Annotated in this window: 50 protein-coding genes and 10 pseudogenes (1 of these 60 only partly in view); 34 read left to right on the forward strand and 26 right to left on the reverse strand. The window is 66.4% G+C overall.

Translation table 11 applies throughout. The annotated features are described in order from the left end of the window. The first annotated feature begins 102 nt into the window (after positions 1 to 102). From GAA2_RS04495 to GAA2_RS04510, 4 genes and pseudogenes are all read left to right on the forward strand, one after another. The gene (locus tag GAA2_RS04495; protein ID WP_006438774.1) at positions 103 to 1,209 is read left to right on the forward strand and encodes an NDMA-dependent alcohol dehydrogenase; all 1,107 of its coding nucleotides are present in this window, start codon (positions 103 to 105) and stop codon (positions 1,207 to 1,209) included. Positions 1,210 to 1,495: 286 nt separating this feature from the next. Beyond that, positions 1,496 to 2,995, forward strand: coding sequence for an aldehyde dehydrogenase family protein (locus GAA2_RS04500; RefSeq protein ID WP_096273206.1), 1,500 nt, complete (start codon positions 1,496 to 1,498; stop codon positions 2,993 to 2,995). Between the two features lie 48 nt (positions 2,996 to 3,043). Next, complete coding sequence (locus GAA2_RS04505; RefSeq protein ID WP_006438776.1) at positions 3,044 to 3,448, forward strand: SCP2 sterol-binding domain-containing protein; 405 nt, start codon at positions 3,044 to 3,046, stop codon at positions 3,446 to 3,448. Positions 3,449 to 3,482: 34 nt separating this feature from the next. Then, a pseudogene (locus tag GAA2_RS04510) lies at positions 3,483 to 5,115 on the forward strand (long-chain fatty acid--CoA ligase). A gap of 869 nt (positions 5,116 to 5,984) precedes the next feature. Here the strand turns inward: GAA2_RS04510 and GAA2_RS04515 are convergent. From GAA2_RS04515 to GAA2_RS04535, 5 genes are all read right to left on the reverse strand, one after another. After that, positions 5,985 to 6,455 (reverse strand): hypothetical protein, encoded by a 471-nt coding sequence (locus GAA2_RS04515; RefSeq protein WP_006438780.1) that lies wholly within the window; start codon positions 6,453 to 6,455, stop codon positions 5,985 to 5,987. Positions 6,456 to 6,984: 529 nt separating this feature from the next. After that, positions 6,985 to 8,004, reverse strand: a complete 1,020-nt coding sequence (locus GAA2_RS04520) for an IS481 family transposase (RefSeq protein ID WP_191834753.1) — start codon at positions 8,002 to 8,004, stop codon at positions 6,985 to 6,987. A 92-nt stretch (positions 8,005 to 8,096) separates the two neighbouring features. Further along, positions 8,097 to 8,384 carry a hypothetical protein gene (locus GAA2_RS04525; protein WP_248664701.1) on the reverse strand — a complete coding sequence of 96 codons (288 nt, stop codon included), beginning with the start codon at positions 8,382 to 8,384 and terminating at the stop codon, positions 8,097 to 8,099. 41 nt (positions 8,385 to 8,425) lie between these two features. Next, entirely contained in the window at positions 8,426 to 8,716 is a 291-nt protein-coding gene (locus GAA2_RS04530; protein ID WP_006438782.1) for a type II toxin-antitoxin system RelE family toxin, read from the reverse strand. Next, a complete protein-coding gene (locus tag GAA2_RS04535) occupies positions 8,713 to 8,988 on the reverse strand; it encodes a type II toxin-antitoxin system Phd/YefM family antitoxin (protein ID WP_006438783.1) in 276 nt (91 codons plus the stop codon). Before GAA2_RS04535 ends, GAA2_RS04530 begins: the two co-directional genes overlap by 4 nt. A gap of 443 nt (positions 8,989 to 9,431) precedes the next feature. Between GAA2_RS04535 and GAA2_RS04540 the strand changes: the two genes are divergently transcribed. The 3 genes and pseudogenes from GAA2_RS04540 to GAA2_RS04555 all read left to right on the forward strand — a co-directional run bounded on the left by GAA2_RS04540 (position 9,432) and on the right by GAA2_RS04555 (position 12,628). Continuing rightward, on the forward strand, positions 9,432 to 9,800 hold the full coding sequence (locus GAA2_RS04540; protein ID WP_191834754.1) for a DUF5313 family protein: 369 nt from the start codon (positions 9,432 to 9,434) through the stop codon (positions 9,798 to 9,800). A gap of 1,130 nt (positions 9,801 to 10,930) precedes the next feature. Continuing rightward, positions 10,931 to 11,824, forward strand: a pseudogene (locus GAA2_RS23070) (IS481 family transposase); the annotation flags it as partial. A gap of 78 nt (positions 11,825 to 11,902) precedes the next feature. Then, the gene (locus tag GAA2_RS04555) at positions 11,903 to 12,628 is read left to right on the forward strand and encodes a peroxiredoxin (protein ID WP_191834757.1); all 726 of its coding nucleotides are present in this window, start codon (positions 11,903 to 11,905) and stop codon (positions 12,626 to 12,628) included. Between the two features lie 75 nt (positions 12,629 to 12,703). Here GAA2_RS04555 and GAA2_RS04560 read toward each other — a convergent pair whose 3' ends face one another. The 5 genes and pseudogenes from GAA2_RS04560 to GAA2_RS04580 all read right to left on the reverse strand — a co-directional run. Beyond that, on the reverse strand, positions 12,704 to 12,949 hold the full coding sequence (locus tag GAA2_RS04560) for a hypothetical protein (protein WP_191834758.1): 246 nt from the start codon (positions 12,947 to 12,949) through the stop codon (positions 12,704 to 12,706). Between the two features lie 208 nt (positions 12,950 to 13,157). Next, a complete protein-coding gene (locus GAA2_RS04565) occupies positions 13,158 to 13,892 on the reverse strand; it encodes a ZIP family metal transporter (protein ID WP_191834759.1) in 735 nt (244 codons plus the stop codon). 677 nt (positions 13,893 to 14,569) lie between these two features. Continuing rightward, positions 14,570 to 15,335, reverse strand: a pseudogene (gene istB / locus GAA2_RS04570) (IS21-like element helper ATPase IstB). Positions 15,336 to 15,341: 6 nt separating this feature from the next. Then, entirely contained in the window at positions 15,342 to 16,640 is a 1,299-nt protein-coding gene (istA, locus tag GAA2_RS04575) for an IS21 family transposase (protein ID WP_191834760.1), read from the reverse strand. A gap of 67 nt (positions 16,641 to 16,707) precedes the next feature. Continuing rightward, positions 16,708 to 17,064, reverse strand: a pseudogene (locus tag GAA2_RS04580) (transposase); the annotation flags it as partial. A 17-nt stretch (positions 17,065 to 17,081) separates the two neighbouring features. On the opposite strand from GAA2_RS04580, the pseudogene GAA2_RS04585 reads away from it, so the two are divergent. After that, positions 17,082 to 18,098 (forward strand): annotated as a pseudogene (locus GAA2_RS04585) (IS481 family transposase). Positions 18,099 to 18,567: 469 nt separating this feature from the next. Here the strand turns inward: GAA2_RS04585 and GAA2_RS04590 are convergent. Next, the gene (locus GAA2_RS04590) at positions 18,568 to 19,668 is read right to left on the reverse strand and encodes a helix-turn-helix domain-containing protein (RefSeq protein ID WP_210738472.1); all 1,101 of its coding nucleotides are present in this window, start codon (positions 19,666 to 19,668) and stop codon (positions 18,568 to 18,570) included. Between the two features lie 76 nt (positions 19,669 to 19,744). Here GAA2_RS04590 and GAA2_RS23080 point away from each other — a divergent pair. Both GAA2_RS23080 and GAA2_RS23085 read left to right on the forward strand, forming a co-directional pair. Beyond that, positions 19,745 to 19,894, forward strand: a pseudogene (locus tag GAA2_RS23080) (2Fe-2S iron-sulfur cluster-binding protein); the annotation flags it as partial. Between the two features lie 45 nt (positions 19,895 to 19,939). Continuing rightward, a pseudogene (locus tag GAA2_RS23085) lies at positions 19,940 to 20,209 on the forward strand (transposase); the annotation flags it as partial. A gap of 67 nt (positions 20,210 to 20,276) precedes the next feature. On the opposite strand, the pseudogene GAA2_RS23350 reads toward GAA2_RS23085, so the two are convergent. Beyond that, positions 20,277 to 20,465 (reverse strand): annotated as a pseudogene (locus GAA2_RS23350) (ATP-binding protein); the annotation flags it as partial. A 72-nt stretch (positions 20,466 to 20,537) separates the two neighbouring features. On the opposite strand from GAA2_RS23350, the pseudogene GAA2_RS04600 reads away from it, so the two are divergent. Further along, positions 20,538 to 21,762 (forward strand): annotated as a pseudogene (locus tag GAA2_RS04600) (IS3 family transposase). Between the two features lie 36 nt (positions 21,763 to 21,798). Here GAA2_RS04600 and GAA2_RS04605 read toward each other — a convergent pair. The 3 genes and pseudogenes from GAA2_RS04605 to GAA2_RS04615 all read right to left on the reverse strand — a co-directional run. Next, positions 21,799 to 22,865 (reverse strand): annotated as a pseudogene (locus GAA2_RS04605) (IS256 family transposase); the annotation flags it as partial. 143 nt (positions 22,866 to 23,008) lie between these two features. Continuing rightward, positions 23,009 to 23,611, reverse strand: coding sequence for a YdcF family protein (locus GAA2_RS04610; protein WP_024498684.1), 603 nt, complete (start codon positions 23,609 to 23,611; stop codon positions 23,009 to 23,011). A 116-nt stretch (positions 23,612 to 23,727) separates the two neighbouring features. Beyond that, entirely contained in the window at positions 23,728 to 25,212 is a 1,485-nt protein-coding gene (locus GAA2_RS04615) for an NAD-dependent succinate-semialdehyde dehydrogenase (protein ID WP_191834761.1), read from the reverse strand. A gap of 97 nt (positions 25,213 to 25,309) precedes the next feature. Between GAA2_RS04615 and GAA2_RS04620 the strand changes: the two genes are divergently transcribed. The 7 genes from GAA2_RS04620 to ccsB all read left to right on the forward strand — a co-directional run bounded on the left by GAA2_RS04620 (position 25,310) and on the right by ccsB (position 32,522). Continuing rightward, complete coding sequence (locus tag GAA2_RS04620; protein ID WP_096274902.1) at positions 25,310 to 26,230, forward strand: SGNH/GDSL hydrolase family protein; 921 nt, start codon at positions 25,310 to 25,312, stop codon at positions 26,228 to 26,230. Positions 26,231 to 26,327: 97 nt separating this feature from the next. Further along, entirely contained in the window at positions 26,328 to 27,677 is a 1,350-nt protein-coding gene (gene hemL, locus GAA2_RS04625) for a glutamate-1-semialdehyde 2,1-aminomutase (RefSeq protein WP_024498682.1), read from the forward strand. Beyond that, entirely contained in the window at positions 27,677 to 28,303 is a 627-nt protein-coding gene (locus GAA2_RS04630) for a histidine phosphatase family protein (protein ID WP_024498681.1), read from the forward strand. The genes hemL and GAA2_RS04630 overlap by 1 nt, the downstream gene beginning before the upstream one ends. Positions 28,304 to 28,321: 18 nt before the next feature. Beyond that, positions 28,322 to 28,915, forward strand: coding sequence for a TlpA family protein disulfide reductase (locus GAA2_RS04635; protein ID WP_024498680.1), 594 nt, complete (start codon positions 28,322 to 28,324; stop codon positions 28,913 to 28,915). Then, the gene (locus GAA2_RS04640; RefSeq protein ID WP_024498679.1) at positions 28,915 to 29,724 is read left to right on the forward strand and encodes a cytochrome c biogenesis CcdA family protein; all 810 of its coding nucleotides are present in this window, start codon (positions 28,915 to 28,917) and stop codon (positions 29,722 to 29,724) included. The genes GAA2_RS04635 and GAA2_RS04640 overlap by 1 nt, the downstream gene beginning before the upstream one ends. 13 nt (positions 29,725 to 29,737) lie before the next feature. Then, positions 29,738 to 31,465 (forward strand): cytochrome c biogenesis protein ResB, encoded by a 1,728-nt coding sequence (locus GAA2_RS04645; protein ID WP_024498678.1) that lies wholly within the window; start codon positions 29,738 to 29,740, stop codon positions 31,463 to 31,465. 22 nt (positions 31,466 to 31,487) lie between these two features. Continuing rightward, entirely contained in the window at positions 31,488 to 32,522 is a 1,035-nt protein-coding gene (gene ccsB, locus GAA2_RS04650) for a c-type cytochrome biogenesis protein CcsB (protein WP_024498677.1), read from the forward strand. Between the two features lie 230 nt (positions 32,523 to 32,752). Here ccsB and GAA2_RS04655 read toward each other — a convergent pair whose 3' ends face one another. From GAA2_RS04655 to GAA2_RS04665, 3 genes are all read right to left on the reverse strand, one after another. Continuing rightward, on the reverse strand, positions 32,753 to 33,253 hold the full coding sequence (locus GAA2_RS04655) for a helix-turn-helix domain-containing protein (RefSeq protein WP_024498676.1): 501 nt from the start codon (positions 33,251 to 33,253) through the stop codon (positions 32,753 to 32,755). 134 nt (positions 33,254 to 33,387) lie between these two features. Then, a complete protein-coding gene (locus GAA2_RS04660) occupies positions 33,388 to 33,603 on the reverse strand; it encodes a hypothetical protein (protein ID WP_006435232.1) in 216 nt (71 codons plus the stop codon). Between the two features lie 104 nt (positions 33,604 to 33,707). After that, positions 33,708 to 33,929, reverse strand: coding sequence for a BldC family transcriptional regulator (locus GAA2_RS04665; protein ID WP_006435233.1), 222 nt, complete (start codon positions 33,927 to 33,929; stop codon positions 33,708 to 33,710). Positions 33,930 to 34,117: 188 nt separating this feature from the next. Between GAA2_RS04665 and GAA2_RS04670 the strand changes: the two genes are divergently transcribed. From GAA2_RS04670 to GAA2_RS04695, 6 genes are all read left to right on the forward strand, one after another. Further along, positions 34,118 to 34,444 (forward strand): DUF4229 domain-containing protein, encoded by a 327-nt coding sequence (locus tag GAA2_RS04670; protein WP_006435234.1) that lies wholly within the window; start codon positions 34,118 to 34,120, stop codon positions 34,442 to 34,444. Positions 34,445 to 34,469: 25 nt separating this feature from the next. After that, on the forward strand, positions 34,470 to 35,591 hold the full coding sequence (locus GAA2_RS04675) for a PLP-dependent cysteine synthase family protein (protein WP_006435235.1): 1,122 nt from the start codon (positions 34,470 to 34,472) through the stop codon (positions 35,589 to 35,591). A gap of 39 nt (positions 35,592 to 35,630) precedes the next feature. Then, positions 35,631 to 36,323, forward strand: coding sequence for an ABC transporter ATP-binding protein (locus GAA2_RS04680; RefSeq protein ID WP_024498675.1), 693 nt, complete (start codon positions 35,631 to 35,633; stop codon positions 36,321 to 36,323). Then, on the forward strand, positions 36,320 to 38,887 hold the full coding sequence (locus GAA2_RS04685) for an ABC transporter permease (RefSeq protein ID WP_006435237.1): 2,568 nt from the start codon (positions 36,320 to 36,322) through the stop codon (positions 38,885 to 38,887). Before GAA2_RS04680 ends, GAA2_RS04685 begins: the two co-directional genes overlap by 4 nt. Positions 38,888 to 39,026: 139 nt before the next feature. Beyond that, positions 39,027 to 39,323, forward strand: a complete 297-nt coding sequence (locus GAA2_RS04690) for a hypothetical protein (protein ID WP_006435238.1) — start codon at positions 39,027 to 39,029, stop codon at positions 39,321 to 39,323. Further along, entirely contained in the window at positions 39,301 to 40,185 is an 885-nt protein-coding gene (locus GAA2_RS04695; protein ID WP_006435239.1) for a Clp protease N-terminal domain-containing protein, read from the forward strand. Before GAA2_RS04690 ends, GAA2_RS04695 begins: the two co-directional genes overlap by 23 nt. 79 nt (positions 40,186 to 40,264) lie before the next feature. Here GAA2_RS04695 and GAA2_RS04700 read toward each other — a convergent pair whose 3' ends face one another. Further along, a complete protein-coding gene (locus GAA2_RS04700) occupies positions 40,265 to 41,146 on the reverse strand; it encodes a 1,4-dihydroxy-2-naphthoate polyprenyltransferase (RefSeq protein ID WP_024498674.1) in 882 nt (293 codons plus the stop codon). 24 nt (positions 41,147 to 41,170) lie between these two features. Here GAA2_RS04700 and GAA2_RS04705 point away from each other — a divergent pair, with 24 nt between their 5' ends. After that, positions 41,171 to 41,656 carry a hypothetical protein gene (locus GAA2_RS04705; RefSeq protein ID WP_024498673.1) on the forward strand — a complete coding sequence of 162 codons (486 nt, stop codon included), beginning with the start codon at positions 41,171 to 41,173 and terminating at the stop codon, positions 41,654 to 41,656. A 47-nt stretch (positions 41,657 to 41,703) separates the two neighbouring features. Here GAA2_RS04705 and menE read toward each other — a convergent pair whose 3' ends face one another. The 5 genes from menE to GAA2_RS04730 form a co-directional block, all read right to left on the reverse strand. Beyond that, positions 41,704 to 42,861 (reverse strand): o-succinylbenzoate--CoA ligase, encoded by a 1,158-nt coding sequence (gene menE, locus GAA2_RS04710; protein WP_081598189.1) that lies wholly within the window; start codon positions 42,859 to 42,861, stop codon positions 41,704 to 41,706. After that, complete coding sequence (locus GAA2_RS04715) at positions 42,858 to 43,193, reverse strand: DUF3349 domain-containing protein (protein WP_024498672.1); 336 nt, start codon at positions 43,191 to 43,193, stop codon at positions 42,858 to 42,860. The genes menE and GAA2_RS04715 overlap by 4 nt, the downstream gene beginning before the upstream one ends. Positions 43,194 to 43,353: 160 nt before the next feature. Continuing rightward, complete coding sequence (locus GAA2_RS04720) at positions 43,354 to 43,662, reverse strand: DUF3349 domain-containing protein (RefSeq protein ID WP_006435244.1); 309 nt, start codon at positions 43,660 to 43,662, stop codon at positions 43,354 to 43,356. Between the two features lie 57 nt (positions 43,663 to 43,719). Continuing rightward, positions 43,720 to 43,998, reverse strand: coding sequence for a hypothetical protein (locus GAA2_RS04725; RefSeq protein WP_006435245.1), 279 nt, complete (start codon positions 43,996 to 43,998; stop codon positions 43,720 to 43,722). A gap of 51 nt (positions 43,999 to 44,049) precedes the next feature. Further along, entirely contained in the window at positions 44,050 to 45,297 is a 1,248-nt protein-coding gene (locus tag GAA2_RS04730; RefSeq protein WP_024498671.1) for an inorganic phosphate transporter, read from the reverse strand. A gap of 196 nt (positions 45,298 to 45,493) precedes the next feature. Here GAA2_RS04730 and GAA2_RS04735 point away from each other — a divergent pair, with 196 nt between their 5' ends. Continuing rightward, positions 45,494 to 46,558 carry an LLM class F420-dependent oxidoreductase gene (locus GAA2_RS04735; RefSeq protein WP_024498670.1) on the forward strand — a complete coding sequence of 355 codons (1,065 nt, stop codon included), beginning with the start codon at positions 45,494 to 45,496 and terminating at the stop codon, positions 46,556 to 46,558. Between the two features lie 21 nt (positions 46,559 to 46,579). On the opposite strand, the gene GAA2_RS04740 is transcribed toward GAA2_RS04735, so the two are convergent. Both GAA2_RS04740 and GAA2_RS04745 read right to left on the reverse strand, forming a co-directional pair. Beyond that, complete coding sequence (locus GAA2_RS04740; protein ID WP_006435249.1) at positions 46,580 to 47,137, reverse strand: YdcF family protein; 558 nt, start codon at positions 47,135 to 47,137, stop codon at positions 46,580 to 46,582. Then, positions 47,134 to 48,504: an O-antigen ligase family protein gene (locus tag GAA2_RS04745; protein ID WP_232513063.1), complete on the reverse strand. Its 1,371-nt coding sequence runs from the start codon at positions 48,502 to 48,504 to the stop codon at positions 47,134 to 47,136. The genes GAA2_RS04740 and GAA2_RS04745 overlap by 4 nt, the downstream gene beginning before the upstream one ends. Positions 48,505 to 48,779: 275 nt before the next feature. Here GAA2_RS04745 and GAA2_RS04750 point away from each other — a divergent pair, with 275 nt between their 5' ends. The 8 genes from GAA2_RS04750 to GAA2_RS04785 all read left to right on the forward strand — a co-directional run. Then, complete coding sequence (locus GAA2_RS04750) at positions 48,780 to 50,339, forward strand: polysaccharide biosynthesis tyrosine autokinase (protein WP_006435251.1); 1,560 nt, start codon at positions 48,780 to 48,782, stop codon at positions 50,337 to 50,339. Beyond that, positions 50,336 to 51,610, forward strand: a complete 1,275-nt coding sequence (locus tag GAA2_RS04755; protein ID WP_006435252.1) for an alpha/beta hydrolase — start codon at positions 50,336 to 50,338, stop codon at positions 51,608 to 51,610. Before GAA2_RS04750 ends, GAA2_RS04755 begins: the two co-directional genes overlap by 4 nt. Continuing rightward, positions 51,607 to 52,338 (forward strand): hypothetical protein, encoded by a 732-nt coding sequence (locus GAA2_RS04760; protein ID WP_006435253.1) that lies wholly within the window; start codon positions 51,607 to 51,609, stop codon positions 52,336 to 52,338. Before GAA2_RS04755 ends, GAA2_RS04760 begins: the two co-directional genes overlap by 4 nt. Then, a complete protein-coding gene (locus tag GAA2_RS04765; RefSeq protein ID WP_051349608.1) occupies positions 52,338 to 53,582 on the forward strand; it encodes an alpha/beta fold hydrolase in 1,245 nt (414 codons plus the stop codon). Before GAA2_RS04760 ends, GAA2_RS04765 begins: the two co-directional genes overlap by 1 nt. Positions 53,583 to 53,741: 159 nt before the next feature. Continuing rightward, positions 53,742 to 54,986, forward strand: coding sequence for an alpha/beta fold hydrolase (locus tag GAA2_RS04770; protein WP_051349608.1), 1,245 nt, complete (start codon positions 53,742 to 53,744; stop codon positions 54,984 to 54,986). Then, a complete protein-coding gene (locus tag GAA2_RS04775; RefSeq protein ID WP_006435255.1) occupies positions 54,983 to 56,248 on the forward strand; it encodes an acyltransferase family protein in 1,266 nt (421 codons plus the stop codon). Before GAA2_RS04770 ends, GAA2_RS04775 begins: the two co-directional genes overlap by 4 nt. Further along, entirely contained in the window at positions 56,245 to 57,468 is a 1,224-nt protein-coding gene (locus GAA2_RS04780) for a lipase family protein (protein ID WP_024498666.1), read from the forward strand. Before GAA2_RS04775 ends, GAA2_RS04780 begins: the two co-directional genes overlap by 4 nt. A gap of 5 nt (positions 57,469 to 57,473) precedes the next feature. Continuing rightward, positions 57,474 to 57,671, forward strand: partial view of a sialate O-acetylesterase gene (locus GAA2_RS04785; RefSeq protein ID WP_006435257.1) — the 5' end (the start) only. The gene runs 699 nt beyond the window's last position; 198 of the gene's 897 nt are visible here — the first part of the coding sequence; it begins with the start codon at positions 57,474 to 57,476; its stop codon lies off the right edge, out of view.

Here is a 57,671-nt window from a genome sequence, read left to right on the forward strand (position 1 = left end):
TGCGTGGCACTCGTGGGCCACTGATGGCACGGGTGGCCCTGGTGTGTGCGCCACGTCGTTGTGATGATGGGCACACAACATTCAACATGTGAGGAATCAATAGTGAAGACGAAGGCTGCGGTTCTGTGGGGCCAGAACGAGAAGTGGCAGGTGGAGCAGATCGACTTGGATCCGCCCGGTGAGGGCGAGGTGCTCGTCAAGTTGGCCGCCAGCGGTCTATGCCACTCCGACGAGCACCTCGTTACTGGCGACCTTCCCTTTCCATACCCTCTGGTGGGCGGGCATGAGGGCGCTGGCGTTGTCGAAGCGGTGGGACCCAATGTCGCCGATATCGCCGAGGGCGATCATGTCGTGATGATGTTCTTGCCCGCTTGCGGGCGATGCTCCTACTGTGCCCGCGGCATCGGGAACCTCTGCGACTCCGGCGCCGCGGTGATGCTGGGACCGCAACTCGACGGAACCTACCGTTTTCACGCGCGGGGCGAAGACGTCGGTCAAATGTGTTTGCTCGGAACGTTTTCGGAGTACACCGTCGTTCCTGCCGCGTCGGTGGTCAAGATCGATGACGATATTCCCCTGCATACCGCTGCATTGGTGGGGTGCGGGGTAACCACCGGTTTCGGCAGTGCAGTGCGTACCGGCGAGGTGCGGGCGGGAGACGCCGTCGTGGTCATCGGGGCCGGCGGCATCGGCATGAACGCGATCCAGGGAGCGCGCATCGCCGGTGCCCGCATGATTATGGTGGTGGACCCTGTTGAGTTCAAGCGCGCCAAGTCTTATGAGTTCGGTGCCACGCATACCGCCTCATCGATCGATGAGGCGTGGAACGCGATCAGCGACTTGACCCGCGGCAGGCTTGCCGATGTCTGCATCGTCACCACCGGTGTCGCTGAGGGCGCCGAGGTGGGCCCAGAACTGAGTCTCATCGGTAAGCGGGGTCGTGTCGTGGTCACCGCGATCGGACACCCGGAGGAAACCACTATCACGACAAACCTTCTTGAGCTGACTTTGTATGAAAAGCAGATCCGTGGATCGCTATTCGGCTCATCCAACGGCCAGCACGATATTCCGCGGTTGCTGGAGCTCTACGCTCTCGGCCAATTGAAGCTCGATGAGCTCATTACCACCGAGTACGACCTGGAGGACATCAATCAGGGTTATGAGGACATGCGGTCGGGCAGAAATATCCGCGGCGTCATCCGCTATTGAGTGGGCCTTCGGACGGTCACCTAGCCGTTCGCGAGACGAGGATTCGGGAATGGTTCGCGCGCTGAGCCCGGGAAACGTAGCGGCTCCAGGAGACTCGTGCGCAACACATGGACACCGCTGGCGAAGAGTCGGTGACCAAGACCTGCCGTATCGACGTCTTTTTCCGGGGAACGTAGTCGGACAATCCCGGCCGTGACCATGTTAGACCCGAGGCCGGTGAGTCATCACCGGACACTGCACAGAGCGCCCACCTACAACAAACATGCAGGCAAACAAAGGAATTGTGATGACCACGCTATCAATCGACATACCTGAGACGCTGCAAACGTTTTTGCGTGGTGCGTCGGCGAGCATCGTCATCGGGGCGGACAAGCTTGGGGCCGCCGACGGAGCCGAGGCTGTGACCACCGATCCGGCGACCGGCGCCGTATTGGCCACCATCGCAGCGGGTGGTCCGATCGACGTGGCGCGGGCGGTCGACGCGGCGAGCGAGGCATTTGAACACTGGCGTCGCCTGAGCCCGGCCGCCCGCGGCCGGATACTGCTCGACGTCGCCGACGCGATCGAGGCGCATGCCGAGGAACTCGCCACTCTCGAGACGCTCGACAACGGCAAACCGCTGACGGAATCGTTGTACATCGATATCGGATTGGTCAGTCAAATCTGGCGCTACTTCGGTGGCTGGACAACCAAACTTGGCGGCCAGACCCTGCCCGTCTCACCACCGGTGGGCGAGGCACTGGTGTATACGCAACGGGAACCGCTGGGCGTCATCGGCGCGATCGTGCCGTGGAACTTTCCGCTGCTGATCGCGTCGTGGAAGGTGGCGCCCGCCCTGGCCGCCGGCAACACGGTCGTGCTCAAGCCGTCAGAGCACACCTCGCTGACCGCATTGCGGCTGATCGAGATCGCTCTCGAGGCAGGACTACCTCCGGGTGTGCTCAACATGGTCACCGGGCTCGGTTCTTCCGCCGGCCAGGCCCTCATCGAAGACCCCCGGGTGGCCAAAGTGTCGTTCACCGGCTCGACGGAAACCGGTCGCCGGATAATCACCGCCAGCGCACCCAGCATCAAGAAACTCACCCTGGAACTGGGTGGCAAATCAGCCAACATTGTCTTCCCGGATGCCGACCTCAAAGCCGCGGCCCAGGGGGCACTGGCCGCCATCTTCCTCAACCAAGGGCAGGTGTGTTGTGCAGGGTCGCGCCTGTTCGTTCACCGCGACGTGCGTGACGAACTGCTCGCCGAGCTGGAGACCGCGACCCGGGCGATCGAGCTCGGTCACGGCCTCGATGACAGCACCGAGATGGGGCCCCTGGTCTCAGCCACCCAGCGCGACCGCGTTGAAGGTTTCCTGCGCGCCGGCACCCAGGAAGGCGCCACCCTGCTCTGCGGCGGCCAGCGACCCGGCGGCGCACTGAGTCACGGCCACTTCTTGACGCCGGCCATCTTCACCGACGTCGACGACGCCATGACGATCGCCACCGAGGAGATCTTCGGGCCGGTGCTGTCGGTGTTGACCTTCGACGACGAAGCCGAGGCGGTGCGCCGGGCCAATGCCAGCGCGTACGGACTGGCAGCGGGGGTGTGGACCGACGACCTCAAACGCGCGCACCGAGTGGCCAGGGAGCTTCAGGCTGGCACTGTGTGGGTCAACTTGTACAACGTCTTGGACCCCGCGGCACCGTTCGGTGGCTACAAGGCGTCCGGATACGGGCGCGATCTTGGCGAGGAGTCCCTGCTCGGCTTTACCCAAACCAAGTCCGTGTGGATCGGCTTGGACTAGCCCGGATCTTCCAGCTTTGGCGATCAACGACACGAAAGGATCACCGCCATGGGCGTTTTCACTGACGAGGCAGAGGTGCACAAATACATCGGCGGGGTGTTCGAGAAGGGCCTAGCAGATCCCGACATCGGGCCCAAGCTGTCCGCCTCGGGTGTTGTGCTGCAAATCAACTACACCGATCCCGAGGCGATTGTGACGGTGGACCTTCCCAACGCGACAGTGCTCGCCGGCGCCACCGACATCACACCCGATGTCGAGTTGTTCATGTCGGCAGACACCGGCAACCGATTCTGGCAGGGCAAAGTGAACCTGTCGCTGGCCATGGCCAAGGGACAGGTCCGCGCCAAGGGCCCGGTGCAGAAAGTCATCAAGCTCGTCCCCACCGCCAAACTGCTCTTTCCCACCTACACCGCGATGCTGGCCGCCGACGGCCGCAGCGACCTCGAACTGTGAACGTCGACATGGCTTGTGGCGGGCGGAATCGCTGATGCACTCCACCATGCAGGCCGCTCCGCTGTCGGTCGCCTCGATCCTGGCGCATGCTAGCGGCGTACACGGCGCCAAGCAGGTGATCAGCGCCACCGAACAGGGCCTTCGCGCTGCAAACTACCTGCAGATCGGCCAGCGGTCGGCCCAACTGGCCTTGGGCGCTGCGACGTCTCGGTGTGACCGGCGACGACCGCGTCGCCACGTTCCAGTGGAACAACCAGGAACACCTGGAAGCCTATTGCGTGGTACCCGCCATGGGTGCTGTCCTGCACACGATCAATATCCGACTCTCGGCCGATCAAATCCGCTACGTGGTCAACCACGCCGAAGACACGGTCATCATCGTCGACGCGTCCCTGACGCCACTGCTGGCCCCGCTGTTGGCGGATGCGCCCTCGGTGCGGGCGGTGGTGGTCACTGGCGGCGGCGATGCTGTCGAGCTGCTGCGCGGCAACGGGCCCGAAGTAGCCCATTACGACGAGCTGCTCGCCGCTGAGGGTGACGAGTTCCCTTGGCCTACAGTCGAAGAAACCTTCGCAGCGGCAATGTGTTACACCAGCGGCACCACCGGCGACCCCAAAGGGGTGGTGTACAGCCACCGATCCTTATACCTGCATTCGATGGCCGCATGCACCACAAACGGGCTGGGCGTCGGCGAGGGCGATCGCGTCTTCCCGATCGTGCCGATGTTCCACGCCAACGCATGGGGGCTGCCCTACGCAGCGCTGATGGCAGGGGCCGACCTGCTGATGCCCGACCGATTCCTGCAGGCCGACGCGATCAGCCGGATGGTGCACGAGCAGCGCCCGACCATAGCGGGCGCCGTACCGACAATCTGGAATGACGTCCTCTCCCATACGGGACGCGTCGGCACCTGCGACTTCTCATCGCTGCGGCTGGTGGTCTGTGGCGGCTCCGCGGTGCCGCGCGCCTTGATAGAGGCATTCGAGGAGCGCCTGGGCGTCACGGTGTTGCAGGCCTGGGGAATGACCGAAACCTCGCCGCTGGCCGCCATCGCACGCCCGTCGGCAACGGCACCGCCCGAGCGGGCACAGGAGATGCGAACGACCCAAGGCCGCCCCGTGTGCGGAGTCCAGATGCGTCTCGTCGCCGATGACGGTTCAGTGCTGCCGCACGACGGTCAAGCGGTGGGGGAACTGGAAGTCCGCGGGCCCTGGGTAACAGGCGCGTACTACCAGGGTGCCGACGACGACAACTTCCACGACGGCTGGTTGCGCACTGGGGATGTCGGGCGCATCGACGCCGACGGCTTTCTGACTTTGACCGACCGTGCCAAGGATGTCATCAAATCCGGCGGCGAATGGATTTCATCGGTGCAACTAGAGAACATCCTGACCGGGCACCCAGCCGTGTTCGAGGCGGCGGTAATCGGCGTGCCCGACCCAAAATGGCAGGAACGCCCCCTCGCTGCGGTCGTGCTGCAGGATGGACTCCACATTGCGCCCCAAGAGATCAAATCCTGGCTGGCCCAACAGGTTCCACGATGGTGGCTTCCCGAACAGTGGACGTTCATCGAGCAGATTCCCCGCACCAGTGTAGGGAAGTTCGACAAGAAGCTGCTGCGCGCCTACCATGCGGACGGCAAGCTCAGCATCACCACGGTGCGGTGACTGCTAACTGCAGCGTTGACGCGCGACCATTTTCGTCCCCCTTTGCAGGATGACTACGATGATCTGGCAATTGCGCAGCATCCATCGCCGTTAGGCCGCTGACACAGCCACGCCCGGCGATCACCGCGTCAGCGACAGCGACGCGCCGTCAACATCGCCTGATCGTTGGCGGGGCTGTGGATGCGACCGTCGACGCCGGAGAGATCCCGCCGGCCCGGCACCGGCGCCGGCTGCTGACACCGCGGCGCCAGACCCCGGTGTGATCCCGATCGAGCACGCCTCACCGTGACCGACGGCGCGCATCCGCTGTCGCCCGCCCCGACCAAGCGAAAGGACCGACCGTGATGGCCACCGGCAGGGGGCTGTTCCCGGCAAGACCTCTGCCGGGCCCGCGCCGTCGAGCCGGCCGTACGCCACCAGCAGCGCCGAACTCAACCACCCCTATGTGCCAGGTGAGTCGGCCGCCGATCAGAAGCAGGCGGCCGAAGGGTGGCGCTGGATTCTGCTGACTGCGGCGGCGGTAGCCGGCGTCCTGGGCTACACGAAGGTCTGGCCCGCCGCCCAACAGTTCCTGATCCGGCCGTCCCCGGCTCGCGACTACCTGCTGCCTGCGTCACCAGACCCGGTGTACGTCATCGCCGGAGCAGGTGTCGGCTGGTTCTGGGTCCTGTTCATCGCCGCCCCGATCGCCCTCGCGACCCTGGCCGCGCTGTGGTGGGCGGCGCTGAGCTTGACGAACCGCCGGGCGCGCTCCGGGCACATGGGGCAGAAGCAGGGGTGCTTCGACGACGAGGGGCCGTCGCGACGTCGACACCCCCGGATGCCAGTGGCGCCCGGGGGTGTTGAGGTCTGGGGTTTGGTGTCGGGAACTACGGGATTTGGACGTAGTAGGAGACGCCTTTGTTCAGGTTGGGGTGGGTGGTGAAGGACATGAGGTTGATGCCCTCTCCGACTCCGCGAAGGTTCACGCGGACCGGTGCTTGCGGTCGCGGGCCGAGGTCCATCGGTATGATTTTCTCGCGGTACTGGATGCCTGACCAGTAACCGATCGCGACGTTGATTTTGCAGGAGGGGTTGCGTCCCCAGGCGGGTTGGTTGCCGGTGAATCCGCGTGAGGTGAGGGAGATGGTGGCCTGGCCTCGTTTGGCGGGGTTGGTGTCGATTCCGACGTGGATGGCTCCGTGGCAGAAGGCGTTGTTTCCCATGACCCAGATGTCGTCTCCGAGGACGCCGAGTCGTGGTGCCGGGGCTGCCGATGCCGTCAAGGGAACTGCCAGTAGCAGTGTCGACAGTGCGGCGACGGTGACCAGAGCCCGAGTGGTGATCGTCTTCATTGTCATGTGTCGCCACACTACTGTAGGTGCCCGACGTCGATGGTCTTGCGAGCAGCAACTTGCGCGGGTGCTGTGACCCTTTGCGCTGTAACCTTTTTGGATCACGCCGTGATTGTGCTTGTGTCCGAGCTGTCTGGCGGTTGTCGAGCGGCATTACTCGGATGGGTGGGGATTGGAAACGGGTCTATTGGGGAGGCAGGGGGATTCGACGGTATGGGTACATCTGAGGTCCGATGTGTTGTTCCTGCGGCGGAGGTCGGCCATACGACGGTGTTTGAGTTTCCTTATCGGACCGGCGGAACCGTGGTAAGGTCCACGTTGCGTATTCGCTGGGAAGACGACCCGTCGGCGGGGCTGTGCACGGCGTGGTGGGCGTCGTTCAGTCGCCCGCCGTGGCGACTCGACGGCGATCTTCCGGGGCTGGTTCCGGTGGAGGCCTTAGCGGAAACTGTGGCCGGCGAGCATCGAGCGGCAGAGGAACCGACGGGATTACTCACCGGCTGAGGACGCGGATCTGAGTCGAGATCTGACAGGTCTAGCTGTACTGACCCGCCAGGTTGGGTACGCGGTCGGCGGGTGAGTCGCCTCTGAGTGCGGTGTGGCTGCGTTCGTGATTGTAGATGCGCAGGAACTCGTCGAAGGCGGCCACGCGTTCGGTCTCGCTGTTGTAGGGGCGGGCGTAGGCCCATTCCTCTTGCAGTGTGCGGTTGAATCGTTCCACCTTGCCGTTGGTTTGCGGCCGGTACGGTCGTGTCCATTTGTGTTTGATCCCGTTGTCGGCCAATCGTTTCCGGAACATTCTGGACCGGTAACAGGACCCGTTGTCGGTCATCACCCGTGTGGTCGTGACGCCGATCGAGGCAAAGTGGGCCACGGCACGCGTCATGAACGCGGTCGCGGTTTCCTTCTTCTCATCAGCGAGGATCTCCGAATAGGCGTATCGGGAGTGATCATCGACGGCGTGGTGCAGGTAGGCGTATCCCAGGTTGGGGCGGCCATGCACGGTGCGGGGCCGGGACGGATCGCGATGGGCACTGGAATTGCGGCCGCCTCGGGCGCGGCCGTGCACGCGGTGCCCACCACCGTCGGGGATCCTGCCCAGCTTCTTGATGTCGACGTGGATCAAGTCCCCGGCAGCTTCGCGTTCATACCGGCGAACCTCACGTCGTCGTGCACGCACCGGTGCTCCGGTGGCCGGGTCGGTCCACGACAACCGCACACACTGGTACCGGGTGAGGATGCGGTGGACTGTGGACACGTTCAACCCCAGGTGGAACCCGATCCGAGCTGGTCCCCAACGGCGCGACACGCGTAACCCCACCACCCGTCGTTCCCGGCGACGGGTGGTGCGATGCGGGCATGAGCGGGGCCGGCTTGAGCGGTCAACCATCCCTGCGGGCCCGTGGTCGCGGTAGCGGTCGGCCCACCGTTTGGCCGTGGTCACCGAGACATTGAAACGGTCCGCGGCACGCCGCAGCGGCCACCCATCCTCGACAACACACCGAGCCAGACGCAGCCGGCCAGTCGGGGACAACGGTGAATTACGGTGAGACATGAAGACCTCCGGGTTGAGGAGCGGTTCTTAGACAGCTCCACACCTCACTCGGAGGTCTTCCCTATGTCACGCCGACTCGCCGAACCCCGTACCTAACGTCCCGGGTCAGTACATCTAGCGGTCGATGTAGAGGCGTGCTGCGTGGCGTTTGGCGGCGGCTTGGTGTTCTTCGGCAGCGCGGAGCGATGCGAGGGCTTCGGTGATGCTAGCGATCGCTTCGGCGGGCGTGGTCGGTGCGCCGAGGTGTCGACGGCAAGATCGTCGCGTTGGGCGAGGTCACGGTAATCGCGCTCGATGTCGAGCGCCTGGCGTTGCAGAGCGATGATGGGGTCGTAGAGCTGGTCGATAGCCTGATCGAGCGTGTTCCCGGGGTCGTTCACGACATTCTCTCCTTCGTCCAGGTATGCATTGCCACAGTCAGTTAGGTGCGATAGGCGTGGGCACGGTGGTCGATTCTGACGACAACGATGGTGTGGTTCGGGTCGTCGATGCGGAGCAGGACGCGGTAGTCGCCGCGTCGGGCGCTGTGGAGGCCGGCGAGGTCGTTGCGCAGCGGCTTGCTGAGCCGGTGTGGGTTACCAGCGAGAGGTCCGGAGATGAATTCGATGACGGCGTGGACGATCCGGGATGGAAGGCGTTGAAGGTCGCGGCGAGCTGGGGATGCGACCTCGACCCGGTACGGGGCGGGCGAGTCTGTCGGAGCGTCGCTCATTTCGGCGGCATGCCGTGTTCGGCGCGCAGGTCGTCGATGGAGACGGTGTGGCCGGCGGCGTACTCGGCGTCGGCGGTAGCGACGTCGTCGCGGACACCGGCACGTGAGAGCCAGTAGATCGTCTCGTGCAGCGATTCGAGATCGTCGGCCGACATCAGTACCGCGGCGGGTTTGCCGTGCTTGGTGATCGTGATGATGTCGTGCGTGGTTTCGGCGCTGTCGACCAGCGCGGAGAGCTTGTCCTTGGCTTCACCCAGTGGCACTGTCGTCATGCCGTCCAGTGTAGCCGTTAAACTGGCCTGGCGATAGCCAGACTTTTAGACGATAATAGTAATTATGACATTTCCGCAGGTGGGGTGTCATGCCATGCCTTCGCTTCCGCCCAGCGGCGGCCCTGGCCTCAGTGTCAGATGACATCACATCGGAGACTTTTGTCGCCCAGTTGAGACCCGATGACGGCTACCTAAGATTACGAACCCGCCGACCTTGCAGACCAAACGCGCCGACTCCTGCGTCACATCGACTGTCAACCAGATTCGATTGGCGCTACCGACAGACATCTCGGTCATCGCCAGCGGCGGCGGCTGCTCCTACCTTCTGCAGGAGTTCGGCAAAGCGATCTGGAACGTCGCCGCCGCGGAGGCTGGCGCGCCCGTCGCGCTTCCGTGGTCACCACCGATACGTCGAGCGGGACCCGAAATGATATCATCACCAGATGACGAAGCCATCTTTCCGTCAATGGTTGTGGTACAACCTGGGTGGTCGACTACCCGACGACATGCAGGATTGGGTTCTTCATGACCTAACAGGACCAGGGGCCGACGCAAGATACTTAATGCGTTGGACAATTCCTGTCCTCCCCTTACTTCTATTGTTCTTGTTAGTGCCAGGACCCCTATGGGTATCTATCCTTATGATGATATACATACTCATACCGCTGATTTACTTCACAATCGCCCTGGACTATGTGTATCGCCGGTTTCGCATGCAGGAGCATGGACTCGATCCCATGCTGATAAGTCGGACTCACCGCGGCGCTCGCAAAGAGCGCGAAGAGTACAAACGCGACTATGGGCACGAGTAGCAAGAATACCTACAAACCAACTGAGGCGCCGCCGATAAAGTCGGCGGAAATTTCATTCTTTGAGCTTGATGTCGAAGTCGCACCCGCCATATTGAAGGAGTTTGGCGAGTTGCTCCGCCGCATCCGCCATTGCGTGCTCCACATCTCTCGACTCAGGTCGCAGACTGCTCCAGAGTCCCCATCGGTCACGCTTGGTTCACACGTGCACGCGCAATATGGTGACCACCCATACGGCTGGGACTCTTCCCAGGCCAGCAGAGCCGGTGGGCCGGGACAACGCTGTGCGGCGGTAGGTCGCTCCACTACACCCTGCTGGTGTATCGCGCGGCTCAGCCGGTGATCTGTCGGCAGTCGCGGCATCCCCTCCTACCGACCGGCGATGCAGACATACAGGCGGCGTGGTTGGCACAGCCAGCAGCAGGTCTATTCGGGTTTGGCCTGCTCACCGGTCTTGATCTTGACCGTACGCCGCCGGTCGGCGGCGGCCTCCAGACGGGTGTGGGCCTGGGTGCGGTAGGCGGGATCGCGTGGTCGTGGTCAGCTCGTATGGCGGCGGTCATTGGTTTCCGTCGGGGTTGTGGCGTAGGAAGGTTGCGAAGTCGCGGCGGCAGTGGTCGCGCGGGTGTCCTTGGGTGTATCGGTCGGGTTCGCGCAGCTTGGCAGGGCGCAGCGGGGAAACAACTTCGCCAGCGGTGGTCATGGTGTCATCTGTTTGGAGTAGTCCGGCCGGGGGACAGTTGGTCACGACCGCGAGAGGACGAACCGTTCCATTTGCTCCGAGCCACTACGCCCTAATTACATAGGTAACGATCGGAATCTGAGGTGGCGGTCGAACGACCCGAGGAATGGATGGCTGGGGGAATCGAGAATCGTCGTCGTTTCAGCCGATGGCGGAAACTGGTCGAACAATCGCAGAAACGTTCCAGTTGAGATATGAAGGCTATCTGGTTCGTGTGTCGACTCCACGTTGACGCTCTCGGCGGGCCTGGGTATCAGGGTGCCTGGCCCAGGCCTAATTGTACTGACCCGGGACGTTAGGTACGGGGTTCGGCGGGTCGGCGTGACATAGGGAAGACCTCCGAGTGAGGTGTGGAGCTGTCTAAGAACCGCTCCTCAACCCGGAGGTCTTCATGTCTCACCGTAATTCACCGTTGTCCCCGACTGGCCGGCTGCGTCTGGCTCGGTGTGTTGTCGAGGATGGGTGGCCGCTGCGGCGTGCCGCGGACCGTTTCAATGTCTCGGTGACCACGGCCAAACGGTGGGCCGACCGCTACCGCGACCACGGGCCCGCAGGGATGGTTGACCGCTCAAGCCGGCCCCGGTCGTGCCCGCATCGCACCACCCGTCGCCGGGAACGCCGGGTGGTGGGGTTACGCGTGTCGCGTCGCTGGTGACCGGCTCGGATCGGGTTCCACCTGGGGTTGAACGTGTCCACAGTCCACCGCATCCTCACCCGGTACCAGTGTGTGCGGTTGTCGTGGACCGACCCGGCCACCGGAGCACCGGTGCGTGCACGACGACGTGAGGTTCGCCGGTATGAACGCGACGCTGCCGGGGACTTGATCCACGTCGACATCAAGAAACTCGGCAGAATCCCCGACGGTGGCGGACACCGCATCCACGGCCGCGCCCGAGGCGGCCGCAATTCCAGTGCCCATCGCGATCCGTCCCGGCCCCGCACCGTGCATGGCCGCCCCAACCTGGGATACGCCTACCTGCACCACGCCGTCGATGATCACTCCCGATACGCCTATTCGGAGATCCTCGCTGATGAGAAGAAGGAAACCGCGACCGCGTTCATGACGCGTGCCTTGGCCCACTTTGCCTCGATCGGCGTCACGACCACACGGGTGATGACCGACAACGGGTCCTGTTACCGGTCCAGAATGTTCCGGAAACGATTGGCCGACAACGGGATCAAGCACAATTGGACACGACCGTACCGGCCGCAAGCCAACGGCAAGGTGGAACGATTCAACCGCACACTGCAAGAGGAATGGGCCTACGCCCGCCCTTACAACACAGCAAACACTCTCGTATATACCCGAGGGGGTATATGATGACTTTGTCCGCCACCAACTTTCGATCGATAAGGTGACCCGATGACAACCGCAGACACTCCCGCCCGGACCGTGAGCTCGATGCCCCGGATCGGCGAGCTGGCACCCGCATTCACCGCGGTGACCACCCAGGGGGACATCAGCTTCCCCAGCGACTACCAAGGCAAGTGGGTGATCTTCTTCTCCCACCCGGCCGACTTCACCCCTGTGTGTACCAGCGAATTCATCACTTTCGCCTCGATGCAGGATGAGTTCCGCAGGTACAACACCGAACTCGTCGGACTGTCCGTCGACGGCCTCTACAGCCACATTGCCTGGCTGCGCACCATCAAGGACAAGATCACCTTCAATGGCATGAGCAACGTCGAGGTGACGTTCCCGCTCATCGAGGACATCTCGATGGAGGTGGCCCGTAAGTACGGCATGATCATGCCGGGTGAAGACTCCACCAAGGCCGTGCGCGCGGTCTTCGTCGTCGACCCCGCTGGGATCATCCGCACGATCATCTACTACCCGCTGAGTATGGGCCGCAACTTCGACGAACTGCTCCGCGTGATCAAGGCCTTGCAGACCGCCGACGCGTTCGAGGTGGCCACGCCCGCCGATTGGCGTCCCGGCGACCGGGTGATCGTTCCGACCGCTGGTTCGTGCGGGGTCGCGGCGGACCGGATGGCAGGCACTGATGAGGCCGTCGAGTGTGAGGACTGGTTCTTCTGCACCAAGGCGATCCGCGAAGAGGACGTTGAGAAGGCCATCCGCGCCAAATAACTCATTCCGCGGTGTGCGGATCATCCCGATCCCTACACCACGACCTCCCCCCGGTCCCGGTGGAACGAATCTCGGTCAGCTCTTGCTGGCGTCGGAGCCACGCAGCTCGTCGAGTTCGTGCCGAATTCGGGTGACCTCCTCTTCGAGATCCTGCAGGTAGTCCGCCAGTTCCTCGGCGTCGGCCCGCCGGCGCCGGCGCCGGCCGTATTGCTCGTCTGGCGCGTAGTACGCCGGTGGGGGCGGTGGCGGCGCATACGCACCCGGGGGCGGGTAGGGGTAGCCATGGTAATGCCAGGGGCCGTGTCCGCACCAGCAACTCATCAGAGATCCCTTCTCTGCTTCTTCGGGATTTCTTCGGGATGCATTTCCCTGCTTCCAGGTGTATTCCGGCACGGTCGCGCCCGATAGGGCCAAACGGCCCTCGGGCACACCTTCGAGCCGGCGCGGCCCGGCGGGAAATCCTGCCCGGCCTCGACGCGCCCTGCAGTCCTGGATGTGGTGGCCCGAGCAGAAGCGGGCTCGGTTCCGTTCACACCACCAACGTGATGGCCCACAGTGCCACGAGCCCCAGTCCGAAGCTGGTGGAGTGAACGATCTTCTCCCGCGGAAGGGGGGAGGTCGTGATTTCCGGCAGCAGATCGGCCATAGCGATGTAAAGGAAGTTACCTGCGGCGAACGGCACTAGCACCGCGATGTCGATCCGCCCGGAGACGCCGTAAGCGAGCAGACCGCCCACAGGGAAGGTCAGCGCCGAGGCCACGTTGTAGAGCAGGGCATGACGAACGCTCCATCCGCTGTGGACGAGGATTCCGAAGTCTCCGAGTTCCTGGGGTATCTCGTGGGCGGCCGCGACCAACCAGGTGACCACTCCGAGCCGGATGTCGACGACGAAGGCGCTGCCTACGGCCACTCCGCCGATGAGGTTGTGCAGCCCGTCGGCGGCAAGGATCATGTAACCGAGCGGGCGGTGTTCCCCGACCGGGCGGTGACAGTGGTGCCAGTGCAGGAACTGTTCGAGCACGTGGAAGGCGAACACCCCAGCCGCCACCGATGTGTAGACGGCCAGCCCGTTACCGAGCACCTCGACCGATTCGGGCAGCATGTGGAACAGGGCACCACCGAGCAGCGCCCCTGCTGCCACTGCCACTAGCGGTAGCACCACCCGGGAGTACATCTGCTCCGGCAGGAGCAGGGACACGCCGCCCACCAACGCCACCGCGCTCATCGCCAGCCCGGATAGCACGATCCATCCCAGCACCGACATGGCCAAACTCTATCGGCCCCCTCGGTCGGGAACGCGATGTCCGGGCTTCTGCCTCCCAAGTGCCGCGACCCACATTCTCGTTCCAAGCCGGGTGTCAAACCCGCATGAGAGACGACCTGCGCAATCACCTAGGCACGGAGAGTCTAGTTCTCATCTGTTTCGACCAGCTATGCCCGACAGTAGGTCTCGTTCAAATGGCAGTAGCTCCCGACTGTGAGCGATCGGGTCACGCAAACGTTCGAATCGAAGCAGCCCGGAGGGTCGCAAAACACCGTCGCTGGATTCAGGTGCAGCCTTGTCACTGGTGACGTAATACTTTGTCCTGCAATCACTTTAGCCCGATAGCGGACTTGTCAAGTTCTGCTTAACGTAAGCGTCGTGCACCTCTTGACTTCGGGGTCGTACTGCCCCACGCTTGCAGCGTGGCAACCGCTCATCTCGTCGACCCTGCGAACAAGTCCCCGGAGTCGAGATCCACACCGCCCAGTAAGAGACACAACCGGGCGGGGCCACGTTTTTCGCCTTTCACGCACGGTCACGCTTTCGCGCTCGGCCACGTACGGCCCAACTCGAAGCAGTAGAGCGCAGAGAGAGCCGGACACCGCACCACAGCTGTCAACGGCGGCCGAAAACTGACCCCTTATCGACGGTTGAAATTTGACCCCCTTTTGGTGTGGTTACTGGTCGGCGTTGACGAGTTGTCGTCGGGTCTTGGTGCGGTAGGAGTCGCCGTCGATGGTGATGACCTCGGCGTGGTGGACGAGGCGGTCGATGAGTGCGGCGGCAACGACATCGTCGGCGAAGACTTCGCCCCAGCGGCCGAATGGCATGTTCGAGGTGATCAGGATCGAGCCTTGTTCGTAGCGGCTGGCGATGAGTTGGAAGAACAGGTTGGGCGGTATCGGAGTCGAACGGCAGGTAGCCGATCTCGTCGATGATGATCAGCCGGTAGCGGCGGAGCCGTTTGAGTTCGGAGACCAGGCGGCCGGTGGTGTGTGCCTCGGTCAGGCGGGTGGCCCATCCGGTGGCGGTGTCGAAGAGCACAGGGTAGGCGTTGTGCGCGGCTTTGATCCCGAGCGCGATCGCGAGGTGGGTTTTACCCACTCCAGGTGGTCCGAGAAGGATCACGTTGTCGCTCTTGGCGATCCAGGTGCTGGTGGCCAGATGGGCGATAACATCGCGACGCAATCCTGGAAGGTGGTCGAAGTTGAAGTCCTCGAGTGTCTTGACCGCGGGGAAGCGAGCGCCACTGATCCGCAGCACGGTGCCGTTGGCTTCGCGTTCACTGACCTGGCGGTCAAGGATCGCTGCGAGGTACTCCTCGTGGGTCCAGTTGTCGGTGCGGGCCCGCTCGGCCAACTCGGCCCAGCAGCGGCGGATCGCTGGCATCTTCAACGCCCGCGCCGCGAACTCGATCTGCTTACCTGTGTGATTGTCGGACATGGTATTTCACCTTTCAGCGATAGTGGACGGGGTGGGTGGTTGAGCACCTGACGGGGTAGCAAAGTGCACCCCGAACAGGTCGTCGTAGTCTGGTAGCGCCCGGATCGGTACCTCGTGGCCGTCGGGGTGGGCGCGGATGCGGGCGGCGTTTCGGGCCCGGTTGGCGAGGTCTTGGCGGCGGTAGTCGCGGCGCAGTTCTTTGGCTGCCCGCACGTGCTGAGGGTCGGCGATGGTGACGTGGTTGGCCCAGCTGCGAGCGTGGTCGGCGACGGTGACCTCGCCGCACTGGATGCGCACCTGCTGCAGGTCGGCGGTGATGTCGACGAAGCGACCGATCACCGACGGGTGCACCGAATAGTCATTGCCGGCCACACGTACGTAGTAGTCGCGACCGAGTCGCACCCGGCTACTCAACCCGATATGAGGTGCGGTCGGGGGAAGCCCGGCCATCTGCTCGAGGTCCTCGGCGAGCGCATCACACGGGCGTCGATCACCGATCGCGCGCACCACTCGGGTGTTGGCATGATCGGCCAGCCACCGATCGAACTGGGCGGTGAAATCGTCCGGTGAGGCGAACTGGCGGCCCGGCAGGAACGAGGTCTCGAAGAATCGGTTGTTGCGTTCGACCATGCCCTTGTACTCGGGGTCTCGCGGTGGCGCCAGCTCCAGCCGAGTGCCCAAGGTGCCCACGAATCCTGCGGCCAGCGCGGTGGGTGTGCCCTTGGGGCCGATCGCGGCTTCGCGGTCCCACACCAGCTTGCGGGTCACCGCGCCCAGTTGCGACAGCAGCAGCCACATCCCCGTCAGGATGTCTCCGCCCTGGCGCGACGGGATCATCACCGCCGACCGGTATCGGGAGAACGCCAATGTCATCACCAACACCGGTAACATGGCGAATTGATTGTGGCCCACTGGGATTCGGTAGTCCGGGAACCACAGATCCCACTGCGAACAGCCGCCGGGCTCATAGATCACCCGATCGGCCGGATCTACCCCACGAAACTCCGGGCGAATCACCCGGACCCGGTCTTTGAGGACAGTCAACGATCTCGTCCACCCGATCCGCTCCGCGATCACCGTCGCCGGCATCGTCGGATACTCCCGCAACAACGCCCGGATCTGCGGTTCGAACGCATCGACCACCGAGCCCTTCGCCGGTCGCGAGTACTTCGGCGCGGTGTCTGAGGCCAACGCCGCCCGCACCGTGTTACGGGCCACCCCCAACCGGCGCGCGATCTCCTTGATCGGCACACCCTCACTGCGATGCAAACGGCGGATCTCCGCCCACTGCTCCACTGAAATCACCCTCCTAACAAGACGGGGGTCAAAATTCACCCGTCGTCAGGGGGTCAGTTTTCAGGCGCCGTCAACAACGGTCACGAGGGACGTTCAGCTCGACCGGCCCGGCCTCGGACTGCACCGTTTTCGCGCTCGACCCGTTCCGCGAGTTCGGCAACTCCCTCCCGGCCGGGTCGCCCTTCTCATAGCCGAGGTGATCGGTCAGTTCGGCCTTGAGACCGCGTTCGAGGGCGAGTTTGATCAGACCCGGGATCAGGCCGCCGTCGCCAGTGATCTGGACCTGGCCGGTATCGATCTGGGCCAACAGCTCATCGACCATGCCCGAGGCCTGCAGCGCTTCGGCCACCTCCGCAGTCGAACGCGGCTCGGCCAGCTCAGGCAACTGCCGGTCGCCGTTGTCGTGCTGCTTGTCGTCTAGGGCCATGCTCATAGATCTTCCTCTCACTGATGAGCACTTGGACTTACACAGACCATCTGACACCCCCAGTCTGGCTCGGTGTGTTGATCGAGGATGGGTGGCCGCTGCGGCGTGCCGCGGACCGTTTCAATGTCTCGGTGACCACGGCCAAACGGTGGGCCGACCGCTACCGCGACCACGGGCCCGCAGGGATGGTTGACCGCTCAAGCCGGCCCCGCTCATGCCCGCATCGCACCACCCGTCGCCGGGAACGACGGGTGGTGGGGTTACGCGTGTCGCGCCGTTGGGGACCAGCTCGGATCGGGTTCCACCTGGGGTTGAACGTGTCCACAGTCCACCGCATCCTCACCTGGTACCAGTGTGTGCGGTTGTCGTGGACCGACCCGGCCACCGGAGCACCGGTGCGTGCACGACGACGTGAGGTTCGCCGGTATGAACGCGAAGCTGCCGGGGACTTGATCCACGTCGACATCAAGAAGCTGGGCAGGATCCCCGACGGTGGTGGGCACCGCGTGCACGGCCGCGCCCGAGGCGGCCGCAATTCCAGTGCCCATCGCGATCCGTCCCGGCCCCGCACCGTGCATGGCCGCCCCAACCTGGGATACGCCTACCTGCACCACGCCGTCGATGATCACTCCCGATACGCCTATTCGGAGATCCTCGCTGATGAGAAGAAGGAAACCGCGACCGCGTTCATGACGCGTGCCTTGGCCCACTTTGCCTCGATCGGCGTCACGACCACACGGGTGATGACCGACAACGGGTCCTGTTACCGGTCCAGAATGTTCCGGAAACGATTGGCCGACAACGGGATCAAACACAAATGGACACGACCGTACCGGCCGCAAACCAACGGCAAGGTGGAACGATTCAACCGCACACTGCAATAGGAATGGGCCTACGCCCGCCCCTACAACAGCGAGACCGAACGCGTGGCCGCCTTCGACGAGTTCCTGCGCATCTACAATCACGAACGCGGCCACACCGCACTCAGAGGCGACTCACCCGCCGACCGCGTACCCAACCTGGCGGGTCAGTACATCTAGCCGTCGACACCCTCGGCGCCCCCACCACACCCGCCGAAGCCATCGCCAGCATCACCGAAGCCCTCGCAACCCTCCGCGACACGCTCCGCGCAGCCGAAGAACACCAAGCCGCCGCCAAACGCCACGCAGCACGCCTCTATCTCGACCGCTAGACCTGTCAGATCCTCGACTCAGGCCCACGCCCTTCAGTCGGTGAGCGATCCCGTCGGTTCCTCTGCCGCTCGATGCCCGCCGGCACCCCCGCGGTCACCCGCACACTTACCGTCAGGTACCGTCGGCCGGTGCCTTTGCACGTACCTGTGCGGCTCACCGCGTGATTAGTTGAGAGCACCGATCACCTGCTACGCATCCGAAGCGACCGGGACGATCGAGCAACAGGTCTTCTTCTCTGCTGTTGGCGAGTTCGCGAAAGTGGATTTGGCGCACTTCCAGCGATATGCAGATTCGTCCATTGTTGACAGCTTCTTTGTCAATTTTCTACGCCAGGACTGACAACATCAGGGGCTGCCGATTGTCGACGTTGTTGACCCGCACGGGTGTGTCGGAAGTGCGACGGAGAGCAGCCGACCCAACGTGTGAACGCGTGGGAGAAGCTCGCAACATCGCAGTACCCCAGTTCGGCAGCGATTTGACCAACTCCTACTCCGGGATCCAAGAGACGGACGATGGCACGCTCCCTCATGAACTCCTGCCGCAGGCGACGCAATGTGGTGCCTTCGGCCTGGAGGTGGCGCTTGAGCGTACTCACTGAGATCGCTAGCTCTCTGGCGATCTGATTGCCGTCGATTCGAGCAGGGCCTGTCTCGAACTGAGCGCGGACGAGCTGCGTATATGGGCTATTGTGCCGCTGGTTGAAAATACGTCGCATTTCAGCGATACCGACCCGGTAGGCAACGGGGTCTGAGAAGCGGCACACCTCATGGAGCACGTGAGCCGGAATCTGCACGAACGATCCCGGTGCATCAAAGACAAGCCGGTGCGCGACGTCCCCTTCGTTTGGCGGCGCGGTCGGTGCTGGGCAGGTCAGGTGTAATTCCACCGATGGGACAGCACCGGCAAGTATCTCCACCAGGCGTAGTACGGCCAGGCCCCCGTAGGTGACGGCGAAGCAGTCAGTACCGGCGCTGTCGGTGCGCCCAGCAAGAGTGATGGTCAGACCAGTGTCGCCATGGTGAAAATCTGCGCTCAGCGCGGTTGTGATCAAGGGCAGGAATCGAAGCAGCTCAACGATTTCAGCGACAGACCCAGCGCTGACCAGCGGCAGGCTCAGTGGGCCGAAAGAAGTTAGCTGGGCGTGTTTGGCGAACGCGACACCCAGCCGAAACCCGTCGCGGGGTCCCATATTTGGGTAGACCTCACGAAACCACCGCACCGGCACTTGCGCCTCTCGCTGTATTAGTGATCTGAGGTCGACCTGCTCCCTGATCATGATTCGGCTGAACGCTCGGGTCTCCTCCTCCCCCAGCGCACCGCAGTCGAGAAGCTGCGCGAACGCCAAGGGGGGCACCCCAGGTTCAACAGGAGGGATCACAGTGAGCCAATTTAGCAACTCATTGCGACGTTGGGCCATGGATTGGGTGAACCCGATGCGTCCAGACTCGAGGAAGCACTCACGATCAAGGAGGCGGCCATGGCCACGATCACCCATATCACCCCATATCACCCATAACGGAGACAACTGTCCCGCCACGCTGACGCCTGGCAAGTCATTGATGCAAACCGCAGTGGACGAGGCGGTTCCGGGAATCGGCGGGGATTGCGGCGGTGAGGCGGCCTGCGGTACCTGCCATGTCATTGGCCGGGTTTGTCGGAGGCTCTCGAACCTGGGAAGGATAGAGAGCATGGCAGCACCTCGGAAGTACAGCGTTGAGCTGAAGGAGCGGGCAACGCGGATGGCGGTGGAAGCCCGTCAGGACTCGGCTACGCGGCCGGGTGCGCTCAAACGGATCGCTGAGCAACTCGGCGTGCATCCTGAAGCGCTGCGGACGTGGGTCAAGCAGGCCGAGGTCGATGGTGGCGTGCGGCCGGGTACCACAAGCAGCGACGCCGAACGCATCGCGCAGCTGGAACGGGAGAACCGTGAGCTGCGGCGAGCGAACACGATTTTGAAGCAGACTGTCATTTGCCACTGCTATGGGACCGCCTGGATTGCCACGAGGATGGGACCACCTTGGCGCGTTATTGAGGATGCTCTGCGGGGTTGGGTCGGTCAAGTCCGGGTCGGTGTCGTTGGCGGTAGGAGGGGCCTTCGATGACGAGGGTGTGCGCGCGTGAGGTGAGTCGGTCGATGGCCGATTGGGCCAGTAGCGCGTCGGCGGTCATGGTGAGCCATACGGCGGGTTCTCGGTTGGATGTGACGATGGAGGAGGACCCTGACCCCGGGTGTTGGACACGCTGAATCCCGCAAGATTGGCGGGGGAAGCGAGATGATCGACACCGATGGCAAGGAAGAGTTATCCCGACGAGTTCAAACGGGACGCGGTAGAGCTGTACCGAGACACCGAGGGCGCAACGATCACGCAGATTGCCGATGAACTCGGCATCTCTGGGGTGACGCTGTCGGCGTGGTGTAAGAGCGCTGGTGTGCCGATCCGGCACCGCAACCCGACTGCGGCGGGTGCAGCCCCAGCGGGTGTCGAGAGCCCTGACCAGGAGCTGGCCCGGCTACGGGCCGAGAACCAGGCGTTGCGGGCTGACAAGACTCGGTTGGCCACCGAGCGTGACATCCTGCGGTCGGCGGCCAAATATTTCGCCGGGGAGACGAACTGGTGAGCCGCTTTCAGTTCGTCGCCGACCACTGCGACGCCTACCCGGTGAAGTGGCTATGCGCGATCGTCGTTTTATGCCTGGCTGGCCGGCGCCGACGGCCGAGCTGCCCGCATCGCCGCTGACCAGGAGCTGGAAGCCCGGATCCGCACCGTGCACGACGAAGACAACACCTACGGGGCGCCGCGGATCACCGCTGAACTCAACGACGGTGCTCCCGAAGGTGAGCGGGTCAACCACAAGCGGGTGGCCCGGGTGATGCGCAGCGCCGGGATCGCCGGCTACCGGCGGCGACGGCGGGTCAAGACCACCACGCCGGATCCAGCGAACCAGAAGGTCCCGGACTTGCTGAAACGGGATTTCACCGCCGCGGCACCGAACGTTAAGTATGTCGGCGACATCACCTATCTGCCGTTGGCCACCGGGTCGAATCTGTATCTGGCGACGGTGATCGACTGCTTCTCCGGCCGGGTCGCGGGGTGGGCGATCGCCGATCATATGCGCACCGAACTGGTCGAAGACGCCCTCAAAGCCGCTGCGGCGCTGCGCAAGGGCCTGACCGGTGCAGTGTTCCACGGTGTTGCATCGACCGATTGAACGCGCCCAGTACACTTCAAAGGATTTCGCGATACTCTGCGCAGCTCTGGGCGTTGTCCAGTCTATGGGCGCGGTGGGGTCAAGTGCCGATAACGCGCTCGCCGAATCGTTCAACGCCAGCCTCAAACGCGAGATCCTGCAGGACCGCAGCCAGTGGCCCGACGCTGCTACCTGCCGCCGCGACGTGTTCCGCTGGCTGGTCCGCTACAACCTCCGACGACGGCACTCCCGCTGCGCCTATTCCAGCCCGGCCAGCTACGAAAACACCTACACATTCGCTACGCTGTCAGAAGCTGCCTAATCCAAATCCCGTGTCCACCATCCGGGGTCAAGGCCCCTCCTCCCACGCGCTCTCCCACAGGGTCACGATCGCCGGGTACGGCGTGCCCCATTTCTCAGCGAATTCCTCCCATCGCAGCCGGGCCTCAGCGGCGGTCGGCGCGGTGTAGATCGGTTTGAGATCGGCGCTGATCTTGTCCCAGTACTTGCGGGAGGCGTACTTGAAGGTGTTCCGGATCAGATGGATGATGCACGTCTGTACCGTGGCCAACGGGAACGCGGCAACACACTGTCGGGCAACCCTTTCAAGCCGTCACAGACCACGAAGAAGATGTCGCGGACACCCCGGTTCTTGAGGTCGGTGAGCACCGCCAGCCAGAACCTGGCCGACTCGCCGCCACCGTCGCCGGCCCACATGCCGAGGATGTCTTTGTGCCCGTCGAGATCAACACCGATCGCGGCGTAGATCGGCCGGTTACGCACCTGCCCGTCACCGATCTTGACCATGATCGCGTCGATGAACACCGCCGCATACACCTTCTCCAGCGGGCGTGCCCACCAACTCACCATCTCCTTGATGACCCGATCCGTGATTCGGGAGACGGTGTCTTTCGACACCGACGCACCGTAGACATCGGCGAAATGCGCTGAGATCTCCCCGGTCGTCAGCCCCTTGGCGTACAGCGACAGCACCACCTGATCCACATCGGTGACGCGACGTTTGCTCTTACCCACTATCACCGGGTCGAAGGTGCCGTTGCGGTCGCGGGGCACCTCGATCGGCACCTGCCCACACGCGTCGGTCAGCACCCGTTTCGTGCGCGTGCCGTTGCGTGAATTGCCGGTGTTGAGGCCGGCCACGTCATGTTTGTCGTAGCCAAGATGTTCGGTCATCTCCTCATCGAGCGCGGCTTCAAGCACGCTCTTGGTCAATGCCTTGAGCAGCCCGTCAGGACCGGTCAAAGCCACTCCCTGCGCGCGTGAGCTACGGACCAGATCGCTCACCAAGGCCTGCTCGGCCTTCGAGAGCTCACGCACCGCATCCGCGGTGGTGACATCGTGTTCTCGACCAGTCTGAACTGGCCCTGCCACCGGGGCATCCACGCCCTCGATTGTGTCGGTCATCGTCGTTATTCCTCCTGCCCCACGCCGGGGGCGATCAAAACCACTTACACCGAATCAGCGACAGTCCCGGCTGGCAGTCAGCGGAACCAATAAGCGGGAGGGAACCGGTCGGGCGGGAGGGGGACCGCCCCGCGGGGAAGTGGTTACGCGTACGCCGGCCGGAACACCAGCCGCGCGCCCTGGGCGCGGGCGGCGTCGCGGAAGTTCTTCATCGCGCGTTCCATGTGGAAGCCGTTGGTGACGATGAGTGCGCCGGTCCCGCCCATCCGTTTCAGCATCGCCACCGTGTTCTGGGCGTTCTGCACCGTCGAGGTCGACGCGACCTCGTTGACCATCTGCCACACCGGGATTCCGCGTCGGATCAGTCCGATGTTCATGAACTGGGCCTCGGCGATGGGCAGCCAGTGGGTGTCGCCGCCGGAGGCGATGATCCGATTGAACGGATGCTTCTTCGCGAGATTTGCCGCGACGTTGAGTCGTTGGGTCATGATCTGCGGTGTCTGGCCGAGGGTGCCGAACTTGGCGCCCAGCACGACGATGTAGCGGGTCGGCGGGCTCTCCCATAGGAACACGCTGTTGGGGGTCCCGAGCTCGGAGCTGCCGAAGTCGACACTGCCGAAATCCAAACTGGTGGCGGCTGATTCGACCTTCGCCGTGCTGGGATCGCCCGTGGTGGTGACGGCGACACCGGCCGTCGTCACAGCCGCGGCCACGGCGATCGCGGGCACCATTCTTCTCAGACGCATGCCCTCGGAGTCTAGGGACACGCAGGTGCGGACGGGTGTCAATCCAGTAACAACTGAATCACCAGTCACACACGTAACGCCTCACATTGCAGTCGAACTACCCCTCGACCGCCAGGTCACGTGAGCGCGATGTACTTCACCGAGAGATACTCGTCGATGCCCTCGCTGCCGCCCTCGCTGCCGATGCCCGACTGTTTGATCCCACCGAACGGTGCTGCCGCGTCAGAGATCACGCCACGGTTCACCCCGACCATGCCCGAGTCGAGGCGGCTCGCGACGCGCATGCAGCGTTCCAGGTCGCGACTGTAGAAGTACGACGCCAGGCCGTACTCGGTGGAGTTGGCGGCGGCGATCGCGTCGTCCTCGTCGTCGAAGGTGCTGATCACCGCGACCGGGCCGAAGATCTCTTCCCGCGTCACCGGGGCGTAGGGGTCTACGTTGTCGAGAACCGTTGCCGGATAGAAGAACCCGCGACCGCCAGGACGTTCTCCGCCCAGCCGCACGCGGGCGCCTTCGTTCACGGCCTGCTCGACGGCGGCCGCGACCTTGTCCCGCTGGTCGGCGTTGACGAGCGGTCCGAGTGTCACGCCCTCCTTGTAGCCGGGGCCCATCCTGACGTCCGACATCTTCTCCACGAGTTTCGAGGTGAACTCCTCGGCCACACCGGATTGCACGAGGAAACGGTTGGCCGCGGTGCAGGCTTCGCCGCCGTTACGCATCTTGGCCGCGAATGCACCCTCGACCGCGGCGTCGACGTCGGCGTCGTCGAACACCAGGAACGGTGCGTTGCCACCGAGTTCCATCGAGGTGCGCTGCACCCGTTCGGCGGCCTGCCCGAGCAGATTGCGGCCCACCGGCGTCGAGCCGGTGAAGCTGATCTTGCGAATCCGGTCGTCGGTGATCAGCGCGGTGGACACCTCGCCGCTCGAACTCGTCGGAAGGACCGACAGCACGCCGGGCGGCAGTCCCGCCTCGGCGAAGGCCTCGGCCAGGGCCAGCATCGTCAGCGGCGTCTCCCGCGGGGGCTTGACGATCATGACATTGCCGGCAGCCAGCGCCGGACCGATCTTGCGCGTGCCCATCGCGAGCGGGAAGTTCCACGGCGTGATCGCCAGACACGGCCCGACCGGCTGATGCGCGACGAGGATTCTTCCGTTGCCGGCCGGGGCCTGCGTGAACCGGCCGCCTATCCGGACCGCCTCCTCGGCGAACCAGCGCAGGAACTCGTTTCCGTACTTCGTCTCCGCGCGGCTGTCGGGGAGGGCGCGGCCGAGTTCCAGGGTCATCAGCATCGCGATGTCGTCGGCCCGGTCGGTGAGCAACTCGAAGGTGCGTCGCAGGATCTCGCCCCGCTCGCGGGCGGGGGTCGCGGCCCAGTCCTCGGCCGCCGCGACTGCGTGATCGAGGGCGGAGCGGGCATCCTCGACGCCGGCGTCGGCCACCGATGTCAGCGACTCCTCGGTGGCCGGGTCGTACACCTCGAAGGTGGCGCCATCGGCGGCCGGCGTCGAGTGGCCGTTGATCCACAGGCCGGCCGGCACCCCGTCGAGAATCGCCTGCGGGTCGAGCACGTCCTTCTCACTGACTTCGCTGGAGCTCATGTCGTTTCACGTCCTCCGTGTCGTGGCCGGGCCGATTTTCACGCTACCGGCACCGGCAGGGTTGCCGACCGCCTTCGCGCGGACGCACGATGGCTGGGTGGACGCACGAAACCGACGCCGGTGGTTCGGCACCGCGATCCGCGGCCTCGGACTGCTCGCGGTGGCCGCGACCCTGGCGACCGGATGCTCGGGCGACGACGCCGCGGGAAGCACAGGGCGAGCTCAGGCACCCGCCGCGGCACAGACCGCCGACGACGGCAGCACCCGCTACGTCAACCTCGGAGACAGCTTCAGTGCGGGCACCGGTGTCCGTCCGCTGGTGGAGGATTCGCCGATCTACTGCCAGCGCTCGTCGAAGAACTTCGCGCACATCGTGGCCGCGGAAGAGAACCTCGCGCTGACCGACGTCAGCTGCGCCGGCGCCGAGACCGCCGACTTCCGCGCGGCCCAGCACGAGGGGGTGCCACCGCAACTCGACGCGCTCGGCATGGACACCGATGTCGTCACGGTGATGATCGGGGGCAACGACAAACGGACCTACGGGCGGGCGATCGAGCTGTGCAGCCAGGCGGCGGACACGAATCCACTGGGCTCGCCCTGCACGGATCGCTACGGGCAGTCACTGATCGAGCCGGTCGGAAAGGACATCTATCCGGCGATCCGTGCGGCACTGCGCGACGTGAAGGTCAAGGCTTTGGGCGCGAAGATCCTGCTCGTCGGCTACCCGTGGCTGATGCCGCCGACCATCGGTTGCTACCCCGAGATGAAGCTCGCCGTCGGCGATGTCCCGATGATCCGCAGGCTCCAGACCGAACTCAACGACTACGGTCGACGCGCCGCCGAGGACGAAGGTGTCCGGTTCGTCGACATGCTGCCGGTCTCCGTGGGGCACGACGCCTGTGCGGGGCCACAACGTTGGATCGAACCGATGACGGCGCAAGGGCCCGCTCGTGTCCACCCCAACGAGCGGGGTCAGGAGGCCATCGCCGAACAGGTCCGCAAGGCGCTCGCGAACTGAGCCGAAACGTACCCTTCGGACACCCCCGCGTGACCCGGAGCACCCTCTCACCAGCGGCGATTTGGGTCACTCGGTGCCATTTGGAACACTGTAGGCCGTGACCCCTTCCGCTGATGGCCCCATCGTCGAGCATGCAGACACTTCCGCCGCGCTGTTCGCCCGCGCTGCCGAGGTCATCCCGGGCGGCGTCAACTCTCCGGTCCGCGCCTTCTCCGCGGTCGGCGGGACCCCGCGCTTCATCGCGAGCGCCCAAGGGTGCCGCCTGACCGACGCCGACGGCGCGACCTACGTCGACCTCGTCAGCTCGTGGGGTCCGATGATCCTCGGTCACGCTCATCCTGCCGTCGTCGAGGCCGTGCAGCGCGCAGCCTCCGGTGGCCTGTCGTTCGGTGCGCCCACCGAGGGCGAGATCGAACTGGCCGAGGAGATCATCGGCCGCGTCGACCCCGTGCAGCGGGTGCGACTGGTGAACTCGGGCACCGAGGCCACCATGTCGGCGATCCGGCTCGCACGCGGATTCACCGGCCGCTCCAAGATCATCAAGTTCGCCGGCTGCTACCACGGCCACGTCGACGCGTTGCTCGCCGCCGCCGGGTCGGGTGTGGCAACGCTGGGCCTGCCGACCAGCCCGGGTGTCACCGGTGCGTCGGCACACGACACCCTCGTGCTCCCGTACAACGACCTCAAGGCCGTCGCGAAGGCCTTCGAGGAGTTCGGCGACGACATCGCCGCGGTCATCACCGAGGCCGCCGCGGGCAACATGGGTGCGGTCGCGCCGGTCGACGGTTTCAATGCCGGGCTGCGCGAACTCACCAGCCGCCACGGCGCCCTGCTGATCATGGACGAGGTGATGACCGGGTTCCGCGTGAGCCCGAGCGGCTGGTACGGCCTCGAAGGCGTCGCGGGCGACCTCTACACCTTCGGCAAGGTGATGAGCGGTGGCCTGCCCGCGGCGGCGTTCGGCGGTCGCGCCGACGTCATGGAACGCCTCGCGCCGACCGGCCCGGTCTATCAGGCGGGCACGCTGTCGGGTAATCCGGTCGCGGTGGCCGCCGGCCTCGCGACCCTGCGTCACGCCGACCACGAGGTCTACAACAAGCTCGACGCCAACGCCGACCGTCTCGCCGGGCTGCTCACCGAGGCGCTCACCGCGGCCGGTGTGGGCCATCGGGTGCAGAAGGCGGGCAACCTGCTGAGTGTGTTCTTCACTACCGCCCCGGAGATCCCGATCTTCGACTACGCGAGCGTGAATGCCACGCAGACCTGGCGATTCGCCCCGTTCTTCCACGCTCTGCTCGAACGAGGGGTGTACGCACCGCCGAGTGCCTTCGAGGCATGGTTTGTGTCCGCCGCACTCGACGAGGATGCTTTCTCGCAGATCGCCGACGCGCTGCCCGCGGCAGCGCAGGCAGCCGCTACCGCAGCCACCCCGGGGGACAACGCCTGATGCACACGATCGTCCACATGATGCGCCACGGAGAGGTCGACAACCCGGAGGGCATCCTCTACGGTCGCCTCCCCGGATTCCGGCTCTCCGGCGCCGGCCGCTCACAGGCGCAGACAGTCGCCGACACCCTCGCCGACCACGACGTCAAGGCCGTCTTCGCCTCGCCGCTGCAGCGCGCGCAGGAGACCGCGACCCCCATCGCCTCGGCCCACGGCCTGTCCATCCAGACCAACGACGACCTCATCGAGGCCGACAACGTCTTCGAGGGACTCAAGGTCTCCGTCGGCGACGGCGCGCTGAGCAAGCCGAGGCACTGGCCCAAGCTGCGTGACCCGTTCACCCCGTCGTGGGGCGAGCCGTACATCCAGCTCGCGCACCGCATGCTGGCGGCGGCCAACCGAGCCCGCGACGCCGCACGCGGCCACGAAGCGGTGTGCGTCAGCCACCAGTTGCCCGTGTACACGCTGCGTCGTTTCCTCGAAGGCCAGCGCCTGTGGCACGACCCGCGCCGCCGGCAGTGCTCGCTGGCCTCGCTGACCAGCCTCATCTACGACGACGACGCCCTCGTCGACATCATCTACTCCGAGCCGGCCGGTGCCTCCGACCCGCTGGCCACCGGTGCGTGAAACAAAGGTGGAGAAGTAGTGCGCAAGTTCCTTCTGCCGGCAGTGCTGTCGGCCCTGATCCTGCTGATCAGCGGCTGCAGCACGGGTGACGACGCGGTCGCGCAGGGGAACACCTTCCAGTTCGTCTCGCCCGGCGGACAGACGGTCATCACCTACGAACCCGCCGATCGCAAACCGATCGCCGGCCTCGAGGGTGAGGATCTGGTCAGCGGTCAGCCGCTGGCGCTGTCCGACGTACGGTTCGCCGACAAGGTCGTGGTGATCAACGTCTGGGGTTCGTGGTGCGGACCCTGCCGCGGAGAGGCCGACGACCTCGAACGTGTCTACGAGGACAATCGTGACGACGGCGTCGAATTCCTGGGCATCAACCTGCGCGACGACCGCGACTCCGCGAAGGACTTCGTGATCGACCGGAAGGTCGGGTTCCCATCGATCTACGACTTCCCGGGCCTGTCGCTGGCGGCACTGACCACCCCGACCTCGGTGGTCCCGACGACGATCGTCCTCGACCGACAGCATCGGCCCGCCGCGGTCTTCCTCAAGGCGGTCTCCGACAAGGAACTCGACGAGGTCGTCAAGCGAGTCGCCGCGGAACCGGCGGGTTCGGCCTGATGACGTCCTCGACCGTTCTCGCCTCGTCCATCGGCGACACCTTCGCCGACACGGTGACCAGCGGGCCGCTCCTGCTTGCACTCGCGGCTTGTCTGCTGGCCGGACTCGTCTCCTTCGCCTCGCCGTGCGTGGTGCCGCTCGTCCCCGGCTATCTGTCGTATCTCGCGGGACTGGTCGGCGCCGAGGCCCCGGCGGTGAAGGTGGGGGAGGGCTCCAAGAACGGGCGTTCGAGGGTCGCGCTGGCCGCCGGTCTGTTCGTACTCGGCTTCACCGTCGTCTTCGTCGCGGCCACCGCGACCGTCCTCGGCGTGACCAGTACTTTCGTCCTGAATCGTGAACTGCTGCAACGCATCGGCGGCGTGGTCACCATCGCCATGGGCCTCGTGTTCATCGGCCTCATCCCGGCTCTCCAGCGTGAGGTCCGGTTCGAGCCGGTACGGGTCTCCAACATCGTCGGCGCACCTCTGCTCGGCGCGGTCTTCGCGCTCGGCTGGACGCCGTGCCTCGGCCCGACCCTGGCTTCGGTGATCGCGACGGTCAGCGGTACCGAGGGCGCGACCGCGGCCAAGGGCGTGACCCTGATCGTCGCCTACTGCCTGGGCCTCGGCCTGCCGTTCGTCGTGCTGGCGTTCTCCTCGGCGTGGGCACTGCGCAGCCTCGGCTGGCTGCGCCGCAATGCCCGAACCATCCAGGTCGTCGGCGGCGTCCTGCTCATCGCCGTGGGCGTCGCCCTGCTCGCCGGCTGGTGGGACCAGTTCATCGTCTGGGTTCAGGTCCGCTTCGTCACCGACACCCAACTACCGATCTGAGCGTGTTGCAGCCATGACCGACGTCACCGACCGTACCCAGGTGGACACCCCCGAAACCGGCGCGCCGAAGCCGCACTGGACCAAGCGCCGGGTGCTCTGGCCGCTGCGCAATCTGTGGCGGTCGCTGACGTCGATGCGCACCGCGCTGCTGCTGCTGTTCCTGCTCGCCCTGGCCGCCATCCCCGGCGCGCTCCTCCCGCAGCGCGACCTGAACGAGCAGAAGACGCTCGAGTACATCGCCGAACGCGGCACGCTCGGCACCTGGATGGACCGGCTGCAACTGTTCGACGTCTTCTCCAGCGCCTGGTTCACCGCGATCTACGTGCTGCTGTTCGTCTCGCTCGTCGGCTGCCTGACGCCGCGCATGATCGAGCACTTCTACAGCCTGCGCGCCAAACCCGTCGGCACGCCGCGCAACCTGTCACGGTTGCCCCGGCACGTCACGCACACCGTCGACGGCACGCCGGACGAGATCGCCGATCGCATCAACGGCCGGCTCCGCGGCTGGCGGCGCGAGGTCGTCGTCCGCGAACCGAGCAAGGCCTATCCCGAGGGTTGCGTCGAGGTGTCCGCGGAGAAGGGTTACCTCCGCGAGTTCGGCAACCTCGTCTTCCACTTCGCGCTGCTGGCGCTCCTGGTGTCGATCGCGGCCGGCAAGATGTTCGGCTACGAGGGCACGCGAATCCTCGTCGCCGACGGCGAGCAGGGCATGTGCAACACCTCGACCGCCGTCTACGACTCCTTCCGCGCCGGCAATCTGGTCGACGGCACCGACCTGTCGCCGTTCTGCTTCCGCGTCGACGACTTCTCGGCGACCTTCCTGCCCAGCGGACAGCCCGACATGTACGACGCGACGATCCGCTATGCCGAGGGCACCAAGGTCGGTTCCCCGGACACCTGGACCAGCACCTCGGTCCGCGTCAACGAGCCGCTGCGCGTCGCCGGTGACCGGGTCTACGTGCTGGGCAACGGCTTCGCCCCGACGTTCAGCGTGACCTTCCCCAACGGGGAGAAGCGCACCCAGACCGTCCCGTTCGTCCCCGACCAGCTGCAGACGATGCTGTCCTCCGGTGCGGTCCGCTTCGACACCCCGGCCGGGTTGTACCCCGACGCCGACGAACGTCGGAAGAACCAGATCGCGCTCGAAGGCCTGTTCGCACCGAGTGCGCTCTACCACGGGACCCTGCTGACGTCGCTGTCCCCGGAGCCCGACGATCCGGCCGTCGCGATCCGCATCTACAAGGGTGACACCGGCCTCGACACCGGCAAGCCGCAGAACGTCTACTCGCTCGATCAGGACCTGGTCGAACAGGGCCGGCTCCAGCGGCAGGCGCAGGTGAACCTGAGTGTCGGCCAGAGCCACACCATCGCCGACGGAACCACCGTGACCTTCGACGGTTACCAGCGGTGGGTGTCGGTGCAGGTGTCCCATGATCCGGCGCAGCTCTGGGTGCTGGTCAGCGCGATCGTGATGCTCGGCGGGTTGCTGGTGTCGCTGCTCATCCGGCGACGCCGGATCTGGGCGCGGCTGGTCCCGGCGCCGATCAGCACCGGTCCGGGCGCCGCCGACCCCGCCGCCGTTGATCCTCCCGACGGGAAACGACGTACTGTAGTAGAGATTGCCGGGCTGGCCCGTACGGACCAGGCCGGCTGGGGCGATGGTTTCGAGGACCAGGCGACGGCCCTCGTCGCCGACGAGGCGGACGCTTCCACCTCGCGGCGCACGACCCGGCGGCTCTAGGCCACCGGCGAAAGGAACTCTCATGAACAACGGCACCGGTCCGGTGGACGAGACTCTGGCTCGCTATTCCGATCTGCTGTTCGGCACCGCGATCACCGTGTACGTGGTGGCGGCCTTCCTGTTCTTCGGCGCGCTGGCGGCCGTTCGCGGCCGCAAGCTCGAGGAGCGGGAGCTCGTCGCCGCCGGTGCCGGCTCCGCTGCGTCGGGTTCGGCCGGCGCCGGCGACGTCCGGGTGCCGGGTCGTGTCGCCGCTCCGCAGAAGCGGACGTTCGGGGACAAGCTCGGCAACATGGGTCTGCCGGTCGTGTATGTCGGCCTGATCGCCCACATCGCGTCGCTCGTGCTGCGCGCCATGGCGACCGACCGCGTGCCGTGGGGCAACATGTACGAGTTCGTCTCGATGACCTGCGCCGCAGGCGTCGTCGCCGCACTGATCATCCTGCGCAAGCCCGAACACCGGGCTCTGCTGTCGTTCGTTCTGCTCCCGATCGTCCTGCTGATGTTCATCGCCGGTCGCTGGCTGTACACCCAGGCCGCCCCGGTCGTGCCGGCCCTCAAGTCGTACTGGCTGGCCGTCCACGTGTCGATCATCTCGGTGTCCTCGGGCATCCTCATGGTCTCCGGTGTCGCAAGCATCCTGTACCTGATGAAGATGCGCTGGGCGTCGAATCCGGCCGACGACGTCGCGTCCCCGGCCCGGTCCGGATGGGGTGGCGCGCTGCGACGCATCGTCGACCACATCCCGGCCGCGGAGAACCTGGACCGGCTCGCCTACAAGACCGTCGTCGTCGGCTTCCCACTCTTCGGTCTCGGCGTGATCTGCGGTGCCATCTGGGCCGAGGCCGCCTGGGGCCGGTTCTGGGGCTGGGACCCCAAGGAGACGGTGTCGTTCATCGCGTGGGTGATCTACGCGGCCTACCTGCACGCCCGCGCGACCGCGGGCTGGCGCAACACCGCCGCGGCCTGGATCAACGTCGCCGGCTTCGTGGCGATGCTGTTCAACCTGTTCATCATCAATCTGGTCGTGTCGGGCCTGCACTCCTACGCCGGGCTCTGAACCCTTCGAGACTTGCGTGTCGGGCCTGTACTCCTAGGTAGAGGGGGGTCGACGCGGCGCCTCGCTTCGCTCGGTGCCGGCTCAGCCGGCGGGGGTGGTGTCGGCGCTCTGGGCCTGCTCAGCCGGCGGGGGTGGTGTCGGCGCTCCGGGCCGGCTCAGCCGGGCAGGGGTGGTATCGGCCCTCGGTGCCGGCTCAGCCGGCGGGGGTGGTGTCGGCGCTCGGTGCCGGCTCAGCCGGCGGGGGTGGTGTCGGCGGTCTGGGCCTGCTCGTCACTCCCCGGTCCCTCCAACTGCTTCGCGAGAGCCTGCGCCTTCACCAGCTTGAGCAGGTCGATGAGCGCGTCGATCGTCTCTGGGCACAGTGACCCGAGATCGATACCGGCCAGGTGGCTGCCGGTGACCTCGAGCATCTCGACATAGTTCTGCTGCTGTTTGACGCGCTCGAGATCCTCGTCGGGGTTGGAGAGGAAATAGGTGACGCTCACGTCGAAAGCGCGGGAGATGGCCTCGACGGTGCGGAACGACGGCGTACGTGCCTTGCCGGTGCGGAGCTGCGAGATGTACGCGTCCGACAGTGAGTAACCCAACCGGTTCGCCTTCTCGGCGATCTTCTTGCCGGTGTAGCGGACCCCGTTCTCGTCACGGCTGTTCTCGAACAGGTAACCGATCTTGTCGGCGAAGCTCAGGTCGTCATCGGTCGACGCCCCTTGCGGAGATCGTCCGGGGTTCAACGGCGCCTTCTCTCGGATCATCCATCGTGGAGTCGATGATGAGAGGGACATTACCCTACCCTTGGGTATGTTCTGGTGAGACCCTGAATCGCGTCTCACGATTTCGTATACGAACTCTGGCCCGACGACACGTGTCAGAGTTCGTCGGCCTCGCCGCCGTTGGTGCCGCGCGTGCGATTGTCCAGGTCACGGAGGAAATCGGGGTCGTCATCGGGGCCGACCGGCCCACGGGTGCGACGGCGGTGACCGCCGGAAGGGGAGGCCGTGCCGCCGTCGGATTGCGGTCCGAACGCCCGCCACATCAGGAAACCGATGGCGAGCAAACCGAGAACGGCGAACAGATATGTCATGACAACCTCCCGTCACCAGCGTACGTCAGTTCGCGCGGCGGCCGGTGAGGGTCGCTCGTTGGGTTGACCACCGGGTGGGCAGGGACTGTGGCGCCGGCCCTGGACTAGTGGGTGCGACGATTGAGCAGCGCCACCACGTCCTCTTCGCGGAAGCGTCGGTGGCCGCCCGGGGTGCGGATGGAGCCGAGGATGCCCGAGCTGGCCCAGCGTGCGACTGTCTTGGGATTGACGTTGAACATCGCGGCCACCTGACCCGGGGTCAGGGTGTGCTGGCTGGCGAGTCCCGGGGTGATGTAGGTGGACGCGGTTGTTTCGATGCTGGTCACGTTTCCCCCTGAAACGATGGTGCCCTGTCGGTGCGCCGCGGTTTGGCGAATCGGCCCGGCACTTGATGGACGCGTACTCCATGAATACACGCAAATCGCCCAGGTACTCGAACCGTCAGTGGCAGGTAAAGAGCGGGCAAAGGCCCACGACCTGCAGGTCATCAGAGGGCGACAAGTATCCTGTGGGGGTGAGTGAAGCGCAAGACCCTGCCCCCGATACCCCTCAGCCAAGCGGTCGTCCCGCCACCCTGGCGCTTGCCCTGTTCGGCTACACCGTCGCGCGCATGTTGCTCGTCGTCGTGATCGCGGCCGTCATCCTCTTCGGCGGAAAGCTCGTGGGCGTCGATGTGCCGTTCCTCGTCGCCGCCGTCTTCGGCGTGCTGATCGCGCTCCCGCTGGGCATGTACCTGTTCAAGTCGCTCCGCCTGAAGGTCAACAGCGAGATCTCGGCGATCGAGGCCGATCGTCGGGCACGCCACGACGACCTCCAGTCGCGGCTGCGCGGGGACAAGTGAGGTCGCCGGCCAAAGGGACGCTCGCGTGAGGCCGACGCGGGTCGTCGACCATCGGGAAGACCGCGACTGGGCGCAGAACGCGGTGCGGCTCATCGAGGCCGACGCCCGCCGAAGTGCCGACACGCACCTGCTGCGGGTCCCACTGCCGGCGTGGTCACGATGGTCCGGACCCGACGGTGAGGCCGGCGTCGACCTGTACCTGAAGGACGAGTCGACGCATCCGACCGGATCGCTCAAGCACCGCCTGGCGCGGTCGCTGTTCCTCTACGCGATCTGCAACGGCTGGGTCACCGAGGGCACGCCCGTGATCGAGGCGTCGTCGGGCTCGACGGCGGTGAGCGAGGCCTACTTCGCGGAGCTGATCGGGGTGCCGTTCATCGCGGTGATGACGTCGAGTACGTCGCCGGCGAAGACCGCGCTGATCGAACGACACGGTGGCCGATGCCATTTCGTCGAGCGCCCGGGTGAGGTCTACACCGAGGCGTTGCGTCTCGAGCGCGAGCTGGGCGGACACTTCATCGACCAGTTCACGATGGCCGAACGTGCCACCGACTGGCGTGGGAACAACAACATCGCCGAGTCGATCTTCGCGCAGATGGCCGACGAGGAGCACCCCATCCCGACCTGGATCGTCGTGGGTGCCGGTACCGGCGGCACGTCGGCGACGCTCGGACGCTACGTGCGGTACCGGCGGCACGACACCTGGCTCGCGGTTGTCGACCCGGAGAACTCGGTGTTTCTGCCGGCGTACGAGACCGGCGACGGAACGCTGACCGGCGAGGTGGGTTCGCGGATCGAGGGGATCGGCCGTCCGCGTGTCGAGCCGTCGTTCATCTCGCAGGTGATCGACCGGATGATCGGTGTCCCCGACGAGGCCTCCATCGCCACCGCGCACCGGGTGTCGGACATGCTGGGTCGCCGCGTCGGCGGATCCACCGGCACCAACATGTGGGGTGCGTTCTCGCTTGTCGCGGAGATGGCCGCCGAACGCCGGGCGGGCAGCGTCGTGACACTGCTGTGCGATCCGGGTGACCGCTACGCCAACACCTACTTCGACGAGAACTGGCTCGCCGCACAGTCTTTCGATCTCGACCCGGCGAACGCGATCCTCGACGAGTTCTTCGCGACCGGTCGCTGGACGGCCTGATCCTTAGGCCGTACTAACTCGGTGGGCTACCATCCGGGGGTGCCGACCGAAACCGTGCGTCCACTCGTCGAGGCCGTCGACCTGGTGCGTGAGTACCAGATGGGTGAGGAACGTGTCCGCGCCCTCGACGGACTGAATCTGAACATCGACGGAGGGCAGTTCGCGTCCATCGTCGGCCCCTCCGGCGCGGGCAAGTCCACGCTGCTGCACATCCTCGGCGCTCTCGACACGCCGACATCGGGCCGGATTTCCATCGACGGAGTCGATCTCGTCTCACTCGACGACACCGCCGCGTCGGCCTTCCGGCGTCATCGCGTCGGATTCGTCTTCCAGTTCTTCAATCTCGTCCCGACCATGTCGGCGTGGGAGAACGTCGCGCTGCCGCGACTGCTCGACAACCAGTCGCTGCGCAAGGCGAAGCCGCGCGCCGTCGAACTCCTCGAGCAGGTCGGACTCGGCGACCGGGTCGACCATCGGCCGTCGGAGTTGTCGGGCGGACAGATGCAGCGCGTCGCCACCGCGCGGTCGCTCATCATGGACCCGACGATCCTGCTCGCCGACGAACCCACCGGAAACCTCGACTCCAAGACCGGGGAATCGGTGCTGCAGTTGCTCGCCGACGTCGCGCACGCCGCGCCGGACCGCCTGGTGGTCATGGTGACCCATGACCCGAAGGCGGCCGCGTTCGCCGACACCACGATCACGGTGCGCGACGGAAAGATCGCGGAGTGAGCGACACCCCGCCGGTTGGGCAGCCGCGGCGTGTCGAAGCCCTTCTCGCCGGCTTCACCCGTATCCGCTTGCTCAACATTCGGGAGATCCGCACCCACCGGCTGCGGTTGTTCACCTCGCTCGCGGTGGTGATCGTCTCGTCGGCCCTGCTCGTAGCGGTCCTGGGGACCTTCGGTTCGACGTCGGAGTCGGTGCGCGCGTTCAACAATGCGATCTCCGGTTCGGCCGATCTCGAGGTCGCCGCGATCGCCGACAGCGGCGTCGACCAGTCGCTGGCCGGTCAGATCCGCCGCGAGGTCGACGGTGCGAAGGCCGTCGTCCCGATGATCCGCGGGTCGGTCGTGGTCGATGATTCGTCGATACCGCTCATCGGCTCGGATCAGCGGGTGACCTCGCTGTCGGGGAGTCTGCGTTCCGCCGTCCAACAGGAGAACTCCGGCACGATCGACTTCGACCGGCTGCGATCCGGGGTGTTCGTCGGACCGGGACTCGGTCTCGAGGCCGGTCAGAAGCTGACCGTCAACGGCGTCGACGTCGAGGTCCTGGAAGTAATCGACAACGAGCAGGCGGCCGGACTCAACAACGGCCGCTTCATGTTCGCCTACCTCGACCTCGCGCAGCGACTCGTCGGTCTGGAGGGTCGGCTCGATTCGATCCTCATCGTCACCGAGCCGGGGATCGACGTCGGATCGGTGCGATCGCAGGTCGAGGAGATCGTCGGCGGCCGCGCGGTGGTGGTCGATCCGGACTTCCGCGCCAAGCAGGCCGAGGTCGCCAGCTCGGTGACGCGCGATGCGACTCTCCTGGTCTCGCTGGTCTCGCTGGTGATCGCCGCGTTCCTGGTCTTCAACACGATGAACATGGCGGTGGCGTCGCGGCGCGGTTCGCTGGCGATGATCCGGGCATTGGGCGCCAAGCGATCCCACCTGGTCGGCGACATGCTGGGCGAGGCCGCGCTGATGGGTCTGGTCGGCGGCGTCGTCGGTGTCCCGTTCGGAATCCTCGCCGGCCGCGCCGTGATCGCGAGCCTGCCCGATCCGCCGCCCGACACCGTGGGCACGGTCATCAACTATCACCTGCCGTCGTATGCGCCGGTGGTCGCGGTCCTCGCGTGTGTGATCGCCTGTGTCGCAGCCACATCGCTGGCGGCGCGGTCGGTGTTCGCGGTGTCGCCGGTGGAGGCGATGGCGCCCGTCGAGGTGTCCGACGCGTCGAAGCGTCGCGGGCCGGTGGTCGTGATCACCGCGATCCTGGGTGTTGCGGGGGTGATCGCGTCCTGGGTCATCGTGGCGACGGTGCCCGGCCGGCCCGCGATCCTCGCCGGCGTCGTGTTTCTCGTCGGCTCACTGCTCGTGTGCTTCGCGCTGTCGAATCCGTTGACGTGGCTCGTGGTTCGAGTCGCACGCTGGTTCCGCGGGCCGGGGCAGCTGGCATCGGTGAACACCGAACGCGCGCCGCGTCGTGCGTGGGCGACGCTGATGACGGTCGCGGTGGCGATCGCGGTGGGTATGGGAATATCCGGCGCGCTGGACAACCTCGTGTCGTCGATGTCGAAATCGCTGGAAGGCCTGGGAGATCCGGACTTCTACGTCTCGTCCTCGTCGGCGGCGAGTCTGCCGCTCGGCCCGATCTTGCCTCCGTCGATCCGCGGCGAGGTCGCGAAAGTGCCGGGCGTCACCGAGGTCGTCGGTGGCCAGTGGGCGGCGGTCAACATCGGCGAGAGTCGCGCGAATGTGCAGGGGCTGGAGCCCGGGTCGCGGGCGCCGTTCATGCGGAAGGCGACGCCGGAGGCGGTGGCGCAGGTGCTCGCCGGTGACGGCATCCTGTTGTCGAATGTGCTTGCGCGCGTGCTCGATGTCGGTACCGGTGACACCGTGACGCTGGCGACGCCGACCGGGCCGCATGACGTGGTCGTCCGCGACACCGTCGACTACGTGTCCGTGGACTCCGGGGTGGCCGCCCTGTCGCAGCGACAGCTCGGGGAGTGGTTCGGTCGCGAAGGCGACACGTATCTGCAGGTGATCACCGCGCCCGACGCCGATCCGGAGCAGGTGCAGAAGTCCCTCGAGGCGCTCGTCGCCGATGTGCCGACGACCGGCAACAAACCGATCAGCGTCTACACCGGTGCCGAAGCGCTCGCCGCGACCCAGGCGACGGTCCAGCAGGCGGGTTCGTTCACGGTGGCCATCCAGTGGATCGTGGCCGGTGCCGCGGCCATCGCGTTGCTGAACACGCTGCTGCTGTCGGTCATCGAGCGTCGTCGTGAACTCGGGGTGCTGCGCGCGATGGGTGCATCCCGGAAGTTCATCTCACGCATGGTGCTCGCCGAGGCCGCCGCGGTCGCGGTGGTGGGCGCGCTGGTCGGCGTGATCCTCGGTGCGATGATGCACCTGCTGAGCGACCGAATCCTCAGCGTGACAACATCGTTGACCGTGATCTACTCGCCGCGTCCGTCGGCGGCGTTGTTCGTCGGGATCGCGGTGGCGTTGTGCCTGGTGGGTGCGTTCCTGCCGGCAGTGCGTGCGGCGCGGATGAACATCAGCGAGTCGATTCTGAACGAGTAGCGGCGGTACCCCTCCCGATTTCTCGAGGCAGTTTGATCCGGCAGGCGGATCAAACTGCCTCAATGTTTCGGGGGGGGTGACACCCGCATCGCGTCAACAATTCTTGACGAATAGCACGGTGTCAACATAACCTGACACCATGCACGACGACCAGAAGACCGAGACGCCGGACCGCGCCCAGGGCGCTGACCTCGCAGGAGATGCCGCGAGCAGCGACCCGGCGAAGGGCCTGGCGGCGGTGCGGGCCCTGCGCACGCTGGCCGACCGGCTCGAAGAAGTGCAGGTCGCCAATGCTCGCGCCAACGGCTGGAGCTGGCAGTCGATCGCAGAAGTACTGCAGATCAGCCGGCAGGCCGTGCATCAGAAGCACTCGCAACGTGAGGTCCGCGAGAACGGGCCTGAAGGAGAGAACAATGTTCGAACGAATCACTCGTGACGACAAGATGCTGCTGGCTTTCGCCACGCAGGAGGCCGCCGACCTCGGACATCGGCGGCTGGGCAACGACCATCTGATGCTGGGCATGCTCTGCAATGCCCGGAGTCCGCTGTTCACCATCCTGGCCGATCAGGGACTCACCCTGGCATCGGCGCGGGAGGTGGTGCGCAAGTATCACGACGAGCACGCCGACACGACGGACGCCGACGAGGAGTCGGCCCGTCAACGGTATGAGGAAGACCGAGAAGCCCTGCGCAGCATCGGGATCGACCTCGACAAGGTACGCGAGGCGGTCCGCGGACGCTTCGGTGAGGACGTGTCCGAGGGCTGGGGTGACCGCCCCGGACGCAGCGCCGGTCGCAAGGGGCGTCCCGACGGAGGTCGTGGACGGGGCCGAGGACATGGCCGCCGGCACGGACACGGTCATGGTCATGGTCCGCACCGTGCTCGAGGACCCCGCCCCGATTGCGGCCCAGAAGGTTTCGGCCCAGAAGGTTTCGGTGGTTTCGGACCCGAGGGTCCGGGTGGATTCGGACCCGGCGGCTTCGGTCCGGGTCCGTTCGGAACCGGCGGACCGTTCGCCGGTGACGAGGGCCCCTGGGAGCCCGGTCGTGGACGCCGCGGACCGCGCGGACGGGGTAGCCGCCCGCGGTTCGCCTCGGAAACCCGCGCGGTGTTCTCCCGGGCGGTCGAGATCGCCCGCGAACGCGGAGACCGTCACCTCCGCGGCGAGTACCTGCTGCTCGGCATCATCGACACCGCCGACGACGCGTCGCGGGCGCTGATCGAATCGGCTACCACCGCAGACGAACTCAAGGCCGCCGTGTGGGCGAGCCTGCCCGAGGTCGACGCCGAGGTCTGAGCCCCGGACACGAAACACCATGACGACAAAGCCCGCCTCTGAGAACAGAATTCGGGGGCGGGCCCTGTCGCGAGGATCGTCAGGTCAGCGCCAACGCCACCGCGGTGACGACGGCCCAGCCGAGCATCGCCTTGCCGGTGGTCCCGATCGACGGGATGAGTCCCGGGCCCTGTGCGCCGGTGCGGACCGGCTTGTACGCCTGCCACAGCAGCGGGAACGTCAGCAGTTCGACGAGCGCCCACGGGGTCGCGAAGGCCAGCGCCGCGCTCATCATGAGCGGGGTCAGCAGCAGTACGGCGAACAGGGTTCGGGTGCGGGCGTCGCCGAGTCGGACGGCGAGGGTGATCTTGCCGCTCTCGGTGTCGGTGGGGATGTCGCGCAGGTTGTTGACGACCAGCACGCTGCTGGAGACCGCGCCGACGCCCACTGCGCAGGCCAGGCCGACGAGGTCGACCCGGTCCGACGTCACGAACTGCGTTCCGAGGACCGCGACCAGGCCGAAGAACACGAACACCGCGACCTCGCCCCAGCCGGCGTAACCGTAGGGTCGTTTGCCGCCGGTGTAGAACCAGGCACCCGCGATGCAGACCGCGCCCACCACGACCAGCCACCAGGCCGTCGCGATCGCCAGCACGAGACCGCACACCGCGCCGATACCGAAGCAGATGAACGCCGCCGCCTTCACCGAACCCGGTGACGCCAGACCCGCGCCGACGAGGCGCAACGGACCGACACGGTCGTCGTCGGTGCCGCGCACGCCGTCGGAGTAGTCGTTCGCGAAATTGACGCCGATGATGAACGCCACCGCCACGACCAGCGCGAGTACGGCCTTCCACCACGAGATCCCGCCCCACCCCGAGGTGCCGTGCAGCGCCGCTCCGACACCGGCGACCACTGGGGCCACGGCGTTGGGGAGAGTCCGGGGGCGTGCGCCCTGAATCCACTGCGATGCGGTTGCCACGGATCGATCCTGCCACGACCCCGGATGTCCGCCGCCAGGTGTCGCGGATCGTTGCACCGTCCGCCACGACACGCGACATCTGCATTCGGCCGCATACGGCCGGAACCGCATCGGACCACCACACGGATCGCGACGCTCTCGGTCGGTCCGTCGGCGATCCTGTCGGGATCGGCGGCGGCCTGGTGGCACGGCATCGTCGACGACCGGCCCGAGACGATCACCGTCACCGCTCCTCGCGGACGGCACGGTCCACCGGTGAAGGGGGTACGGATTCTCAACCGGTCCCTCGCTGATGCGGATGTCCTCATCCGCGGCGACCTGCGGGTCACGGGGATCGCGCTGTCGGCACTCGAAGGGGGCGTCGAACTCGGTGCCGAGGTCATCGACTCGGTCCTGCAGCAGCGTCGGACCACCGGCTGGACCGTTCTCAACTCCACCTGGGCCGATCTGACGGAACGGGCCGACCACGTCGCGTCGTCGATCCGTCAGGCGCTGAGCGTCGCGGCCTGACTGCAGATGTCGCGAATCGTGTTGCAGCCCGCCACCATACGCGACACCTACGGCGAGAAACGACGCCGTAGCGCGCGCCGGTCGGGTTTGCCCGGTCCGCGCAGCGGCAGCTCGTCGACCTCGATGACCTCCCGCGGCGCCGCGTACCGGCCGAGTCGCTCGGCGACCGACCCGCGAATCCGGTTGACGTCGACCGGATCTCCGCGTCGTGCGACGACCACCGCGACGACCTTCTCGCCGAGACGGTCGTCGGGGAGTCCGACGACCACGCATTCGGCGACCGTCGGGTCCTCGGCGATCACCGCCTCGACGACCTGCGGCACCACGGTGAGTCCGCCGGTGAGGATCGCCTCGTCGGCACGCCCGACGATCGACAGGACACCGTCGTCGAGGCGTCCGAGGTCATCGGTGCGGAACCAGCCGGCCTCGGCGAAAGCGGGATGATCCGGCAGGTTGCGGTAGCCGTGCGCCACCATCGGACCACCGAGGACGACGCGCCCCACACCGTCCGGCGACGGCTCATCGATGCGGATCACCACGCCGTCGAGCGGGACGCCGTCGTAGACGCAACCACCGGCGGTCTCACTCATCCCGTAGGTGCGGACGATGGGGAGTCCCGCGTCGACGGCGCGGCGCAACAGGGGAGCGGGGGTCGCCGCACCGCCGACGAGCAACCCGTCGGCGGAGCGGAGCGCGGCGGTGGCACGCGGCGAGTCGAGGACCTTGATCAGCTGCGTCGGCACGAGTGACGTGTAGCGGCGCGGCCCGTCGAGCCGGTCCAGAGCTTCGGCGAAACCCTCGGCGTCGAAGCCCGCGGTCAGGTCGAGCACGGTGGGTGTGAATCCGGAGGCGAAGGCGCGCAACAGGACCTGCAGCCCCGCGATGTGATGCGGGGCGAGGGCGAGGAGCCAGTTGCCCGGGCCACCGAGGCGATCCGCGGTCGCCCGCGCCGATGCGGACAGCGTCGCCGGGGTGTGCTGCGCCCCCTTGGGGACACCGGTCGAACCCGAGGTGGAGACCACCAGCGAGACCTCGTCGGCGATCGGCTCACCGACGGCGAGGGCGGCCCGGAGAAGCGCTGTCTCCCGGGCGTCGTCGGAGGTGGGCACGATCGCGGTCGAACCGTCGAGCACGGCGAGCAGCTCATCGCGCCGGGCGACGACCTCTGGTCGAGCGGGAAGATGAAGGGTACGAAGGGTTTTCAGGACAGGTTCCGGTTCGGGTCGGTGCTGTCCGCGTCGGGTCCGTCGAACGGCCAACCGGACGACTCCAGGTGACGGCGGACGCGGGCGATGTCGTCCTCGTGCGCGAGTTCGTGGGTGACCTTCGTGATCGCGACCGCGGCGTCGATCCTGGAGATCGGCTCGGGCGGCGGCGACTGCCGGACCAGCCGCGACGACACTTCCTGCACCTCGTCCTCGCTGAGCTGACGCCGCAGGAGAGCGACGAGGGGGATGTAGTCGCCTTGCGGCACACCGTCGGGGTAACCGGCACGCAGCCATTCGATGATGCGGTAGAGCAACTGTGGGTGGTCCACGCTCGTCACCCCCTTTCCTCCGACGGGACTCGGCTGGGTCCTCTCGATGCGGCGATGCCGCTGGGTCCTCTCGATGCGGCGACGCGAGCGCGGCCGCTCAGCGCGATTGTAGGTTTCGGCCCGGACCCCGGCAGTCCTCGGCGCGTGCGGGTCGCCGGGTTCACGTTCGGCTGGACACCAACGGCCAGCCGAACGCGGCCAGACGCCCCGCGACCTGGTTGATCTCCTCCGGGGTCGGCGGTTCGTTGGTGACCCGGGTGATGGCGTCGCTGATCTGCTGCTCGGTCACCGGCTCCCGGGGTCCGTACTCCTTGACGAGCCGGAACGCCACCGCGGTGACCTCCTCATCGGTCAGAACACGCGTGAGGAGCGCCATCAGCGGCGGGAAGTCGGTGCGCGAGACACCTTGGGGATAGCCCTTGCGAATCCAGTTGATCACGGATTCGAAGAGGGGGATCTCAGTGCTCATGGTTGATCGCGTCTCCGGCTCGTGCACATCTGTGGTCACCGTTTACCCAGGTGGGCATCACTTGTAACCAAATGGGAAGAGCTTGATTCCGGTGTGGAAGTAGATGGTCTGACGGGTGATCCACAACAGTGCGGTGAGGATGACCAGTAGGACGACGGCGAAGATCGGGTAGCTGAGCACGCGCAACGCCGGCCTGCCCCTGACGAGCGAGCCGTCGACGACCTCGTCGGAACCCTGCTCGTGACATCGCAGGCCGAACGCGAACAGTGCGGGCAGACCGGCGCCGAAGAGCAGGCCGATGATCAGCACCTTGCCGATCGCCTCGACGATGTCCATCTCCGCTGGGTCCTTTCGTGTGTTCGCGCGTGGTCGTTGTGATGCCGGCGGTCAGGCCGAGCGCGCAGGGGTGTCGGGGGTGGTTCCGGGATCGGTCGACAGGTCCGCGGGCAGCACCGATCCGGTGGTCTCGTCCCAGTCGTCGTTGACGTTGCCGGCGTCGACCTTGTTCTGCTGGGCGCGCCAGTACATGTAGGCCGAGCCGGCGATGAGCAGACCGAAGATCGCCACCGCTCCCGCCACGTCGCCGAGCAGGTGAGCGATGTAGAACGACGCCGCGCCGACGAGCCCCGCCGCCGGCAGGGTGGTGAGCCACGCCACGGCCATCCGGCCGGCGACGCTCCAGCGGACCTGCGCACCGCGCTTGCCGATACCGGAGCCGAGGATCGAACCGGTGGCCACCTGTGTGGTGGACAGCGCCATCCCGGCCGCGCTGGAGGTCAGGATGATCGCGGCCGACGAGGCCTCGGCGGCCATGCCCTGCGGGGAGCTGATCTCCACCAGGCCTTTTCCGAGGGTCCGGATGATGCGCCAGCCACCGAGGTAGGTTCCGATCGCGATGGCGGCGGCGCAACTCGCCACGACCCAGAGCGGCAGGCCGTGACTCACGGTCGAGGCGTCGAGGTGTCCGGTGACGATCAGCGCCATCGCGATCACACCCATGGTCTTTTGTGCGTCTCCGGTGCCGTGGGCGAGGGAGACCAGTGAGGCGCTGGCGATCTGGCCGTACAGGAAGCCCTGTTCCTTGCGGCTCTCCGCGAGACGACGCGTGATGGTGAAGACGAGCCAGGTCCCGCACGCGGCGACGACACAGGCGATCACCGGGGCCAGCAGCGCGGGCACGATGATCTTGCCGAACACACCGTGCCAGTTCACGCCCGAGAGGCCGATGGCCGCGATCCCGGAACCGATGAGCCCGCCGAACAGCGCGTGCGAGGAACTCGACGGGAGGCCGAAGAGCCAGGTGAAGAGGTTCCAGAGGATGCCGCCGATGAGTCCGGCGAAGATGATCAACAGCGCGGTCGCGGGAGTGAGGCCGGTCACGATCTCGCCGGCGTCGGCGCCGGAGGTCTGCTGGATGTTCAGGACGTCTTTGGTGATGGTGGCGGCGACCTCGACCGAGAGGAAGGCGCCGACGAGATTGAGGACGGCGGAGAGCCCGACGGCTGTCTTGGGTTTCAGCGCACCGGTGGCGATCGAGGTTGCCATGGCGTTGCCGGTGTCGTGGAAACCGTTGGTGAAATCGAAGCCGAGGGCCGTGATCACCAACAGCACCAGGATCAGCATCTCGCCGCTCATGGTTTTCATGATGAGGGCTCGGCTCCGAATTTCCCAAACGTTCCGGCGCGGTTCGGCCGGTATTCGCTGTGTCGTCGGTGTGTCGGGCTAGGTCACCGCACTTCAGTGCAGGTGTGGTGGGTATCGCTCCGGGGAGCGATGGAACGTTCGGCTGATCATGGTCCAACGGGTGGTTGCTGTGGAAGAATCCGACGCCATGACATCGATGAAGCTGGGCATGCCGATCAACTACGCAGGCGCCTTCCGCGAGACCATCAACAACCTCGCCGACTTCGAGGCCGCGGGCGTGGAACGCATCGCGGTCCCGGAGGCCTACAGCTTCGACGCCGTCTCCCAGCTCGGTTACATCGCCGCGAAGACCGAGACGATGGAACTGCAGACCGCGATCCTGCCGATGTACTCGCGCACCCCCACCAATCTCGCGATGACCGCGGCCGGTCTCGACTACATCAGTGGCGGCCGTGCGGTACTCGGTATCGGCGCCTCCGGACCGCAGGTCATCGAGGGCTTCCACGGCGTGAAGTACGACTACCCGCTGGGCCGGGCCCGCGAGCACGCAGAGATCTGCCGCATGGTCTGGCGTCGCGAGAAGCTCGATTACCAGGGCAAGCACTACACGCTTCCGCTCGACGAGGAGCACGGCGGTTCCGGACTCGGCAAGTCGCTCAAGATCATCAACCATCCCGTCCGCGACAACATCCCGCTCCTGCTGGCCGCCATCGGCCCCAAGAACATCGAGCTGGCCGCGGAGATGTTCGACGAGCTGCAGCCGATCCTGTTCCACCCGGAGCACATCGACGCCGCGTTCGGTGAGTCGCTCGCCGCCGGCAGGGCCAAGCGCGACCCGTCTCTGGGCGACCTCGGCATCGTCGTCCAGGCCACCGCCCGGATCTCCGACGATCCGGAGCAGATCAACAACTCGAGGGAACTCGTCCGCCATCACGCCGCGCTGTACATCGGCGGCATGGGCGCGCGGGACAAGAACTTCTACAACCAGCTCGCCATCCGGTACGGCTATGCCGACGAGGCGAAGCTCATCCAGGACCTCTACCTCGACGGCAAGAAGGTCGAGGCGGCCGCGGCGGTCCCCGACGACCTGGTGAGCGCCATGTCGCTCATCGGGTCCAGGGCCCAGGTCGCCGAGCGCGTGGCCGCGTTCCGCGAGGCGGGCGTCACCTGCATCCTCGCCTCGCCGACCGCGCCGACCCACGCCGAGCGGGTCGCCGAGGTGGAGGCGTTGCGCGACATCTTCAACGGCTGATCGCAGGTTCCCTCGAGGGACTCAGTCACACCCGAGTACGGCGGCCTTTCCGAGGCCGCCGTACTGGTATGCGTACACCGCACCCCAGAGCACGGGGTTGGGGCTGTAGTCACGTGGTACCGCGTGCATGACGACGTCGCCGTCGAAGCACTGGCCGAAGATGAACCGGGCCCGCACCAGGTGATAGCTCCAGCTGACGACGATGACCTCGCGCCAGTCGTGGCGACGTGCCATCTCCTGGACGAACATCGCCTCGCCGCGGGTCGTGGAGGGATGGGGTTCGAAGCAGGTGACGGTGATGTCCGGGGTGCTCGCCGAGCACACGCGCGGCATCATCGAATCCTGCTCGGTGTAGGGACGATACGGGTCGGAGATCAGCACGTGGTCGGCATAACCCCTGCGTGCCAACTCGATTCCGTAGTCCTCGCGTCCGTCGTGTTCGCCGCCCAGTACGACGATGGCGTCGACCTCGCGCAGCGGATCATCGTGGGTCCGCGTGAACAGCTGGTAGCCGACGGTGCCGCCGACGACCGTGACGACGAGGAAGATGCAGAACAGTAGTCGGACAACACGTCTCACCGTGGCACACGCGTCCTGACGGAGAGCGGCGCGGGATGTTCGGCCGGCCGGGTGTGCCGGACGAGGTCGTCGGCTCCGGAACTCCGTAGCGCCACGATGAGGAACACCAGCATCAGCGACAGGTCGGTCACCGAGACCGGGATGGACACGGTGCTGAAGTCGAGCTGCATACCCAGGACGAAGAAAGCGATGAAGCAACCGCCGTACAGGGCGATCTCGGACCGGGAGGACCGCAGGCAGCGGTAGGCGAGGTAGCAGGCGTAGATCATGATCGCGGTGAACACGATTCCGACGAGGAGTCCACCGCGATAGACCGACAGCAGCGGCGCGTTGGCCACGTAGTTGATGGTGAACGCCTTCTCCGGATCCTTGAATTCGGCGATGCCCCAACCGTGTCCGAACAACCAGTGCCCGCTCATCTTCTCGGGGAACTCGCGCAGCGCGTCGGTGCGTGCGGTCGACCCGGTGTCGCTCTCGCCGAAGGACGAGAAGATCCGGCGCCGCGACGCGGGGATCGCCGACAGCAGGGCCATCCCGCCCGCGAGTGTCCCGATGATCGCGGTGCGTCCGCGGGTCGACATGGTGTGGAAGGCGAGCATCAGGAGGAGCGCCAGGACGACGGAGAAGATCGCCGCGCGACTCAGGGTCATCGCGACGGCCGCGAACAGGAGCAGCGCGAGAACCCAGCGCCGGCGGCCCTCGAAGACCAGCAGGCTGATCATCAGCGCCGCCAGGAAGCCGATGCCCGCGGCGTTCGGGTCGATGTAGGTGCCCGACAACCGAGCCGTCACCGAGGCGCCGTCGAAGACGAACCGGCCCGCCGACGACGCGTCATATCCGAAGGGGGACAGCAGATCGAAGGTCCGTGCGGACTTGTCGATCGTCAGCATTGCGAGGCCCGTCGCCGCCGACACGACCGATGCCACGACGAAGACCCTGCCGAAGGTCCTCAGTTGATCGGCGCGCAGCCGCAACAGCGCGACGACGAGGAGGATCGCACCCGACCACTTCGCGTACTCGACGATGTCGTCGACCTTGTGCAGGGTGGCCACCACCGACAGGCCGGCGACGCCGACGAAGGCGATGAGTGCGTACTCGAGCGGCGTACAGCTCACCGTGTCGCGGGGGTGGAGAACGGTGGCGAGCAGCACGGCCATGGTGAGGGTGAAGATCAATGGCACGGGCGTACCGGGGACGTACCCGGCGGGAAGCACGGCGACGACGACGGCGAGTGCCCACCACAACCACGTCGGATGTTGCAGTCCCACATATGCTCCCGCGATCAACGCGATTCCCAGAAAGGCCGCGGTGACGACGGACTCGCCGGCGAGGAGGCAGCCGAAGGTGCCGACCGCCACCGCGGTCACGATCGCAAGTGAACGAACAATCCCCACCGGGGCATCATGACACGATCCGGCGGTGGGCATCGGGTGAGATCTCGACCGAAACGTAAGTGGGCCACGACGAGTCAGAGATCACAGCTCTCGAAGCGCGCGACCGGCCGACAGTGGTTAGAGTTGGCGCGTCGGGGAAAGGCACCAGGTTTCGAACAATCCGCCGTGGAAATGTTTCACAGACATTTCCACGGTTGATCACTCGATCCCTCGGTCTTGCTCCGCCATCGCCGGAAGGAGCAGGTCTCGTGCCATTCAACGAATATGTCCGCACCGCGGTCCGCTATTGGTGGGCCGTCGTGGCGAGCGTTCTCGTCGGCGGACTGGTCGGATTCGGCTACGGCATGTACTTCACGTCCGTCGACTACGTGTCGACGGCCCGCCTCTTCGTCACCGCCGAGGGCGGCACCTCGGTGGGCGAGTCGTACCAGAACAACCTCTTCGCCGAGGGGCGCGTCAACTCGTATGCCCAGATCGCGACCAGTGAGCAGGTGGCCACCCGCGCCTCCCAGGCGCTGGAGGGGGCCATCGGCCCCGCTGACCTGCAATCGCAGACGACGGCGCTACCCGTCGAGGACACCGTCATCCTCACCATCTCGGTATCGGGACCGAGTCCGCAACGGGCCCAGTCGTATGCGTCCGCCGTCGCCCAGCAGACCGTCGAGGTCGTGCAGGAACTCGAGACGTCACGACGCGGCGGGACCTCGGCGGCCTCCGCGGTCCTCTACGACGAACCGGGTCTGCCGGCACCCGCCGGGGCGCCCTGGATGCTCTGGACCGGGATCGGTGTCGGCGCCGGACTCGTCGTCGGTGTCGTGGTCGCGCTGCTGCTCGGGTGGCGGCGTCGCGGAACCGTCGTCGACGAGGCCACCGCCGTCGATTCGACCCACCATCCCGTACTCGCGGTGCTGTCGCCCCACCCGGTGTCAGTCGAGGCGATCGGTGGCGGCGAGTCCGTCGATCCCGACGCGGATGCCCTTCGCGGACTGCACAATCTGATCCGCTTCCTCGGTGGACGGCGCAACGAGCAGGACCGGGCACCGCGGGTGATCGGATTCACCGGCGTCGGGCCTGAGGCCCGGGCAGCCGACATCGCCGCCCGCTTCGCCTCGACCGTGGCCGCCACGGGGAACACCGTCCTGCTCGTCGACGGCGACCTGTCCGGCGGTGGCCTGACCGCGGGTGCCGAGATCTCCGCGGATCACGGACTGTCCACCGTGCTGACCGGGAGTGCCGGCAGCGTCGACCCGTACGTCCGCCACGGTGCGCTCACCATCCTCCCCGCCGGCCCGGTGCCGCCGGAATCCGGTGCCCTCGTGAGCAGTCCGGTCATGGGATCGGTGCTCGACGAACTGCGCGAGCGCTTCGACTACATCGTCATCGCCTGCCCGCCCATGAGGCCGGAGAAGCCGGGATCGACCCAGCGGGGTACGTCGTCGGATTCGATCGTGTACTCGGCTCTTGCCGACGCGATGGTCGTGGTGGTGCGAAGCGGCACGGCGACCCGAAAGGCGCTGAGCGACAGTGTCGCCGCCATCGAGCTCGTCGGATCGGTGATCGGTACGGTACTCGTCGGCGGCAAGCGGGGGCCGATGTCGTCGCCGGATTCGTCCGTCACGGAGTCCGGTGCCGACGAGCAACCGGTCGACGACGCGGTGTACGCCGACGATACTGTCCCCGACGAGAACATCGAGTCCGCTCCGGACAGCGCGACCGGGACGATCCGCGCCACGATCGGCCACTCCTCACCCAACGGTTCCGGCCCGGCCGCGGCGGCCGGTGTCCCGTCGGACGGGCGGGGTCGTTGACGCGGGCGTCGACCCGCGGGCGGTTCGCCGCCTCCCTGATGGCGACGGTGCTCGTGATGAGTGGCTGTGGCACAACAGTGTTCACCGATGGGCCCGAATCGGACCCGGCGGTCCCGCTCGTTCTCCAGCCACCGCCCGACCTGGTCACTCCCTACCCGGAACCGGTCGTCCGGGGTGCCGCCGACACCGGGCGACCCGGAGCGGTGCTCGAGGTCGAGGACCCGCCCCGCGGACCGATTCCGGTGATCACCGAACTCGGTGCGATCGTCAAACGGGTCGAGTACCGGTCGACGTCGGGTCTCGACCGGTCGCCGACGGTGGTCTCGGGGATCGTCGTGACCCCGAAGGGCGAACCGCCGCCCGGTGGCTGGACGACGATCGCCTTCGGGCACGGCACCACCGGTGTCCTCGACGACTGCGGTCCTTCGGAGTACGTCAACCTGATCGGCAGCGACGAGATCATCGCAGCACTGGTGCTCAACGGTTTCGCCGTCGCGATGAGCGACTACGAGGGCCTCGGCATGCGGGACGTCGATCACCCGTTCCTCGACGCGCGCACCTACGGCTACAACATGATCGACGCGGTGCGTGCCGCCCGTGCGGTCTTCCCCGGGCTGGGCGACACCTGGATCTCCTACGGCGTCTCGCTCGGTGGGATGGCGTCGTGGGCGGCGGGCGAACTCGCACCGACCTACGGCGGGGGACTCGACCTCCTGGGCACCGTGGCCCTGGTGCCGGTGTCGGACATGACCGGACTGGTCGAACGAGCCGAGAAGGGCACGCTCACCGCCGATCAGGTCCCGATGATGGCCTACCTGATCGATTCGCTCGCACGCGTGCTGCCCGACGAGTTCGACCGCGACGACTACCGCTCGGAGTTCCTGCGGAAGAACTGGTCCGAGGTACTCCGCTGCATCCCGATCGACGTCCAGCAGACCCAGCGGGTGCTGAACTCCATCGGCGTCGAGGATGTCGCACCGCACACCCCGGAGGCGGCGGCACGACTCCGCGACCACCTCGCCGCCACATCGCTCCCGGTGGGCAGGGCCACTGCGCCGATGCTCATCATGTACGGCACCGAGGACCCACTCATCGCCGCTCCGTGGACCGAGCGGGCGATCCGCCGGTCCTGCGCCGCCGGGTCGCCCATCCAGGCCATGCGCCGGATCGGGGAGACCCATGCCCAGCTCGACTCCGGACAATCGGTGGCCTGGATGAAGTCCCTGGAGTCCGGGTGGAAGCCGCCGCAGAACTGCGGGGACCGCCCATGAGGTCACCGTCGACCCGCCGACCGGCGGACTATCTGGCGATCGTGCGCCGCAACCTCGTCGTGCTCGTGGCGACGGTGATCGCGGCCGCTGCCGTCGGCGTCGGTGCGTACGCCCTGATGCCGAAAACCTATGAGGCGCACTCGAGCGCACTGATCATCGCGCCGGGGCCGGCCAGCGTCGGCGCCGAACGCGCCAGCGACCTCGCCGGTCAGCTGCGGTCGGCATCGTATGTGCAGCTCGCGGTGTCGGACCAGGTGCTGTCGCGGGTGGCCCGTGCGGACGACGCCGGGCTGCTCGGTGACGCCGTCACCCCGGACGGTCTCCGCGAGCGGCTGACCGTCGGCTCGCCTCTCGACAGTGCCGTCCTCGACGTCGTGGCCACCGGCCCGACGGCGGAGGCCGCCGCCCACCTCGCGAATTCGGTGGTCGACGTCCTCCGGGTGCTGGTGACCGAACTCGAGTGGAGCGACGGCCCGGTCGCGGGACCGCTGCACGAGATCGACGTGATCGACGTCGCCTCGGTGCCGGATGCACCTGTGCTGCCCGAGTTCTGGGGCACGATCACGACCGCTGTGCTCCTCGGCCTGCTAATGGGTCTGGTGCTCGTGATCGGCGTGGAGGTCGCGCGCGACCGGGTCGTGGATCCGCGGGAGGCGCGGGTCCCGCGTACGTCAGACGCCGCACATCGGGGTGCGCCTATCGTGGGCGCGATCGGAGGGGGAGCGTGATGGGGAGACGATCGAGCGGGCGCATCAGGATGACGTCGGTGCTGGTGGCCGCGGTGATTGCCGTCGCCGGCTGTTCATCCGACGCCGACGAACAGGCCACTCCGACGACCGGTGCGGGAGGCGTCGAGTATCGCGTCAACACCGACGGAGCTGGACCCGGCGCGTTGCGGGCAGCCGAGACGATGCCGTTGCTCGACCGCCGGGTGCGGGCGAATTCGCAACTGGCGCTGCGCGTCAAGTACGTGTCGACCGACGGCCGGACCGGCGAGGAGACCGAGACGTGGGGAGCGTTCTTCGCTCCCAAGGGTCCGGCGCCGGAAGGCGGCCGGCCGGTCATCGTCCTGCCGCACGGCACGAGCGGTGTACTCGGCGAATGCGGTGTCACGCTCAAGTCCGATCTGGGTGACCTGGCGGTCACCGCCGCGAGCTGGCTCCAGCTGGGCTACGTCGTCGTCGTCCCGGATTACCAGGGCCTCGGCGATCCGGACGAGCAGCGTCCGACCCATCCGTACCTCGATGCGCGCACCTCCGGCCGTAACGTGATCGATGCGGTCCGGGCGGCCCGATATCTCGTGCCGGAGACCGGGACCCGGTGGGGAGCCCTGGGTGGCTCACAGGGCGGGCAGGCGGCGTGGGCCGCCAACGCGCTGGCCGAGACGTACGGAAGTGAACTCGATCTCGTGGGTGTCGCCGCGCTGTCGCCGGCTGCCGACGTCTCCGGGCTCGCCGACCTCGCGGCCTCCGGCGCCATGACCGTCGAACAGTACGGGCTGTACAACTGGCTGCTGCTGGCACTGAACGCCGAGAACTCGGAGCTGGACCTGCGCCGGTTCGTCGGGCCCGAGGTCGTCGCGTCCTGGGATGAGTTGTCGCAGTGTTCGGCGTCCCGTGGGGCACAGCGAGCCGAGGTGCTCGAGTCGCTGAGCGCCGACGAATTCCGACCGACATCGCCCGAGGCCGTGACCGAGCTGCGGGAACTGTTGCGCGAACGCGCTGTTCCCGACCTGCCCGCAGCGGCGCCGACCATCGTGATCTACGGCGGCAAGGACGAACTGATCCGGTCGGAGTGGACCGCGGCGGCCGTGCGGCGCAGTTGCGCACGCGGCGACATCGTCCACACCCAGTTCCAACCCGCGGCCGACCACGGCGGCATCGACGGCCGCCAGGTGGTGGGCTGGCTGACCGCCCGATTCGACGACGAACCGAGCTACAACCGATGCGCAGAGATCGAGAGAGCCGGATGACCGAGAACCTGGAACGGCGGGGAATCCCCGCCGTTGATGTCCCCGCAACCGAGAAGACACCGAACGCCGGTCGGATCCGCGGGAGGCGCGGGTCCCGCGTACGTCAGACGCCGCACATCGGGGTGCGCCTATCGTGGGCGCGATCGGAGGGGGAGCGTGATGGGGAGACGATCGAGCGGGCGCATCAGGATGACGTCGGTGCTGGTGGCCGCGGTGATTGCCGTCGCCGGCTGTTCATCCGACGCCGACGAACAGGCCACTCCGACGACCGGTGCGGGAGGCGTCGAGTATCGCGTCAACACCGACGGAGCTGGACCCGGCGCGTTGCGGGCAGCCGAGACGATGCCGTTGCTCGACCGCCGGGTGCGGGCGAATTCGCAACTGGCGCTGCGCGTCAAGTACGTGTCGACCGACGGCCGGACCGGCGAGGAGACCGAGACGTGGGGAGCGTTCTTCGCTCCCAAGGGTCCGGCGCCGGAAGGCGGCCGGCCGGTCATCGTCCTGCCGCACGGCACGAGCGGTGTACTCGGCGAATGCGGTGTCACGCTCAAGTCCGATCTGGGTGACCTGGCGGTCACCGCCGCGAGCTGGCTCCAGCTGGGCTACGTCGTCGTCGTCCCGGATTACCAGGGCCTCGGCGATCCGGACGAGCAGCGTCCGACCCATCCGTACCTCGATGCGCGCACCTCCGGCCGTAACGTGATCGATGCGGTCCGGGCGGCCCGATATCTCGTGCCGGAGACCGGGACCCGGTGGGGAGCCCTGGGTGGCTCACAGGGCGGGCAGGCGGCGTGGGCCGCCAACGCGCTGGCCGAGACGTACGGAAGTGAACTCGATCTCGTGGGTGTCGCCGCGCTGTCGCCGGCTGCCGACGTCTCCGGGCTCGCCGACCTCGCGGCCTCCGGCGCCATGACCGTCGAACAGTACGGGCTGTACAACTGGCTGCTGCTGGCACTGAACGCCGAGAACTCGGAGCTGGACCTGCGCCGGTTCGTCGGGCCCGAGGTCGTCGCGTCCTGGGATGAGTTGTCGCAGTGTTCGGCGTCCCGTGGGGCACAGCGAGCCGAGGTGCTCGAGTCGCTGAGCGCCGACGAATTCCGACCGACATCGCCCGAGGCCGTGACCGAGCTGCGGGAACTGTTGCGCGAACGCGCTGTTCCCGACCTGCCCGCAGCGGCGCCGACCATCGTGATCTACGGCGGCAAGGACGAACTGATCCGGTCGGAGTGGACCGCGGCGGCCGTGCGGCGCAGTTGCGCACGCGGCGACATCGTCCACACCCAGTTCCAACCCGCGGCCGACCACGGCGGCATCGACGGCCGCCAGGTGGTGGGCTGGCTGACCGCCCGATTCGACGACGAACCGAGCTACAACCGATGCGCAGAGATCGAGAGAGCCGGATGACCGAGAACCTGGAACGGCGGGGAATCCCCGCCGTTGATGTCCCCGCAACCGAGAAGACACCGAACGCCGGTCGGATCCGTGGCCTCGACGGCCCGCGGGGAATCGCGTGCTGGGCGGTGTTGATCGTCCATGTCGCCGTGCAGAATTCGCCGGACACGATGGCCAGTGGCGGACTCCAGCTGCTGGGTCAGGCCCTGATCTTCTTCTTCGCGCTGTCCGGCTTCCTGCTCTACCTCCCGTACGTGAAGGGCCTGGTGAGCGGCCGCGAGTCCCCGCCCGATGTCCGCTCCTACGCGACGCATCGTCTGCTGCGGGTGTTCCCCGCGTACCTGCTGATCTTCCTCATCACCAACTACGTTCTCCAGGCTTGCTTCGTCGTGAACGAGTTCGTCGTGAGTGAGACCGGCAAGGACACCGGGACGGGCATGATCACCGACCCGGTGATGCTCCTGACCAACCTGACCCTGACGCAGACCTACTTCCCGCAGTACCTGCAGACAGGCATCAGCCCATCGTGGTCGCTGACACTGGAATTCGGCTTCTACCTGTCGTTGCCGCTGTTCGGGATGGCCATGTGGTGGCTACGGCGGCGGTTCGGAACGCATGCCGCGATCCTCGTGGTGACACCACCGGTGATCCTGATCGTGGTCGGGACGATCGGCAAGATGGTCGCGAGCCGGGTCGCCGAGGCCCGGGGCATCACCGCGGTGACCGAGCAGAACTGGGGACCCAACGCCGTCGCCGTGATCCTGCGGAGCTTCTTCGCAGCCGCCGACAACTTCGCGTTCGGCATGCTCGCCGTCGCGGCGTTCGTCGCGGTCGGCACCGGCCACATCTCGGTTCGGGGCGCCCGGCGTCTGCGTATCGCGTCGGCGGTGGCGCTCGTACCGTCGATGCTGATCATGCTGGTGCTGATCGCGGCCGGCTCGTCGTATCAGTCGACCTTCACAGCGCTGTCCTCGGCGCTGCTCATCCTGATCATCGTGCTGCCGCTCGCCGCGGGACAGGAGGGCAGGCTCGCCACCGCGCTCGACTGGAAGCCGCTCGACTACAGCGGACGGATCTCGCTGAGCATCTACCTCTGGCATTTCCCGCTGATGATCGTGATCGGCAGACTCGGACTGCTGCAGGGTGATTCGGTGACGGGTCTCATCGTCAACGTCCTGCTCGTCGGATCGGTCAGCCTCGTGTTCGCGAGCATCACCTATCGATACATCGAGCAGCCCGCCATGGTGGTGGCCAGGAGGATGCGTCGGCGATGACCGGCTTCGTCCGCCGGCATCCCCTCCTCATCGCGGCACCGCTCGCGCTGGTGACGCACACGATCATGCTGGTCATGGTGATCTCGGGTGTCCGTCTCGTCAACGTAGTCCGGGACCCCGCGGACGGCCCGGTGCCGTTCGCGATCGTCGAGGGCCCCGGGAAGGTGGTGTCGGCCGAATACACCGGCTCGCTGCCGATCTCGGCACGTCTCGACGACGCCCGCGCGATCCGGGTGACCTATTGGTCCACGGATGCGAACTCGGGAGAACCCACCGTCGTCAGTGGACTGGTGGTCACCGGTCCGGAACCCGACGCCGGTCAGACGAGGCCGGTCGTGGCGTTCGCGCACGGCACCACCGGCATCGACGAGCCGTGCGCACCCTCCGTCGCCGCCGGGATGTACGGTCTCGGCGAACTCGCACACGGGCTCGTCAAGGCGGGTTTCGTGGTGGCACTGCCCGATTACCAGGGCCTCGGGAGTCCGGGAGTGCACCCGTATCTCGACGCCCGGACCGCGGGTATGAACGTGATCGATTCCGTCCGGGCGCTGCGGGCGGTGGTGCCCTACGCCTCCGAGGAGTGGGTCGCCTACGGCGGATCCCAGGGTGGCGGAGCCGTTCTGGCCGCCGCGATGGCGGCACCCGAGTACGGCCGAGGTCTGACGATGCTCGGTGCGGCCGCGATGGTCCCGGCCGCGGACATCGCCGATGTGGTCGAGAAGTCCCGGAACGGCACGATCACCGGTGACCAGCAGCTCATGCTGCAGTGGATCGTCGAGGCGTGGTCACGTCGCGACCCGGCGGTACGGCTCGACGACTACCGGCGAGGGGCGGCGGTGGCGACGTGGGACACGTTGTCCGCCTGTACGGGACCGGCAGTCGCCGGCCGGGCGCAGGCGGCCGAGTCGCTGGCGCCGCGCGACATCGGACCCGGCACGCCGGAGTCCGCGTACAGGTTGTCGGAGGTCCTCGCCGGATATGCCGTACCGGTGGCCCCGACACCGGTGCCGATGTACGTCCTCTACGGCGGCCGCGACACCTTCATCGATGCGGAGTGGACTGCGAGGTTCGTCGAACGCGCCTGTGCCGCCGGCAACTCGGTGACCGTCGACTACCAAGCCGACCGCGGGCACCCAGATGTGGACGCGGCCGCACTGCTGCCGTGGATCTCGGCCCGCTTCGCCGGGGAACCGGCATCGTCGACCTGCGCGGAGAGGTGAACGCCATGCACGAACCCACGACGGGTCAGTCGATCTCGGAGTCCGACGTGCGAATCCACGGGGACGCGCCGGCCAGGGCCCAGCGGATCATCCGCACGAAAGACGCGGTGAAACGTCTACTCGCCGCGGGGACCGCCGTCGAACCGGCCGATCGTTACTCGGTGGTCGCGGTTCTCGGGCAGTCGAATGCGCATGGTGCCGGA

This window comes from Gordonia ajococcus (assembly GCF_012974285.1).
GTDB lineage: Bacteria > Actinomycetota > Actinomycetes > Mycobacteriales > Mycobacteriaceae > Gordonia > Gordonia amicalis.

Bases quoted from the DNA above. Each gene is read 5' to 3' on its own strand.
- GAA2_RS04555 (WP_191834757.1), top strand. From the start codon at position 11,903: ATGACAACCGCAGACACTCCCGCCCGGACCGTGAGCTCGATGCCCCGG.
- GAA2_RS04770 (WP_051349608.1), top strand. From the start codon at position 53,742: ATGGGGAGACGATCGAGCGGGCGCATCAGGATGACGTCGGTGCTGGTG.
- GAA2_RS04695 (WP_006435239.1), top strand. From the start codon at position 39,301: ATGTTCGAACGAATCACTCGTGACGACAAGATGCTGCTGGCTTTCGCC.
- GAA2_RS04660 (WP_006435232.1), bottom strand. From the start codon at position 33,603: ATGACATATCTGTTCGCCGTTCTCGGTTTGCTCGCCATCGGTTTCCTG.
- GAA2_RS04730 (WP_024498671.1), bottom strand. From the start codon at position 45,297: ATGAGCGGCGAGATGCTGATCCTGGTGCTGTTGGTGATCACGGCCCTC.
- GAA2_RS04645 (WP_024498678.1), top strand. From the start codon at position 29,738: ATGACCGACGTCACCGACCGTACCCAGGTGGACACCCCCGAAACCGGC.
- GAA2_RS04640 (WP_024498679.1), top strand. From the start codon at position 28,915: ATGACGTCCTCGACCGTTCTCGCCTCGTCCATCGGCGACACCTTCGCC.
- GAA2_RS04540 (WP_191834754.1), top strand. From the start codon at position 9,432: ATGACGAAGCCATCTTTCCGTCAATGGTTGTGGTACAACCTGGGTGGT.
- GAA2_RS04725 (WP_006435245.1), bottom strand. From the start codon at position 43,998: ATGGACATCGTCGAGGCGATCGGCAAGGTGCTGATCATCGGCCTGCTC.
- GAA2_RS04535 (WP_006438783.1), bottom strand. From the start codon at position 8,988: ATGACGACAGTGCCACTGGGTGAAGCCAAGGACAAGCTCTCCGCGCTG.
- GAA2_RS04560 (WP_191834758.1), bottom strand. From the start codon at position 12,949: ATGAGTTGCTGGTGCGGACACGGCCCCTGGCATTACCATGGCTACCCC.
- GAA2_RS04735 (WP_024498670.1), top strand. From the start codon at position 45,494: ATGACATCGATGAAGCTGGGCATGCCGATCAACTACGCAGGCGCCTTC.
- GAA2_RS04775 (WP_006435255.1), top strand. From the start codon at position 54,983: ATGACCGAGAACCTGGAACGGCGGGGAATCCCCGCCGTTGATGTCCCC.
- GAA2_RS04720 (WP_006435244.1), bottom strand. From the start codon at position 43,662: ATGAGCACTGAGATCCCCCTCTTCGAATCCGTGATCAACTGGATTCGC.
- GAA2_RS04565 (WP_191834759.1), bottom strand. From the start codon at position 13,892: ATGTCGGTGCTGGGATGGATCGTGCTATCCGGGCTGGCGATGAGCGCG.
- GAA2_RS04780 (WP_024498666.1), top strand. From the start codon at position 56,245: ATGACCGGCTTCGTCCGCCGGCATCCCCTCCTCATCGCGGCACCGCTC.
- GAA2_RS04520 (WP_191834753.1), bottom strand. From the start codon at position 8,004: ATGTCTCACCGTAATTCACCGTTGTCCCCGACTGGCCGGCTGCGTCTG.
- GAA2_RS04765 (WP_051349608.1), top strand. From the start codon at position 52,338: ATGGGGAGACGATCGAGCGGGCGCATCAGGATGACGTCGGTGCTGGTG.
- GAA2_RS04690 (WP_006435238.1), top strand. From the start codon at position 39,027: ATGCACGACGACCAGAAGACCGAGACGCCGGACCGCGCCCAGGGCGCT.
- GAA2_RS04760 (WP_006435253.1), top strand. From the start codon at position 51,607: ATGAGGTCACCGTCGACCCGCCGACCGGCGGACTATCTGGCGATCGTG.
- GAA2_RS04705 (WP_024498673.1), top strand. From the start codon at position 41,171: ATGTCCGCCGCCAGGTGTCGCGGATCGTTGCACCGTCCGCCACGACAC.
- GAA2_RS04505 (WP_006438776.1), top strand. From the start codon at position 3,044: ATGGGCGTTTTCACTGACGAGGCAGAGGTGCACAAATACATCGGCGGG.
- GAA2_RS04530 (WP_006438782.1), bottom strand. From the start codon at position 8,716: ATGAGCGACGCTCCGACAGACTCGCCCGCCCCGTACCGGGTCGAGGTC.
- GAA2_RS04500 (WP_096273206.1), top strand. From the start codon at position 1,496: ATGACCACGCTATCAATCGACATACCTGAGACGCTGCAAACGTTTTTG.
- GAA2_RS04590 (WP_210738472.1), bottom strand. From the start codon at position 19,668: ATGGCCCAACGTCGCAATGAGTTGCTAAATTGGCTCACTGTGATCCCT.
- ccsB (WP_024498677.1), top strand. From the start codon at position 31,488: ATGAACAACGGCACCGGTCCGGTGGACGAGACTCTGGCTCGCTATTCC.
- GAA2_RS04615 (WP_191834761.1), bottom strand. From the start codon at position 25,212: ATGAGCTCCAGCGAAGTCAGTGAGAAGGACGTGCTCGACCCGCAGGCG.
- GAA2_RS04630 (WP_024498681.1), top strand. From the start codon at position 27,677: ATGCACACGATCGTCCACATGATGCGCCACGGAGAGGTCGACAACCCG.
- GAA2_RS04515 (WP_006438780.1), bottom strand. From the start codon at position 6,455: ATGACAATGAAGACGATCACCACTCGGGCTCTGGTCACCGTCGCCGCA.
- GAA2_RS04610 (WP_024498684.1), bottom strand. From the start codon at position 23,611: ATGCGTCTGAGAAGAATGGTGCCCGCGATCGCCGTGGCCGCGGCTGTG.